Genomic DNA, 56679 nt, shown 5'->3' with positions numbered 1-56679 from the left:
TGGGCGAAGGCTCCAAGGCGGCGCTGTCGGCCTTCGATCACCTGATCCGCAGCAGCGCGCCGGCCTGAGCTGCCGCTGCACTGTCGTAGAATGCCCCGCCTGGTGCGGGGCATTTTCGCTTTCCGGCCTCGCCCCTTTCCGACGGAGAGTTCCCTTGCTTTTCAACTGGTTCGAGCGCCGCATCGATCCCTATCCCGTCACTGCGCCGCAACCCGCGCCGAAGCGCTTCTTCGCCTTCCTGTGGGCGGCGACCGAAGGCACGCGCCCTTTCATCCTCGGCATGATGCTGTTGACCGCGGCCATCGGTGCATTCGAGGCGCTGCTGTTCGCCATGCTGGGCAAGGTGGTGGACTGGCTGGCGGCGGTGGCGCCGGCGCGGCTGTGGGCCGACGAGGGCGGCAAGCTGCTGTGGCTGGCCGTGATCGTGCTCGGCAGCATCGCGCTGGTGGCGGTGCAGACCATGCTCAAGCACCAGGCGCTGGCGGGCAATTTCCCGATGCGGCTGCGCTGGAAGTTCCACAGCCTGATGCTCGGCCAGAGCATGAGCTTCTACCAGGACGAGTTCGCCGGCCGGGTGTCGGCCAAGGTCATGCAGACCGCGCTGGCGGTGCGCGATACCTGCCTGATCATGACCGACATCCTGGTCTTCGTCGTCATCTACTTCGTCACCCTGACCGCGGTGGTGGCGAGCTTCGATCTGTGGATGCTGCTGCCCTTCCTCGGCTGGCTGGCGCTGTATGCGGTGTCGCTGCGCTGGTTCGTGCCGCGGCTGTCGAAAGTGGCGCGGGCGCAGGCCGATGCGCGCTCGCTGATGACCGGCCGCATCACCGACGCCTATACCAACATCGCCACGGTCAAGCTGTTCTCGCACGCCGGCCGCGAGGCGGGCTACGCGCGCAGTGCGATGCAGGAATTCCTGCACACCGTGCATGCGCAGATGCGGCTGGTCAGCAGCATCGAGATCGTCAACCACGGCCTGTCGATGCTGCTGATCCTGTCGACCGGCGGCCTGGTGCTGTGGCTGTGGAGCCAGGGCGAGGTCGGCGTCGGCGCGGTGGCGGCGGCGACGGCGATGGCCTTGCGCCTGAACGGCATGTCGCACTGGGTGATGTGGGAGATGGCCTCGCTGTTCGAGAACGTCGGCACCGTGCAGGACGGCATCAACACCTTGTCGCGCCCGCATGCGGTGGTCGATCGTCCGGATGCGAAGCCGCTGGTGGTGGACCGGGGCGAGATCCGCTTCGAGCACCTGGGTTTCTCCTATGGCGCGGCCGGGCCGGAGGCGCGGCGCATCATCGACGACCTGTCGCTGACCATCCGGCCGGGCGAGAAGATCGGCCTGGTCGGGCGCTCCGGTGCCGGCAAGTCCACGCTGGTCAATCTGCTGCTGCGCTTCTACGACATCGACCAGGGCCGCATCCTGATCGACGGCCAGGACATCGCCACGGTGACGCAGGACAGCCTGCGCGCGCAGATCGGCATGGTGACGCAGGACACTTCGCTGCTGCACCGCTCGGTGCGCGACAACATCCTGTACGGCCGCCCGGATGCGGGCGAGGCCGGGATGATGTCGGCCGCGAAGCGTGCCGAAGCGCACGATTTCATCCTCGGCCTCACCGACCCGAAAGGCCGCACGGGCTACGAAGCCCACGTCGGCGAACGCGGCGTGAAGCTCTCCGGCGGCCAGCGCCAGCGCATCGCCATCGCCCGCGTGATGCTCAAGGATGCGCCGATCCTGCTGCTCGACGAGGCCACCAGCGCGCTCGACTCGGAAGTCGAGGCAGCGATCCAGGCCAGCCTGTACCGTCTGATGGAAGGCAAGACGGTGGTGGCGATCGCCCACCGGCTGTCGACCATCGCAGCGATGGACCGGCTGGTGGTGATGGACAAGGGGCGCATCGTCGAGGAAGGCGACCACCGCAGCCTGCTCGCGCGCGGCGGCCTGTATGCGCGGCTGTGGGCACGGCAGAGCGGCGGCTTCATCGGCGAGGCGGCCGAGGACGACGAACTCGCCGGCCTCGTGTCCGCGCCGGCCTGAACGCTGCCGTCCGCGGCCATGCTTGCCGCTTCGGTGACGGCAAGGCATTGTGTACTGGAAACCATGATACCCAAGTCTCCGCTCTCCACCGCTCGCGGGAACGATGCCCGGCACTGCCGCAGTCTCGTGTTCGTCCACCTGCTGGTCGCCTTGCTGTTCGGCGGCTTGTTGTGGGCCGAGTTGCAGCGGGTCGATCAGGCGTCGATGGCGGTCGCGCGCGAACGGGGCGAGGCCCTGTTCCGCCTGATCGAGACCACGCGCGACTGGAACGCCCGCCACGGCGGCGTGTATGTGCTGGTGACGGACGACACGCGGCCCAATCCCTATCTGGTGCATCCCCGGCGCGACGTCGTCACGCTGGATGGACAGCGCATGACGATGGTCAATCCGGCCTTCATGACGCGGCAGCTCGCCGAACTCGCGGAGCGGACCGACGGAATCCGGCTGCGCCTCACCAGCCTGCGGCCGCTGCGGCCCGACAACACGCCCGATCCCTGGGAGGCGGAGGCGCTGGCCGCGTTCGAGCGGGGCGTGCCGGAGCGCCTGTCCCTGGTCGACACCGGGGGCGGTCCGGTCCATCGCTACATGGCGCCCCTGCACGTGACCGGGCCCTGTCTGCAATGCCATGCCGCCGACGGCTATCGCCTCGGCGACATCCGCGGCGGCGTGTCGGTGACCATGCCTGCGGCCACGCTGCTGGAGCTGCGCGACGCCCAGCGCCAGCGCGTCGCGGGAGTGTTTCTGGCGGCCTTCGTGCTCGTCGCGGGATCGATCCACTACGTCTTCGCCGCCGCGCGGCGCCATGTGCGCGCGATCGCCCGCGTCAATGCCGAGCAGGAGCGGCTCATCGCGCAGCGCACCGGCGAACTGGAGGCGAGCAACCTCGGGCTGGCGCGCGAAATCGATCGGCGCCAGCGCGACCAGCGCCGCCTCGCTGCCAGCGAGGCGCGCTACCGGGCGATCTTCGACAGCACGGCCGAAGGGATCATGCTGATCAACGGCGAGATGCGGATCGTGCAGGTCAATCCGGCCTTCACCGCCATCACCGGCTATGGCGAGGAAGAGGTGCGCGGCCGCGGACTGGAACTGCTCGGGGCGGGGCGCCATGGGCAGGATTTCTTCGACGGCATCCGCAGCGCGCTGGCCGATACCGGCTGCTGGCAGGGAGAAATCTGGAACCGGCGCAAGAGCGGCGACGCCTATGTGCAATGGATGTCGATCACGCGGGCCAGCCTGGCGGGTGAAGCCGAAGCCTTCGTGGCGACGCTGACCGACATCACGCTGCGCAAGGAGGCCGAACAGCGCATGCAGTACCGCGCCGACCACGATGCCCTGACCGGCCTGCCGAACCGTGCATTGTTCCAGGACCGGCTCGATGCCGCGCTGGCGAAGATCCACCGCAGCGGCGGCCTGTTCGCGGTGCTGTTCATCGACCTCGACCGCTTCAAGGTGGTCAATGACAGCCTGGGCCATCCGGCGGGCGACGCCTTGCTGATCGAGGCCGGCGGACGGATCGCCGCATGCGTGCGTGAATCGGATACCGTGGCCCGCTTCGGCGGTGACGAGTTCGCCGCCATCCTGCTCGAAGTGGGCGGTGCCGAAGACGCCCGGGAAGCGGCGCAGCGCATCTGCGCCGCGCTGGCCATGCCCTTCATGCTGGAGCAGGGCGAGGCACGGGTGTCCGGCTCGGTCGGGATCGCGCTGTCGCCGCTGCACGGCGAGGATCGTGCCAGCCTCGAGAGTTGTGCCGACCAGGCGCTCTACGCGGTGAAGCGGAAGGGCGGAGGGGGCTGGTGCGTGTATCCGCCCGATGGCTGGCCAGCCGGTGAAAAGGCCTGATGCCGGCATGCCTTCAAGGCGATGACGGCGTCGGCCCGCCTTGTCGTGCTACGGCACCGTCTGCGGCTTCAGTGCCGTTTTCGGGCCTTGTTCCCGCTTCGGATGCAAATTCTCATGCGTGAGCGTCAGGCGCCGAGGAGCGTGTCCGCAAGCGCTGCGGGACTGGCTGCCGCCTGCCAGTGCGCAGCCATGTCGCCGGCCTGCAGGCTGCCGTAGCCCCAGGTCGCGGCGATGAAGGGCAGGCGGTTGGCGTCGGCGGATTCGCCGTCTTCGGCGCGGTCGCCGACATAGACGGCCTCCCCGTGCGGAATGCCGCGATCGGCGAGCAGGCGCGCGATCATGGCTGCCTTGTCGGGCAGGCGCGGCTCGAACATGTCCAGTGCGTAGACAGCGTCGAAATGATGCGCCCAGCCGAGGTGCCGAAGGATCAACTGCGTGGGGTGGAGGCGTTTGTTGGTGGCGATCGCGAGGCGGCCGCCGCCTGCCGCCAGCCGGGTCAGCATGTCGCCGACGCCGGCATAGGCCGCCGTCTGCAGATAGCCGGTGCTGTCGTAGCTGGCCTTGAAGCCTGCGGCCAGCGTGGCAATGAGTCCGGGGTCGGTGCTGCCCGCCAGCATCTGCAGGGTTTCGGTCAGCGGTGGGCCGACGATGGAGGCGTCGATCGTGCGCGCGGGCGCGCGGCCGGCAGCGGCGAAAGCGTCGCGGTAGCTGGCGAGAATGGCAGGGGCGGAGTCGATCAGGGTGCCGTCCAGATCGAACAGGATGTGCCGGTAGATGGGCATGGTGGTGTCCGGGGGGGAGCGGGCCGGCCGGGCTCAGTCGCCGAGCGTGTCGGCAATCTGCTGCAGGTTTTCCAGCACCTGGATGCTGGCCGTCTCCATGTCCAGGACGGCGCTGATGACGCCTTCCAGATCGCCGAGCGCGAGGCGCTGCAGCGCCGTCCTGCCGCTCTGGTGGACGCGCGCATGCGGTGCTTCGAGCTGGCGGTAGCCCGATAGATGGGCGAACTGACGCCCTTCTTCCTGATACCAGCGGCCGAGCCGGCAGCTCGTGTGGGTGGAGAGCGTTTCGGCCGAGGTGTTCGAGTGCCCCGTCAGCGCCTGGTATACATCGAGCTTGAAGACCAGATGGTCCAGTTTGGCCAGTTCGGCGAAGCTGCGCAGCGAAGCATGCTTCATGGTGTTGGCCATGCTTCGTGCCAGTTCGCACAGTTCATCCATGCTCGAACGTGCGCTGCCTCCCTCGCCGGCCGCGCTGCTGGCCTTGTCGGAGAGGTCGCGGATGACGCGCTCGACCAGCCCCGTTTCGTTCTGAATGGCGCTGACGAGTTCGGAAATTTCGTTGGTGGCGCCGGCGGTGCGTTCGGCCAGCTTGCGGACTTCGTCCGCCACCACGGCAAAGCCGCGCCCCTGCTCGCCCGCTCGCGCTGCCTCGATGGCTGCATTGAGTGCGAGCAGGTTGGTCTGATCGGCGATTTCCCGGATGAGCTGGACGATGCCGTCGATCTGCGCGGCGCGCGTCGTCAGTTGCCGGACAGAGTCCGTCGTCTTGCTGGTTTCGGCGGCGAGCGTGCCGAGGTGGCCCGACACGCGGGCAATGGCCTTGCTGCTGTCGTCGGCGGCGCGCGTGGAGTCGGCGGCGGAGGATTCCTGGATGGCGAGCTGGCCGGCCAGATGCGAGAACGAGTGCTGTACCGAACCCATGGTTTGGGCGTAGGTGCGCAGGTTGTCGAAGAGTGCCCCGTTCAGCGCGTCGCGCTTGCGCACTTCGGCGCATTCGGCTTGCTGCCGGGCCAACTCGGCTTCCGTCCGGGCGAGCTGCGCGCGGGCTTCGGCCAGTTCGCGTTCGCTGTCCGCCAGCTTTCGGCGCAGTTCGTCGGTTTCCTTGTTGTTCCACCATGCCATGAGTCTTGCTCCACATTGTGAGAGTGCCGGGCGTCGGGCGCGCGCCCGTCTATTGGAGGACAGCTTCGATGTGATCAATAACGGTACTGCCGTCATGGACTTTAGCCGCTGAAGGGAATGCCCAGCGTGGCGTGCTTCTCGCCCGAGGACATTTGATCCTTCAAACTGCGGGAGCCTGAGTGTAGCCTCCATTCGCCTGCCCGTATCGGTGCCTGCCGACGTTTCGCGGAGCCGGTGCGGCATTTGTCAGTGGAGTCTTGATGGATACCTTGTTGTTGCACTTCGACGATGAAACCCTGGAGGCGGAACGCCTGGCGCGGGCGGCGGGTGTCGAATGTGCGGTCATCGAGCGGCACCGCTTCCCCGATGACGAGCTGCATCTGCGGCTGCCCCAGGCCCTGCCGCGCAGGGTGATCGTCTATCGCAGCCTGCATCGCCCCAACGAAAAGCTGCTGGAGCTGCTGCTGGTGGTCCGTACTGCCGGCCGGCTGGGCGCCGAGTACGTCACGCTGGTCGCACCCTATCTCGCCTATATGCGGCAGGACGACGAGTCCACCCCCGGCGAGGCCGTCAGCCAGGGCATCGTCGGCGGTTTTCTCGCGGGCCTGTTCGATGCGGTGCTGACGGTGGATCCGCATCTGCACCGCGTTTCGTCGCTGGCCGAGGTCGTGCCCGTGCCGCATGCGCTCGCCCTGTCCGGCGCGCCGCTGCTTGCCGATCTCGTTGCCGAACGGCGGCCGGGCGCGCTGCTGATGGGGCTGGACGTGGAGTCGGCGCAGTGGGTGCAGGCCGCCGCCGCGCGCCACGGCTTCGACCACGCAGTGTGCAGCAAGGTGAGGCATGGCGATTTCGGCGTCGATGTCACGCTGCCCGAAGGGCTGAACGTGGCTGGAAGGCCGGTGGTGCTGCTCGATGACGTCGCCAGTTCGGGGCATACGCTGGCCCGGGCGGCACGGAGCCTGCTCGACGCGGGCGCGGCCAGCGTCGATGTGGCCGTCACCCATGCCATCTTCGCTGCCGGTGCGCTGGCCTTGCTGCGCGAGGCCGGGGTGGGAGAAATCTGGAGTACCGACTGCATTACCCATCCGAGCAACGCGGTATGCGTTGCTCCGCAACTGGCGGAAGCCTTGCGGGCGATCCACGCGGATTGAGTTTGCCGCCCGTCATGCAGCCTCTTTTGGCTGTGCGGACGATGACGTTCAGAGGGCTTGGTGCTAGCATCCTGTCTTTCTGCATGGGCAGGAGCCCTCGTCGCGCCGGCAAGGAGCGTCCTGTCCCGCGCGGCTTCGATGATCCACTGCGGGGAGAGGTGTGAAGCAATCGGTAAGGACCGTGGTATTTGCCGACCTGACGGGGAGTACCGGTCTTTTTGAATCGGCGGGCAACATGATTGCCACGCGGCTCGTCACGCGCTGTACGCAGACCATCGGCCGCCATCTCACGCTTGCGGGCGGGCAGCTCGTGAAATACCTGGGAGATGGCGTGCTGGTGCTGTTCGACAACACGCTCGCCGCCGTCGAAGCTGCCTCGCGCATGCAGGAGGTGCTGCGCGAGCAGGTGCCCGGACTGCCGCAGGGCGGCATGCTCGGCGTCAAGACCGGTGTCGAGCGGGGGCCTGTCGTCGAGCACGACGGCGACTGTTATGGCGATGCGGTGAATGTTGCCGCCCGGCTCAGCGACCGCGCCCAGCCGGGCGAGACGCTGATCGGCGAGGCGGCTTTCGACGGGTTGCCGGAAGCTCAGCGGCTGGCGTGCCAGAGTCTGGACCGCATCACGATCAAGGGCAAGGCCGAGCCGATGCGGGTGTGGCGCGTCGACTGGGCGCGTACCGCCGAATCGACGCTGGCCGCGAGCTTCGACTTCAACCAGTTGCTGGAAGACCGCCAGCCGATCCAGCGCATCGACATCCAGCGGCTGGACCAGCAGACGGTGCTGTATTCGGGCGAAGGGCCGCTGATCGTCGGGCGTGGCGAAGGCGCGGGCTTTGCCGTCGATGACCCCCGTGTGTCGCGCCGGCATGCGCGCATCGAATGGGCGGGCGGGCAGTGCACCTTCACCGACTTCAGCAGCAATGGCAGCTGGGTGCGCTTTGCCGGCTCCTCCGCGCCGGTCATGCTGCGCCGCGACAGTTGTGCGCTGTATGGGGCAGGGGAGATCGGCCTCGGCGCCCAGCCGGAAGACTTCACCGCGCCCACGCTCGCTTTCCGGATCCTCGGCGAGGACTGATACCAGTCCGCAGCCGCGTTCGAAAGTATGGAAATTGTCCGATCGGCCCCGCTCACGGACCGGACATCGTTTGGCCATTGAATGCAAATCGGCATGAACTGCGCCACGCGCCAGGCTGGCAGCGGCCTGCCCGCGCCGGCGCTGCATGACTCGTGCAGTTTTACCGCGACGGATCCGGTATCAGCCGTCAAGCTGTACGCGGATTCAATGGTTTGCGGAACATGAACTGTAAATGGCTGGGTGTCGCGCCTTCCACCGGACGTGCGTTGCGGATCGTCGTACCCTACATGGCGGCGGCAGGCTTGTGGATCGGGCTGTCCGACGCCATCGCGCTGTGGCTCGCGGCCGATGCCGGCGTCTACGCCAGGCTGCAGGCCTGGAAAGGCACGGTTTTCGTCCTTGCCACCGGGCTTCTGCTCCATGTCCTGATGCGCGAGCAATTCGTGCGCATCGAGCGCTCGCATGCCAAGGCACGCAACCTCGCCACGCGCTTGCGGCGGATGCTGGAGTCGCTCGACGACCTGATCTTCGTGTTCGACGACAGGCTGCGCTTCGCCGATGCCTATTATCCCGATCACTCGGCGCTGCTGATGCCGTCCGAGCATTTCATGGGCAGGACGGCCGACGAGGTGGGCATGCCGGCCGAAATCGGCCGGGCGCTGGAGCGCGTGCGCGACGAGTGCTCGACGCAGCCGATCGATTATGCTCTGGACATGAAAGGCGGGCGGTTCTGGTACAGCGCCAAGCTGTCGCCGATGACCGACGAGAATGGGAAGTTCGTCGGCGTGATCGCGGTGGTACGCGACATCACCGGACTCAAGAGCAGCGAGCAGCGCTTCCGCCGCCTGTTCGAGGACCTGAACAATGTTGCCGTGCAAGGATACGATGCGGATCGACGGGTGGTGTTCTGGAATACCGCCAGCGAGGCGCTGTACGGCTATTCGCGCGAAGAGGCGCTGGGCCGGCGCTTTGAAGAGCTGATCATTCCGCCGGCCTTCCGCGACGAAGCGATCCGCATGTACGACGATTGGGTCGGCAAGAACAAGCCGATTCCGTCCGGCGAACTCGAACTGCTCCACCGGGACGGCGAGCTGATCCCGGTGTTCTGCAGTCACAGCATGCTGCGCAACGAGCGCGGCGAGGCGGAAATGTATTGCGTCGACGTCGACCTGCGCGAGTTGCGGGAGACGCAGGCGCAACTGCGCCGCGCGGCGACCCATGACCCGCTCACCGGCCTGCCGAACCGCATGCTGGCACGGGACAGGTTCGACCAGGCGATGGCGCTCGTTGCGTGGGAGCAGACGCTGCTGGCGCTGCTGTTCGTCGATCTCGACCATTTCAAGATCATCAACGACACCCTGGGCCACGGCGTGGGCGATCGCTTCCTGCAGGAGATCGGCCTGCGGCTGTCGTCCTGCCTGCGTGAAAGCGACACCATCAGCCGCCAGGGCGGCGACGAGTTCCTGGTCGTGCTGCCGGGCCTGCACGATCGCGGCGCGGTCGCCTCGATCGCGCAGAAGATCATCGAGACGGTGCAGCAGCCCTGCGACATCGACGGCCGCGTGCTGACCTGCTCCTGCTCGATCGGCATCGCCCTGCGGCCGGACGACGGTGGGGACTTCGACAGCCTGCTGTTGCGCGCGGACACTGCGATGTACCAGGCCAAGGCGAGTGGCCGCAACACCTTCCGCTTCTTCACCGCGCAGATGAATGCCGATGCGCACGAGCGCCTGGTGATGCTGAGCCACCTGCGCCAGGCCGTCCAGCGGGGCGAACTGGAACTGCATTACCAGCCCCAGGTCGAGCTTGCCACCGGCCGGGTGGCCGGCGCGGAGGCGCTGCTGCGCTGGCAGTGCGCCGAGCTTGGCAGCGTACCGCCGGCGCGCTTCATCCCGCTGGCGGAAGAGTCCGGCCTGATCATCCCGATCGGCGAATGGGTGCTGCGCGAGGCCTGCCGCCAGGCCCGGGCATGGTACGACCAGGGACTGGAACTGGCGGTGATGGCGGTCAATGTGTCGGCCCTGCAGTTCCATCGCGGCGATCCGGTGGAAATGGTCGGCCGCATCCTGCGCGAAACCGGCCTGCCGGCCGAATGCCTGGAGCTGGAGTTGACCGAATCCCTGCTGGTGCAGGACGGCTCAGGCACGACGCTGGACACCTTGCGCCGGCTCAAGGCGCTCGGCCTGCGCATCGCGATCGACGATTTCGGCACCGGCTATTCCAGCCTCGCCTATCTGCGCCGCTTCCCGATCGACAAGCTGAAGATCGACCGCGCTTTCGTCCGCGATCTGGCCAGCGACCCCGAGGATGCCGCGATCGTCAATCTGATCGTCGACCTGGGCCGGATCCTGAAGCTGAAGACCGTCGCCGAAGGCGTGGAGGATCACGGGCAGCTGGCTTTCCTGTGCGAGCGTGGCTGCAACGACGGGCAGGGCTATCTGTTCGCGCGGCCGATGCCGGCCGCGGCGTTCGCCGCCTGGCTCGGCTCCGGGCCCCTGCTGCCGGGCCAGCCCGGCCAGGATTGCCCGCCGCATGCGGCATAGGGCTGCTATCCTTCGCTGCTTTTGAGAAGGTTCCGATGGAATCCGTTTTTCGTCGCGGTGCCCGGGAAGGGGTGCGCGATTTCCTGCCCTTGTCGGTCGGCCTGGTGCCGTGGGCGGTGGTCACCGGCATCGCGATGCGCTCGATCGGTTTGTCCGAGATCGAGTCGCTGGGCATGAACCTGCTGGTCTATGCCGGCACCGCCCAGCTCGGCACGCTGCCGCTGATCGCCGCCGGCGCGCCGCTGTGGCTGATCATGCTCACGGCGCTGGCGCTCAACCTGCGCTTCATCATCTTCAGCGCGTCCATCGCGCCTCTGTTCGCGGGGCGAAGCGGGGCGGAGCGCCTGGCATCGAGCTACCTGCTCGTCGATGGCGTGTATGCGATCTGCGCTGAAAAGGCGCTGAAATCAGGCGATGCGCAATGGCGCTGGGGCTATTTCATCGCGCCGTCCATCTTCAACTGGGTGATGTGGCAGCTCTTCGTCGCCTTCGGCGTGTTCGGCGCCGAATTCGTGCCGCACGACTGGTCGCTGGAATTCATGGTGACGATCGCGCTGATGGTCATGGTGCTGTCGATGGTCCGCACGCGGCCGATGCTGGTTGCCGCGCTGGCCGGCGGGCTGGGCGCCGTGCTGCTGCGCGGCCTGCCGCTGCGCCTCGGCGTGGTGGCCGGCATCGTGATCGGGATCGGTGCCGGCTTCGTCGCCGAACGCTGGCAGCAGCGCAGGGGGGCGGCATGATCGAAGGCGCGTGGCTGTGGCTGGCCTTCGTGTTGATGTCGCTGACGACGGTCGGCACCCGCGGCAGTTTCATCCTGCTGGGCGAAAAGGGCCGGCTGCCGCCGGTGCTGCAGCGCGCCCTCCGCTATGCCCCGGCGGCGGCGCTGTCCGCGCTGGTGATGCCCGACCTGCTGCTCGACGGCAACGAGCTGTCCCTGCTGAATCCGAAGCTCGCCGCCGGCCTGGTGGTGATCGGTGTGGCGCTGCGCTGGCGCAATCCCTGGCTGCCTTTCATCGTCGGCATGGCGGTGCTGCTGGGGATGAGGAAGGGGCTGGGCTGGTAGGTGCCGTTTTGCGTTGGATGCATGATGGGTTTCGCTACGCTCTACCCATCCTACGGTGCTGCCTGCAATGGGAGCGTAGGATGGGTAGAGCGTAGCGAAACCCATCGATCACAACTGCGAACTCAGCCGTGCCGGCGGGGTAAACCGCCAGCACGGGCATCGCGAACTTACTCGATCGCCGAGCTGGATTTCGCCATCTCGCGCAGCGCGAACTTCTGGATCTTGCCGGTGGATGTCTTCGGCAGCACGCAGAACTCGATGTACTTGGGCACCTTGAAGCGCGCCAGGTGTTCGCGGCAGTGGGCGACGATGTCGTCGGCAGTGATGCCGGCGCCGTCCTTGACCTCGATGTAGGCGGCGGGCACCTCGCCCCACTTCTCGTCGGGCCTGGCGACCACGGCGGCGGTCAGCACCGCGGGGTGGCGGTACAGCACTTCCTCGACTTCCAGCGAGGAGATGTTCTCGCCGCCGGAAATGATCACGTCCTTCGAACGGTCCTTGATCTTCACGTAGCCGTCAGGCTGCAGCACGCCCAGGTCGCCGGTGTGGAACCAGCCGCCGGCGAAGGCTTCCTGCGTGGCTTTCTCGTTCTTCAGGTAGCCCTTCATGACGAGGTTGCCGCGGAACATCAGTTCGCCCATGGTCTCGCCGTCGGCGGGCACGACTTCCATGGTCTGCGGATCCATCACCGTCAGCCCTTCCTGCATGTGGTAGCGCACGCCCTGGCGGCCGTTGCGCTCGGCGCGGCGGTCGATCGGCAGATCGTCCCATTCCGGATGCTTGGCGCAGACCGAGGCCGGGCCGTAGGTTTCGGTCAGGCCATAGACGTGGGTGATGTCGAAGCCGACGCGTTCGGCGCCTTCGATGATCGCCGCCGGGGGCGCGGCACCGGCGATGAGGCCGGCGACGCTGTGTTCGATACCGGCGCGCAACTGATCGGGGGCGTTGATCAGCATGCCGTAGACGATCGGCGCGCCGCACATGTGAGTGACCTTCTGGCTGCGGATCAGCTCGTAGATCAGCGCCGGGTCGACCTTGCGCAGGCAGACGTTGACGCCGGCATTGGCGGCCATGGTCCAGGGGAAGCACCAGCCGTTGCAGTGGAACATCGGCAGCGTCCACAGATAGACCGAGTGCTGCGGCATGCCCCAGCTGATGATGTTGGAGGCAGCGTTCAGATAGGCGCCACGGTGGTGATAGACCACGCCCTTGGGGTTGCCGGTGGTGCCGGAAGTGTAGTTCAGCGCGATCGCATCCCACTCGTCGGGCGGCAGGCTCCACCGGTATTCGGGATTGCCGCCGGCGAGGAAGTCTTCGTACAGCTGGGTGCCGACACGCTCGGTGCCCGGGTATTCGTCGTCGAGCGCGTCGATGACCAGCGGCTTGTCGCCTTCGAGCAGATCGAGCGCGGGGCGGACGATGGCGGCGAACTCGGGGTCGGTGATCAGCACCTTGGCCTCGCCGTGCTGGAGCATGAAGGCGACGGCATCCGGGTCCAGGCGGGTGTTCAGGGTGTTGAGCACGGCGCCGGCCATCGGCACGCCGAAGTGGGCCTCGAACATCGGCGGCACGTTGGGCAGCATCACCGCCACGGTGTCGCCGCGCTTGACGCCGTGGGCGACCAGCGCGCTGGCGAGCCGGCGGCAGCGGGCATAGGTTTCGCTCCAGGTGTAGCTGCGTGAGCCGTGTACAACGCTGGTGCGGGTGGGGTAGACCATTGCCGTGCGCTCCAGGAAGCTCAGCGGCGACAGCGGGACATAGTTGGCCGGATTCTTGTCCAGACCGACTGCGTAGGCATTCGACATTCTTTTTCCACTCCCATCGTGAGAAACGGGCTATTGATTAGGAATGAGTACAGCGGTTCCCGTTTCCGATTCCCTCTCCGCGCACCGGCGGGGTGGGCGCTCTGGCTGACCTGGCGCAAGGCCGCCGCCCGAGTCCGCCCTGGCCCTGCTGGGGAGAGCAGGTGAATGATACGGTTTTCCGGTGGGCGCAGGAATGGGCATGGCGGCAAAAGGTACGGATGCGTATGGGCGATGCCCTGGCGCGGCACAGGCCTTCAGCGGGGCCGGCTTTCAGGTTCTTGCAGGAGCTGGGGCGGCGTGGTTGTCCAGCGCCACCGGCAACTGCCAGTGACGGGCGCAGCGTGCGCCGGCGGCGTCGAACTGCCACAGGTCGCCTGCGTCGCCGGTGACGAGCAGGCGATCGCCGTGCGTGGTCATCGCGCACACCCGGCGGGTATCGAAAGCCGTGCCGGCTTGGCCCTTGGCATCCCAGGCCGCGGTCACTCCGGCACGCGTGCAGCTCACCGCGAAACCGCCGTCGAGCGCGACGATGTCGCCGGCGTAGTCGCCGCAGCGTCCGATCAGGCCGGCGTCGGCTTCGCCGTAGCGCAGCCGTTCGCCGTCGAGCAGCGCGAACAGCGGCCGGCCGGCCCTGCCTTCGTTCTGCATCGACACCGCGATGTTGCCGTGCGCGTCCTGGGCGATGTGGCGCACGCTCATGAAGGCATCCGGTGGACGGTGGCGGGACAGCAGCCGCCCGTCGGCCGGGTCGAGAAAGGCCAGCGCGGGGTCCATGCTGGCGAGGTTGCGCTTCACCCGGCCGGTTTCCGGCAGGGTCAGGATGCCGCCCACGGCGACGGCCAGGCGGCCGTCGGCGATCCATTCGACGGCATGCGGGCCGATGCCGCCGCAGGGCCAGGCGTCCAGGCGTTCGAGGTTGAGCGCATCGAACACGCCGATGCGGCCGTCGCCGGTGATCAGGTCGGTCTCGGTGGCGTACAGCACGCGGCCGTCCGGGCGGAAGGCGAGGTGGCCTTCGAAGCGCGACTCGTCGTCGGCTTCGAAGCGCGCCAGCTCGGTGCCGGTGGCGACATGCCAGCGCACGAGGAAATCGCCGGGGCGGCGGGCGGCGACCACGGCGCTGCCGTCCGCCGACGGATGCCAGGCGATGTCGTGGCCGCGGGCGGGCAGCGCGAGCGCCGGCGAAGCGGTGCCGAGCAGGCCGGCATGGAATTCGGTCGGGCGCGTCGGCGAATCGCTCCAGCAGGTCAGCAGGCCGGGCGGCGCGCCGGTATCGGCGCGGGCGCAGGCGGCGGCCCGGGCCAGGGCCGGGCGGGCGGCGAGTCCGCCGCAGGACAGCGCGGCGAGGCCGGCGAGCAGGCGGCGGCGCGAGAGCTCAGTCGCCATCGTTGTCTCCGAAGCCGACCCGGACCTCGAGATGTTCCGCGGCATCGTGGGCGAGCAGCCCTTGCAGCACGGCCAGCGCCTCGATGGCGCGGGCGATGGCGGCCCCGCCATCCTCGCCGGGAATGGCCGGCAGCGCCTGCAGGGCATCCCCGGCAAGCGCGATCTGGGCGTCGAAGCGGTCGGCGAGCACCAGCAGGCCGCGGCCGCGCAGCATGGCGGTGAGCCCCGGCAGGCCCTCGCGGCCTTGCAGGCCGAGCCGCAGGCCGTCGAACAGGGCCAGCAGGTGGCTGCGTTCCCCGCCGCTGCGCCAGGCATCGAAGCCGCTGCGCTCGGTCGGCTTGCGTGCGGGTTTCTCCAGATACTTGACCCGCAGCGTGTCGATGCCGCCGATCAGGATGTTCACGCTGTCGCTCATCATCGAGGCTTCGCTTTCCTCGTCGCTTTCGTCCAGGCTCGCGATCCAGTCCTGCCAGGCGGGCAGGGTCGCGTCGAGGTCGCGGGCGGCGTCGGCCGCCAGCCAGCTCGCGTAGCCGCAGGCCGCGGCGTCGGTGGCGAGCGACGCCCGGGCCGGGTCGAACAGCAGGTATTCCAGCGCCGGCAGCCCCTTGGCGGTGACGCCGATGCGCTCGTCCGGCAAGGTGCCCGCGGCGCGGCCGCGCAGCGAGGATTCGATCTGCGGCGGGCGGGTGGGCCAGAAGTCGAGCCGGCGCAGGATGCGGCTTTCCAGCGCCGGGCCGTAAGGCAGCGCGCTCAGGCGCCGCAGTTCGAGCGCGGCCTGGCGCCAGGCGCCGCGTGCGGCGTCGAGCGTGCCATCGTCCGGCTGCTTGCAGACGGCGTCCACGCGCTGCGCGAGCGCGGCCAGGGATCGGGCCAGTTCCGCATAGCCGGGCGCCAGCACCTGTTGGCCGAGCGCAGACATCCAGGCCGACGGGCTGACGAAGGGCGCTGGCGCTGCGGCGGAGGCCGGCGCAGACAGCAGCGCGGCGGCGAGCAGGGATGCGAGGGCAAGGGAAAGGCGCTGCTTCATAGCGACTCCAGGAAACGGATCAGGGCGTCGCGCTCGGCCTGGCTGAAGCCGAGCACCCGCGCCTTGGCGGCCTCGGCTTCGCCGCCGTGCCACAGCACGGCCTCCATCAGGTTGCGGGCGCGGCCGTCGTGGAGGAAGAAGGTGTGGCCGTTGACCGTCCTGACCCGGCCGATGCCCCACAGCGGCGGCGTGCGCCATTCGCGCCCGTCGGCGTCGAAGTCGGGACGGCCGTCGGCCAGCCCTTCGCCCATGTCGTGCAGCAGCAGGTCGGTGTAGGGGTAGATGGTCTGCTTCGACAGTTCCGGGAAGCCGGGCAGATCGCCGGTCACATGCCGGGGCACGTGACAGCTCGAACATTGCGCTTCGTGGAACAGGCGCTTGCCGGCCAGCACTTGCGGGTCGCGGGCGTCGGGGCGCGAGGGCACGGCGAGCGTGGTGGTGTAGAACACCGTGCGTTCGAGCGCGCGGTCGTCGATGTCCACATCCGGTTCGCCGCGCTCGCGCCGCCAGCCGGCTTCACGCTGCTGGCGTTCCAGGCAGTCGGTCTGGGCGGGCATGCACTCCTCGTGCGGGAACAGCGTGCTGGTGATGCCCATGTCGCCATGGAAGGCGCCCGCAGTCTGGTGCCGGACGGTGGCGACGTTGGCTTTCCAGCCGAAGCGGCCGACCATCCAGTCCTGCGTGCCGGCATCCCAGACGCGGTTGAGGCGGCCGGAGATGCCGAGGCCGTCTTCCGCCTGGCGCGCGGCGATCGCGCGCAGGTCGGCCTCGGGGATCGCTTCCAGCAGGCCGAGGCCGATCACCGCCGGGGCGACGCGCGGCGACACCCGGGTCTCCGGGTGCAGCGGCCCGTAGGCGAGTTCGTGCAGCCGGTAGACCGGCTTGCGCAGCGCGTAGGGCGTGCCGTCGGCGAACCGGCCCGGCTGTTCGACGTAGCGGATCTCGACCGCGCCTTCGGCCTTGACGCCGGCCACGGCGGCGTTGTTGAACTGCGTGCCGTAGCTCGGCTCGGGCACCACGCCGTCCTTGCCGGCGGGCTGTGCCGGCGTGGCCGGAATCGACAGGCGGAACAGCAGGCCGACCGGCTGTTCGGTGTTGACGCCGTCCGGCGCCGGCGGCGGCGCGCCCCTGCCGTCGAGGATGTGACAGCCCGCACAGGCGCGGGCGATGAAATGGGGGCCGAGGCCGTCGCGTCCGGTGGTGGAGGCGGGCGCCTCGACCCAGTTCTTCCTGAAGAAGGAATTGCCGATGAAGAACGGCGTCTGGCGGTCGACCGACAGGTTGGCGGCCGGATAGGAAAAGGCGTTGCGGCCTTGGTCGCTGGTCGTGGTGTCGCCGCCCGGCAGGTCCTCGCCGGGTTCGAAATCGGCTGCCGCGGCATCGGCCGCTGCGGCGAAGGCGGGCAGGCTCGCGGCCATCACCACCAGCGCCGCGCGGCGCAGGCTGAGCTTGAGTGGCATCGATCGATTCGTGTCCGCATCGCCGGCGCTGCTGCCCCGGCGATGCGGCTGTGGGTGCTGAAGCGGGCGCCGCCGGCAGCGGGCGCCTTCGTCGGAGCTGGCGAGCCGGTTCACTCGGGCAGCGCGGTGTTCAGGCGCTTGATGCCCAGCACGTCGGCCGCCTGTACCAGGCTCTCGGTCTGACGTTTCAGGCTGGCGACGGTGGCTTCCACGTTCGGCCGTCCCGGGTTGCCGGCCAGGATGGCCTGGTCGAAGGGGGCGGGAATGGCTTCGGCGGCTTCCAGGCTGGCGCTCATGCGCGCATCGACTTCGCTGGCGAGCGCCTTGTCCTTTTCCGCCACCAGCGCATTGAGCGAGGGGCCTTGCAGCAGCGAGCCGTCGGCACGGCGGAATTCGCCGCGCCAGACGTTGCGGATGCCGAGCGCGTTGGTGACGGCGTCGCGGTGGGTGTTGTCGGAGAAGCAGGAGTGCTCGTCTTCCTGGCTCTGCGAGTCGAGTGCGACTTCGATGCGCTCGCCGGCCAGTTCGGCGCGGCTGAGGATGCCGAGCGCCGAGATCACCTTGGTCAGGCTGGCCGGATCGGCGACGAATTCGGCACGGTAGTTCTGCGCGCCCGGCGCCCAGGCCTGGGTGAGGTCTTCGAGGTCCTGCACCAGCAGGTCGGTGACGATCTTCAGATAGGTGCGGCGGCGGTCGGCGTTGGGCGCCTTGCCGTCGACGAAGTCGGTCCAGGCGCGGTCGCCCGGCCCGTCGGCGCGCAGGTCCTGGCCCCACAGCAGGAACTCGATCGCATGCCAGCCGGTGGAGATGTTCTCTTCACCGTCCTTTTCGTTGAGCCCGGCGAGCGTGTCGGCGTCCAGCTTCACGCTGCGGTCGTTGATGATGCCGGCACCCGGGTTGCCTTCCACGCTGTCGACATAGGCTTCGTCCATCGGCCAGGCGTTGATGCGGCCTTCCGGGCCGTCCTCGCCGTCGATCGGGCCGCCGTAGAAGCGGAAGGCCTCGGTCTGGCCGTACCACTCGCGCGCTTCCAGCCAGCGCTTGCGGGCTTCGAGCAGGCCGGCTTCGGACGGTGCGGCGACGAAGGCATCGATGGCCTTCTTCATGGCCTGCGCGGTGGCGGCGGAATCCGCATAGCTGGCGTGGACGAGCTGGCCGTAGTGGTTCAGCACGTCCTGCGGGGTGACGGTCTTCTGCGCGATGGCGGGCAGGGAAAGGGCGGCCGCGGCCAGGCCGGCAACGAGGAGTTTCAGGCGCATGGGTAGTGGTTCCGGCAGAGCTCGAGAAATGAGAACGACTTCCATTATCGTGGCTTTGGCCGGCCATGTAAATTTCACCGTCCCGTTCCGCCGGGCAGCGCATGGAGGAAAGAAACCAGATGTCTTGACAGGATGCCAGAATTGAATGATATTGAGAACGATTCGCAGAATGTCGGAGGTGTCTCATGGCAAGGGATCCAGTCCTCGAGCAGACGCGCCTGCTTGCCGGCGTGCTCGCGCATGTGTCGCGCTATCTCGAGACCGGCTGTCCCCGTGCCGCCCATCAGGCCGGGCTGTTGCTGCGCTGCCTCGATGCCAGCACGATGGATGAGGACCTGATGGCATCGTGCGAACAACTCGGCCAGGCGATATCCCATCCCCGCCATCCGGGCGGTGCGAGCGCCGGCAGCGATGCATGGACTTCGGATCGATCTCGCTCGCGCACTTCCGCCACAACCATTTCATCATTCCAGAACTGATCGAAGGAGATCATCTTGTCCCGTTACACCGGCCCCCGATTGAAAGTGATGCGTGCGCTCGGTACAGAGCTGCCCGGCCTGTCGCGCAAGTCGCTCGGCGAGCGCAACTATCCGCCCGGCCAGCACGGCCAGCGCCCGAAGCGCAAGTCGGGCTACGGCGTGCAGCTGATCGAGAAGCAGAAGCTGCGCTTCAACTACGGCCTGACCGAGAAGCAGATCCAGCGCCTGTTCCGCGAAGCCAAGCGCGACCGCGGCCCGACCGGCGACAAGCTGCTCGAACTGCTCGAGCGCCGCCTGGACAACTTCGTCTTCCGCGCCGGCTTCGCGCCGACCACCGTGGCTGCCCGCCAACTGGTGCGCCACAAGCACGTGCTGCTGAACGGCCGCTCGGTCAACATCCCGTCGATCCGCGTCAAGCCGGGTGACCGCATCCAGCTCACCGAGCGCGGCCGCCGCATCCCGGTCGTGGTCGAGGCGCTCGCCGAGCCGGCGCTGACCCGCCCCGAATGGCTGGCTTTCGACGAAGCCGCCTTCGCCGCCAGCGTGACGCGCACGCCGTCGCCGGACGAAGTGCCGTTCCCGGTCGACGTGCAGCAGGTCGTCGAATACTACGCGGTGCGGATGTGAGCACCCTGGCATCCCGTCGCCGTCGCGGCGCGGCTTCGGCCGCGCCGGACGAGGGGCTGGCCTACCCGAACCAGCCCGAACTGGCACTCGCTGCCGTGCTGCAGCTGCTGTCGCGCTTTCCGGCGCGGCAGTCGCCGGCGGTGGCGAAGGCCATTGCCGATCACCTGGCGGTGATCGGCAGTGATGCCAGGATGGCCGGCTGCGTGCGCGAGTGCGCATCCAGGCTGGTCGATGACTGGCGCGCGTACGCCATGTTGAGCGAGTCCTCGCCCACGCTGGAAGCGGGCTCACAACTGCATTGATCGATCGCCGTCATGGGGCCCATGGCCTGGGAGCAAGATCATGAGCAAGAAGAAATGCTGCAAGAAGGACAAGCCCTGCAAGGGTTGCCCGAAGCTGAAGAAGTAAGATCGAGCGCGTGTGACCGGGCACCGAAGATGCGGATTTGACCGGAATCAAACGGTAGTGATTCCTATTCAGCTATCGTTGCATCAGCCTGATTCCTGTCATCCCGAGCAAGCCAGCCGCCGCCAGCCAGCTCACTGCCCGATGGAGCCGTCCATGAAGTCGCGTCCGCGCAAGCTGTGCCTGGCCATGCTGGGCCTGTTCGCTGTCCCCTTGTCCCTGATCCCGTCCTTTGCCGTGCATGCCGAAACCCTGCTCGGCGAGCAGGTCGTCACCGCCAAGGGCTATGCCGGCGACGCGCTCGAGACGCCGCAGGCGATCGAAGTGCTGCGCCCCGCCGCGAGCGGCGCCAAGGTGCTCGGCGACCTGATGCGTGGCGGACCGGGCCTGGCGGTACAGTCCGATGGCGCCTGGGGGCAGAACCCGGTGCTGCGCGGGCTGAAGCGGGAAAGCGTGGTCGTCATGGTCGACGGCCTGCGGGTCAATTCCGCCCAGCCTCAGGGCGCGATCGCCTCCTTCATGGACCTCGGCCTGCTCGACCGCGTGGAAGTGGTGAAGGGGCCGGGTTCGGTGCTGCATGGCAGCGGGGCGATGGGCGGCGTGGTCAACATGCTGACGCCCGACGCCGCCTTCAGCGCCGACGAACGCATGGGCGGCCGCGCCGGCCTGCGCTTCGGCAGCGTCGACAAGGGCGTCACCGGCGCGCTGCTGGTGCAGCGCTCGAACGCCGACCATGCCCTGGTGCTGGGTGCCGCCGGGCGGGACATCGGCGACTACCGCAGCCCGGACGGCCGCGAGGACCGCACCGGCTATGACTCCAACACCCTGCTGGCCAAATATCGCCACCGCCTCGGCGACGACATCAGCCTGCGGCTGAATCTGCAGCGGCACGAGGACAAGGACGTCTGGTATCCCGGTTCGGCGCGCACGGGAGCGGGCATTCCGCCGCCGCTCGGCGTCGCCACCATCCACTCGCCCGAGCAGCGCCGCGAGCTCTACGAACTGGGTGTCGATGCCAGATTGGGTGAGGGGCAGCTGTCGGCAGAAGTCTATCGCCAGGAAGTGTTCCGCCAGATCCGCGCCCGCGCCGAGCGGCTGGGACGCGACTACGTGCGCAACGACGTCACCTTCACCACCGACGGGCTGCGGGCCAAGTACATGTTCCCGGTCGGCGGCAGCCACCTGCTGACGGTCGGCGCCGAAAGCTGGCGCATGAAGGGCGATCCCGAGCGCTACATGGACAACAACCCGCCTTTCTTCAACAACAACCAGCGCAACGATCCGTTCGCCGACGGTGAGATCGAGGCGACCGGCGTCTTCGTCCAGGACGAATTCGAGCTGGGCCGCAGCCGCATCGTCGCCGGCGCACGCTACGACCGCGTCAAGGGCGACGCCAGACAGAAGGGCTGGGGGCCGGCGGCGCAGACCAGCGGCCTCGACAGCACCGACAACAACCTGTCCTGGTCGCTCGGCGCGATCCATCCGCTGAGCGAAACCCTCAACGTCTATGCCAATCTCGGCCGCGCCTACCGTGCCGCCGACATGCGCGAACGCTTCGAGGATTCGGCGCGCGGCGACGGCTACTACCACGTCGGCAACCCGCAGCTCGACCCGGAAGTGTCGACCAGCGTCGAGCTCGGCCTGAAGAGCGCCGCCAGCGGCGGAATCGAATACCAGCTGGCGGCCTTCTACACCCGCATCGACGACTACATCGCCGGCCGCGTCACCGGGGCGACGCATGCGGGCTCGGGGCTGCCGCTCAAGCGCACCGAGAACCTCGACAAGGTTACCATCTACGGCGTCGAAGGCAGTGCCCGCGCACCGGTCGGCGCCTTCGTCGCCGATGCCGGCTTCACCTGGCTGCGCGGCAAGAACCATCAGGACGGCGAGCCGCTGTACCAGATGCCGGCGCCCGAACTGCGGCTGGGCATCGGCCAGCCGGCCGATCGCGGCTTCTACTGGCATGCTCAGCTGCGTGCGGTGGCGGAGCAGGACCGCATCGCGACGCGCTTCTCCAACGGCACCGAGGATGCCACCTCCGGCTTCGTCACCGCCGACGCCGAGCTGGGCTGGCGCTTCGGCCCGGTCGGCTTCTTCAATGGTGCCACCGCCGCCGTCGGCCTGCACAACCTGGCGGACAAGCGCTACCACGAACACCTGACCGACGGCATTTCCGGCCAGGAACTGGCTGCGCCCGGCCGGGGTTTAACATTGAGTCTTTCCGGGAGTTTCTGACATGCAAGCACCACGCCCCCGTCTGCCCGGCTGGAGCCGGATCCTGCTGCACATCTGCGTGGTGCTCGCATTCCTGGCCGTGACCGGCACCGCCAGCGCGCAAAAGCTGCCCAAGCTGACGCTCGCCGGCCCCTCGGCGGCGGTGTCGAACCCGCTGATCCACATGGTCGACTCCGGCGCCCTGGCCGACCTCGCCGACGTGGTCGAGTTCGTGCCCTGGCGCGACCCCGACCAGTTGCGCGTGATGGCGCTCGACGGCCGCGCCGACGTGCTGGCGATGCCGAGCAACGTCGCCGCCAACCTCTACAACCGTGGTGCCAGGCTGCGCATGCTCAACGTGTCGACCTGGGGCGTGCTGTGGCTGGTGTCGCGCGATCCGGCGCTGAAGTCGCTCGCCGACCTGCGCGGCAAGGAGCTGGCGATGCCTTTCCGCGGCGACATGCCTGACATCGTGTTCCAGCTGCTGGCCGAGCAGCAGGGCCTGGACGTGCGCAAGGACCTGAGCCTGCGCTACGTCGCCAGCCCGATCGATGCGATGCAACTGCTGGTGATGCGCCGCGTAGACCATGCGCTGCTGGCCGAGCCGGCGGTGTCGATGGCCTTGCGCAAGACCGGCTCCTTCCCGCTCAGCATGGTCGCGCCCGAGCTGCACCGCAGCGTCGATCTGCAGCAGGAATGGGGGCGGGTGTTCGAACGCCCGGCCCGCATTCCGCAGGCCGGCATCGCGGTGATGGGCGCTTTGCGCGAGCGCCCGGACGTGATCGCCCGCATCGAAGCCGAATACGCCCGCTCGCTCGCCTGGTGCCGCGCCAACGCCGAGTCCTGTGGCAGGGCGGTGGCCGCTCGCATCGACATGCTGAGCCCGGAAGCGGTGGCCGACTCGATCGCCGTCAGCCAGCTCGAGGCGGTGCCGGTCGCCGAGGCGCGTGCCGAGCTCGAGTTCATGTTCGGCCACTTGCTGCGCAAGAATCCGGCGCTGGTCGGCGGCAAGCTGCCCGACGACGGCTTCTACGGCGGAGCCGCCGCCGCGCAATGAGGCTGCTGCGTGCCTGGGCGGCCGGACTGCCCGCCTACCTGTGGAGCGGCTGGGGCGCGATCGCCAGCTTGCTGCTGCTGTTCGCGGCCTGGGAGGCGGTCAGCCTGATCTACGGCCCGCTGGTGATGCCGGACCCGCGTTCGGCCTTCGGCACGCTGCTGGGCCTGATCGAAAGCGGCGCGGCCTGGCCGGAACTGGCCGCCACCGCGCGCCGGGCGATGAGCGGCTATGCCTTGTCGCTGGTCGCGGGCAGCTTCCTCGGGCTGCTCGCGGGGCTGTCGATGACCGCCTCGATGATGTCGCGCCCGCTCGTCACCGTGCTGATGGGCACGCCGCCGATCGCCTGGCTGGTGCTGGCCATGCTGTGGTTCGGCGCCAGCGACGGCACGCCGGTATTCACCGTCTTCGTCGCCGCCTTTCCGGTGATCTTCATCGGCGCGCTGCAGGGCACGCGCACGCTGGACAACCAGTTGCGCGGCATGGCCGAGGCCTTCCGCCTGCCGCGCCGCATGATGTTCACCGACGTCTATCTGCCGCACGTCGTCTCCTACCTGTTCCCGGCCTGGATCGCCGCGCTCGGCACCTCGTGGAAAGTCGTGGTGATGGCCGAACTGCTGGCGACCCAGGACGGCGTCGGCGCGGCGCTGGCGGCGTCGCGCTCGCACCTGGACACCGCGGCGACGATGGCCTGGATCGCCGCCGTGGTCGGCCTGCTGCTGGCGGTCGAATACCTGGTGCTGGAGCCGATCAAGCGCGAAGTGGAGCGCTGGCGGGAGCAGGGCAGATGAGCGTGTCCTGTCCAACGGATACCCGCCCGCGCGAACTGCGCGTCGATGGCCTGAACCATGCGTTCGGCCGCGACGAGGTGCTGGCCGGCATCGGCTTTCGCCTGCCCGCGGGCGAAGTGGCGGCGCTGGTCGGCCCCTCGGGCTGCGGCAAGACCACCTTGCTGCATCTGGCCGCCGGGTTGCTGACGGTGCAGGAAGGGCAGGTCAGCAACGGCTTCGACACCACCGCCTTCATGTTCCAGCAGCCGCGCCTGCTGCCGTGGCAGACCGCGCTCGACAACATCGCGCTCGGCCTCAAGGCGGCGGGCCTCGCGCGCGCCGAACGCCACCGCCGCGCGCGCGGCATCGGCCTGCGGCTCGGCCTTGCACCGCGCGACCTCGACAAGTTTCCGCACCAGCTCTCCGGCGGCATGCAGAGCCGGGTGGCGCTGGCGCGCGCGCTGGTGCTGGCGCCCGACCTGCTGCTGCTCGACGAGCCGTTCTCGGCACTGGACGTGGGCCTGAAGGAAGAGCTCTACCGCCTGCTGCTGGACCACCAGGCAGCGCGCGCGATGGGCGTGCTGATGATCACCCACGACCTGATGGAGGCGGTGCGGCTGTCGGACGCGATCCTGCTGATGGCGCCGGCACCCGGGCGCATCGTCTGCCGCTTCGAACTGGACGTGCCCGCGGCGCAGCGCGACGACGCATGGGTTTATCGCCACACCGCGGAGCTGCTTCAGAACGCAGTGGTGCGCGATGCTTTCGGTATGCCGCCGCTGATGACGGGGGCAGTGGCGGCCGGCGCTCCGGCGGCGGGTGAGCAGGCCGCAGAAACGCCGGTCACCGGGATGCCGGCCGGCGGCTCTCACGCTTCGGCGCTGCGCCTGGTGGCGACGCCCGATCCGGCGCTGGCGCGCAGCGTCAGCCGCTGCGGAGGATGAAGGACGCGATGACGAGCTTCGACCGGCTGGCGGCGAAACCGCTGTTCCTGTGCAGTTTCCGTTCATTCTTCCTCGCCACCGCGCTGTATGGCGTCGCGCTGCTGCTCGGCTGGCTGGGCTTTCTCGCCACCGGCATCGGCCTGCCCGAGGTGCCGGGCGGCCCGATCGTCTGGCATGCGCACGAACTGATGTTCGGCTTCGGCCTTGCCGCCGTCGCCGGCTTCGTGCTGACTGCGGTGCCCGAGTTCACCGCGACGCCGGCTTTCGGGCGGCGGGTGACGCTCGCCCTGCTGCTGTGCTGGGCGGCGGCGCGTCTGGCGTTCTGGCTGTCCGGCGTGCTGGGCGCAGGGGGGGCCGTGCTCGCTGCCTTGCTCAACAGCGGCTTCATGGCGGCGATCGTCGTGCTGGTGGCGCCGCGCCTGTGGCGCGACCCGGAACGGCGCCACCTGTCCTTCCTGTGGGGGCTGGCGGCGATGTGGCTGGTGGTCGGCGGCTTCCACGCCGACGTGCTGCGCGGGCTGTATCCGATGCGCTGGGTGCTGGCCGGCGCCGGCGTGATGATGGTGCTGATCGTCGTTGCGATGAGCCGGGTGTCGATGCGCATCGTCAACGACGCGCTGGACGCCGAGCGCCTGCGCCGCGCGGCGGCGCAGGGCGATGCGATGGCCGGCGAACGGCCGCGCTTCCCCGGCGAGGACGACGATGAACTGCCCGCCTACCGTGCCCGGCCGCCGCGGCGCAATCTCGCCGTGTTCGGCATCGCCGCCCACACGCTGGCGGAGTTCGCATTGCCGGGTTCGCCGATCGCCGGCTGGATCGCGCTGGCCGCGGCCGCGGCGGTGCTGAACCTGCTCAACGACTGGCACGTCGGCCGCGCGCTGCTGACGCGCTGGGCCTTCATGCTGTACGCGGTGTACTGGATGATGGCGCTCGGCTACGGGTCGATCGGCCTGTCCCTGCTCGGCGTCGCGGTGGCGCCCAGCGCCGGCCTGCACCTGCTGACGGTCGGCGCGATGGGCCTGTCGATCTTCGGCGTGCTGTGCATCGCCGGACGCACCCACTCCGGCTACGAGCTCGATATGCGGCCATGGGTGCCGGTCGCCGCACTGGCGATCGGCACGGCGGCGCTGGCGCGTGCGGCGGCGGGTCTGCCCGGGATGCCGGCGGCCGGGCTGCAGGCGGCGAGCGTGGCCGCCTGGGCGCTGGGCTATGGCCTCGCCGCCGTCTTCCTCGGCGCGGTGTTCCTGCGGCCGCGGCCGGACGCCGGCACGGGCTGCGAGGAACCGATGGAGGAAGGCGCATGAGGCTTTGATCTGCGCCAGAACGCCAGCGGCTGAGGGGCGCGGACTTTCCCGCTCAGCGAGCGGCTGCGGTTCACGATCGAGACTTTCGGCGAGGAGCATGCCGGCCCGGATCGCCAGGCCGGGCTGCGCTACCGGATCGCCGATGGCGTCAAGGTTTCGGGCGCGGTCGGGCGCGGCAATGACCGCAACATCGCCAATGTCGGCGTGGCGTGGGAATTCTGAACGCGGGCCAGCCGTTTTGAGCGGAGTTGACGTGTGTCATTGCTGCCCGCTGCAAGGGGCGTAAAGTGATTTTGCAAATGGATCGGGTTCATGTAGCCAGCCGAGTTCGCCAGCCAACACCCTCCATGTGGATTCATTACGAAAGCGGGGCCTTGGCCCATTGGCGTGGCGATGCCTGCAGTACATGGAAGGGCTGGAGATTGAAATGCCGGAGTTCGAAGAGTTGCGCGTCTTTCTGTGTGATGTGCGTATCGCCCATCACATTCGCGGGCGCATCCGGCTGAAGCTGGAGAGCCGCTCGGTGTCCATCGACGTGCCGCGTGCGCAGGCGCGCGAATTCCAGTCCCTGCTCGACCGCATTCCCGGCGTCGCTTCGGTGCAGGTCAATCTGCTGGCGCGATCCTGCACCGTGCATTACGACCCCGCAGTGATTCCCGAGCGGGCCTGGGTCGATCTGCTGGGCGGCGTCGACTCGGAGGCCGCGGCGATTCTCGAACGCATATTGCACGATGCCTATCTGGAGGCCGGCAATGCAAAACTATGACGAACTGATCCTGCGCACGCAGCGCATCGACCCGGCGGCGCCGTTCCCCGTGGCACACCAGGCGGTCAGGATCGCGCTCTACGACGAATATGCCGCCCGCAGTTTCTATGCGCGCGTGGTCGAGTCCTTCGGCGAGCGGGCGCCGTTCTCCAACGTGTTGCGCTCGGAAGAACAGCATGTGACGGCCTTGCTGGGCTTGTGCGAACGCTTCGGCATTCCGCGTCCGCTCGATCCCTTCCCGCGGGAATCCACCGTCGAGCCGACCTGGCTGGCGAACTGCCAGCGCGCCGTCGCCGGCGAAATCGCCAACGTGCAGATGTATGCCTGGCTGCTGAGCCAGGTCGCCGAGCCGGAAGTGCGCAGGGTGTTCCAGAACCTGCAGGCAGCGGCGCTGCAGCATCATCTGCCCGTCTTCCGCCAGGCCGCGGTCGCGGCGCAGACGCAGGAAAGCTACCACGCCGCGCACGGCATCTCGCCGCAGCAGGCCTATGTGCGCCACGGCCCGCTGTCCGATTTTCTCGAACGTGCCTTCTCGCAGCTCGGGCCTTATGCCGGGCCGCTCGGCATCTTCAGTCCGCTTCTGCGCAATGCGCACCCCGCCATGCTGGCCGGCATGGTGACGGGGGGCGCAGGAGTCTATCTGTGGAAGACCAGGACCGGCCGTCATCGCAAGGAGGACTGACATGTTCCCGCTATTACCTTTCGTCGCCGGCGTGCTGACCGGTGCAGTTGCCCTCCGCCTGATCAGGACCGACAAGACCAAGGCGGGCGTCGAGGCCGGCGTGGAGAAGGCCCGTGCCGGCATGGAAAAGGCACAGGACACGCTGCGTGGCGCCGCAGTGTCCAGCCTGGAAGCGATCGAGAATGCCTCGGCGCGTGCGCGCAAGCGCCTGACCGCCGAAGAAGCGGTAGCAGATGAAGAAGTTGCGGCAGCCGATGCCGGGGCAGCCCCTGCGGTGGCAGCAGCCGATGCTGCATCGGAGCAGGCCGGGAAGCCGGCCCCGGCGCGCAGGAAGCGTGTGCCGCGCGCTGCGGCCAAGCCGAAGAAGGCAAAGGCCACTCCCGCAGCACGCGCTGAAGCCGAGCCCGGCGCAGCCGGGGAGGACGCCGGATCATGAGAAACGCGATCATGCCCTATGGCGTGGTGCCGATTGGCGTGCCGCTTCGCGCCAGCGGGGCGACCTTCGTGCAGGGTTTCGTTGCCGGGGGCTGCCTGTCGGCCTTCCAGGACCGCCCTGCGCAGCTTTCGTCGCCCTCGCCGGCCGAACTGAAGCGGGTGCTGCGCCATGCGCTGCAGGGCGGCACTGCACTGGCTGCCGGCACCCGGGCCGCAGCCGCGGTCCGTCAACGGAATTACACCGGCGCGCTGGCCGCCGCCGCGGTCGGTGCGGCTGGCGTGCTGATCATCGAACGATTGCTGCGCGACGGCGCGCAGGCCGAACAGGAGAAGCAAGATGGCTAAGAAGAACAAGCACTGCCGCGGCAGGAAGGCGATGCAGAACGACGCCTGGCCGGGCCAGTACGGCCAGCCGCCCAATGCGCAGTACGGCCCGAATGGCCAGCATGGTCCTCAGTACGGTCAATATGGCCAGCAGTACGGAGCACCGTCCTGGGGGCAGTACGGCATGGCGAGCGGCCTGCCGGGCGGCATGGAAGCCGGCTTCGCCCAGGGTTTCGCCCAAGGCATGGGCCCGCTGCCCCAGCAGGCGGCTGCCGATGGCGGTTTCCTGCAGAACATGCCGGCCTTCCTGCGTACCGGCAATACCGAGCAGTTCCTGCTCGGCGCGCTGATCGGCGCGGCCGCGGCCTGGGTGCTGAGCGACGAGGAACTGCGCGGCAAGATCGTGAAGTCGGCGATGAAGCTGTATTCCGGCGTGGCCGGCGGCTTCGAGGAGATGAAGGAGCAGATGGCCGACATCCGCGCCGAAGTCGAAGCGGAGCGCCACGGAGACGCATGATGGATGCAGGCTGGATGTCCGCGCTCGAACCGGTCCACGCCACGCGTGGCCGGGCGCGCTGGCGCTACACCTGCCGCAAAGGGGCGCCGCTGGAAGCGCGCGCGATCGTGCGGGCGGTGGAGGCCATCGCCGGCGTCAGCAAGGCGCGGGTCAATCCGGCCGCCCGTTCGCTGGTGGTCGAGTTCGATCCGGCCGCCACTACGGCCGACCGCATCGCGCTCGACATCCTGCGCATGGCGCCGCTGCGGCGCCATGCGCAGGGCGACGAACCCAGCGCCGCGCCGGTGGCGCTGAGCGCGGCCACGCTGCTCGCCACCCGCTCGCTGCAGCCGGGGCTGCAGGCACCGGTGGCGGTGGGCACGGCGATCCCGCTGCTCGGCGAGGCGGTCGACGACTTCCTCGAAAAGGGCGTGACTTCGCACGTGCTCGAAGCGATGGCGGTGGCGATCTCGATCGGGCGCAAGGACTATTTCGCGGCGAACATGACCTCCTTCCTGCTCGCGCTGGGCGAGTACCTGGAAGCCTCGATCGAGCGCCGCTCCGACGAGTTGCTCAAGCATCTGCTGAAGCCGGACGTGGGCGAGGTCTGGGTCGAGCGCGACGGCGTGGAGAAGCAGCTCGACGCCGCCGAAGTGCGGGTGGGCGATACCGTCATCGCCGCCACCGGGCGGGTGATTCCGGTCGATGGCACGGTGCTGGGCGGCGAGGCGATGGTCAACGAGGCGACGATGACCGGCGAAAGCGTGCCGGTCGCGCGCCGCCGCGGCGACACGGTGCTGTCGGGCACGCTGGTCGAGGAAGGCCGCCTGCGCATCTATGCCGAACGGGTCGGAGCCCAGGCCGCGGCGGCGCGGATCGCGGATTTCGTCGAGCATTCGCTGGCGGCCAAGAGCGCCACCCAGCTCGAAGCCTCGCGCATGGCCGACCGCCTGGTGCCGATGGTGCTCGGCCTGGCCGGCGCTACCTGGCTGGTGTCGGGCGACTGGCAGCGGGTGGCGGCGGTGCTGCAGGCCGACTATTCCTGCGCGCTGAAGCTGTCGACGCCGGTCGCCTTCAAGGCCGCGATGTACGAGGCCGGCAAGTCGGGCATGCTGGTCAAGGGCGCGAAGGCGCTCGAACGCTTGGCCGAGGCCGACACTTTCGTCTTCGACAAGACCGGCACGCTGAGCACCGGCAAGCTCGAAGTGACCGACTCGGTCGCCTTCAAGCCGGGCTATTCGCCCGAAGACCTCATCAACCTGGCGGCGTCGGTGGAAGAGCACTACTTCCATCCGCTCGCGCTGGCGGTGGTCGAGGCTTCGCGCCGGCTGGATCATCCGCAGCACTTCGATCACAAGGAGGTCGAGTTCATCGTCGCCCACGGCGTGGCCAGCATCATCGACGGGCGGCGCATCGTCGTCGGCTCGCGCCATTTCGTCGAGGACGACGAAGGCATCGGCACGCAGGCGCATCGCGACACCATCGAGCGCCTGCACTTGGACGGCAAGACCCTGCTCTACATCGGTTTCGGCGGCGAACTGCTCGGCGTCATCGCCTTGCGCGACAGCCTGCGCGCCAACAGCGCCGCCACCGTCCGGCGGCTGCGGCGCTTGGGCGTGAAGCGGGTGCTGATGCTCACCGGCGACCATCCCGAGCGCGCCCGGGCGATGGCCGGCGAACTGGGGCTGGACGAATTCCACGCCGGGCTGATGCCCGAGGACAAGGCCCGCATCCTGCAGGAGCTGGCAGCCCGGGGCGCGCGCATCGCCTTCGTCGGCGACGGCGTCAACGATGCGCCGGCGCTGAGCGGTGCGCACGTCGGCATCTCGATGCACAACGGCGCCGACGTCGCCCGCCTGGCGTCCGACGTCGCGCTGCTCGAGGACGACATCGCGCGGGTGGCGGACGCGAAGGCGCTGTCGATCGCCACCCAAAGGCTGATCGACAGCAATTTCAAGCTCACCGTCGGCCTCAACACGTCGATCCTGTCGGCCGCCGCTTTCGGCTGGCTGACGCCGGTGGCGGCCTCGGCGCTGCACAACGGCAGCACCATCGCCATCCTGCTGCGCGCATTGGCCGGTGCCGGCCTGCCGCGCGGCCGCCGCACGGGCAAGGCACTGCCGCGCGAAAGAAAGGTGCCGGCATGAATGGCCCCGACCGTTCCCGCGCCTTTCCGCTGGCGATGGCGAGCGAAGGCGAGCCCGTCCGGGTGGTCGGCATCCTGGGCGGTTCGTCGATGGCGCTGCGCGTGGCCGAGCTGGGCCTGAACGTCGGCAGCGAGCTGGTCGTGCGCCAGCGCCAGGGCAGCGGGCTGGTCGTCGGCCGCGGCGAGACGCGCTTCGCGCTCGGCGGCGGCATGGCACACAAGATTCTGGTGGCGCGGATCGAGGACCGATAGCGGTCCGGAGCCGACGTGATGACGAAATAAGTCGAGGGCAGTGCCCGGCGCCGTGAGGCCAGGCAAGGTATTCGTCGTTTTGAATGCAAATCAGTATGAAGCGCGCTGCGCAGATTCGATTGGAGTGAATCAGATGATGCTCAAACAACTCGCGGTGGGCGACCGCGCCAAGGTGTCCGGTTTTGCCGAGGCGGGCAGCCCCTATCGCCGCAAGCTGCTGTCGATGGGCCTGACGCCGGGGGCGGAGCTGCAGGTGGTGCGGGTCGCGCCGATGGGCGATCCGGTCGAGATCCGGGTGCGCGGCTTCGCCCTGACCCTGCGCAAGGGCGAGGCGGACGCGTTGATGGTGGAGAGGCTGTGATGAAAAACGAACATGTCATCGCCCTGGTGGGCAATCCGAACTGCGGCAAGACCACGCTGTTCAACGCGCTGACCGGCTCGCGCCAGCGTGTCGGCAACTGGCCCGGCGTGACGGTCGAGAAGAAAAGCGGCGAATACCGCCACGACGGCCTGCACTTCGAGGTCGTCGATCTGCCCGGCACCTATTCGCTGGACGTCGTCGACCGCGAAGTCTCGCTCGACGAGAGCGTGGCGCGCGACTACGTCCATGGCGGCGAGGCGGAACTGGTCATCAACATCGTCGATGCGTCCAACCTCGAGCGCAACCTCTACCTGAGCACCCAGCTCGCCGAAATGCGGGTGCCGTTGCTGGTGGTGCTCAACATGGTCGATGTCGCTCGCGACAAGGGGCTGCGCATCGATGCCGAAGCGCTGTCGCGCCGCCTGGGCTGCCCGGTGGTGCCGGTGGTCGCTTCCGAAGGCGAGGGCGTGGATGCGCTGAAGACGGCGATCCGCAATGCGGTGAAGGCCCGCCGGCCGGCGAGCGCGAAAGTGGACTATCAACCCGAACTGGAGCAGGCCATCGCCGCGCTGGCGCCGAAACTCGAAGCGGCGGCACAGGCCGCGGGCACCTCGCCGCGCTGGCTGGCGGTACGGCTGCTCGAAGGCGACGATCTGGCGCGCACGGCGGCGGGCAAGGAGCTGGCTGCCGAAGCCGGGCGGCTGGGCGGCGACCTGGGCGAAGACCTCGACATCATGGTGGCGGATGCGCGCTACGGCCTCGCCAACCGGATCGCCGGCGAAACGCTGACGGTCAGCGGCCGGGTCGGTCGCGACCTCACCGACCGTATCGACCGCATCGTGCTGAACCGCGCGCTCGGCGTGCCGATCTTCCTGCTGATGATGTACCTGATGTTCCTGTTCACGATCAACATCGGCGGTGCCTTCATCGACTTCTTCGACCAGTTCACCGGCGCGCTGCTGGTCGACGGCCTGTCCGAGCTGCTGGACGGCCTCGGCGTGCCGCAGTGGCTGACCGTGCTGCTGGCGCAGGGCATCGGCGGCGGCATCCAGGTCGTCGCCACCTTCATCCCGATCATCGGCTTCCTGTTCCTGTTCCTGTCGGTGCTGGAGGATTCCGGCTACATGGCGCGCGCGGCCTTCGTCATGGACCGCTTCATGCGCTGGGTCGGGCTGCCGGGCAAATCCTTCGTGCCGCTGATCGTCGGTTTCGGCTGCAACGTGCCGGCGATCATGGCGACGCGCACGCTGGAGCACCGCCGCGACCGGCTGATGACGATCGCGATGGCGCCCTTCATGTCCTGCGGCGCGCGCCTGCCGGTGTATGTGCTGTTCGCCGCCGCCTTCTTCCCTCAGGGTGCGCAGAACGTGGTGTTCGGGCTGTACATCGTCGGCATCGCGGTGGCGGTGCTGACCGGGCTGGTGCTGCGCCACACGCTGCTGAAGGGCGAACCGACGCCTTTCATCATGGAACTGCCGCCCTACCACCTGCCGACCGTCCGCGGCGTGCTGATCCATGCCTGGGAGCGGCTGATGGGCTTCGTCGTGCGCGCCGGGCGGGTGATCGTGCCGATGGTGCTGGTGCTGAACGTGCTCAACGCGGTCGGCACCGACGGCAGCTACGGCAACGAGGACAGCGATGCCTCGGTGCTGGCCGCGGTCGGGCGCAACATCACGCCGGCGTTCGCGCCGATGGGCCTGACCGAGGAGAACTGGCCGGCCGCGGTCGGCATCTTCACCGGCGTGCTGGCCAAGGAAGCGGTGGTGGGCACGCTGGACGCGGCCTACTCGGCGCTTGCCGCCAAGGATGCCGGCGAAGATGCGGACGAGGAGGAGCCTTTCGACCTGGGCGCCAGCATCGCCGCGGCTTTCGCCACCATTCCCGAGAACCTGGCCGATGCGCTGGGTTCCTGGGCCGACCCGATGGGGCTGGATGTCGGCGACCTCAGCGACGAGGCTGCGGTGGCCGAGGCGGTGGACCAGGACGTGTCGGCCGGCACCTTCGGCGCGATGGCGGCCCGCTTCGACGGCGCCGCCGGGGCCTTCGCCTACCTGCTGTTCATCCTGCTGTACTTCCCCTGCACGGCGGCGATCGCGGCGATCTACCAGGAATCGGGCGCGCGCTGGACGGTGTTCGTCGCGGCCTGGACGACGGGCCTGGGCTACGGCCTGGCAACGATCTATTACCAGGCGGCGACCTGGGCGCAGCACCCGGGCGCCTCGCTGGCGTGGATCGGCGGCATCGCCGCCTGCTTCGCGCTCGCCTTGTGGTCGCTGCGGCGCTACGGTGCGCGCGAGGACGGCGGCCTACCGCTGCCGCAACAGGTTTGAGGAGGCCGAGATGATGCTGTCCCGACTCAGTACCTATCTGCGCGAGCGGCGCCGGGCCAGCGTGGCCGACATGGCGCTCGCGCTGGAAAGCACGCCCGAGGCGCTCGGGCCGATGCTGGACACGCTCGAGCGCAAGGGGCGCGTGCGCAGGATCGATGGCGAACCGGGCTGCGGTTCGACGTGCTGCAAATGCGACCCGGCGACGGTGGCGCTGTACGAGTGGGCCGGCGCCGCGGCGACGCAAGCGGCGGGCGTCGGACGGTCCGGGGCGCGTCAGCCCGGCCCCGGCTGAGGGGCGGATCGTGGTGGTCGCGCCTGCGGCGCCGGTGCTGGTCGTGATCGGCATCCACCGCGAGGAACTCGTCTTCGGCCGCGAAGTGGCGGCCGGGCTGGCGCCGGACGAGGCCGAGGTGCTGGAAATCCCCGACGGGTTGTCGGGGCGCCGGCCGCGGCCGGACCAGTGCTTCCGCTACGGTCTGGCGCACGAGGCCTTGTACCTGCAGCTGCTGCCCCATGTGCTCGGCCGCCACAGGCTGCTGGTCGATCTGCATGCCGGCATCGACCGCGACGGCCCCTGTGCCGACCTCATGTGCGGCGATGCGGTGCTCGCCGAGCGGCTGCAAGCCCGGCTTCATGAATCGACCGGCGCACCGGCGGCAGGTGTTCCGGTGGCCGCCGGTGTGCCGATGGCGGGCGTGCGCGTGATCCGGCTCGGCTCGTCGGACGCCGTGCCTACCCGTACCGTGATCCCGGAACGGATCTGGCATAACCCGGCCTTTCTCTACCTCTGCATGGAAATCTACCTGCCCGACGATGGTAGCGCGCGGCCGCAGGCGGTGGCGTTGGCAAGGCGCTTGATCGGCCTTGCCGCGCAGTGTGTCGTTTGCGGTGGCGACGCCGTGGCCGCGCCGGACTGTAGCTGTTGAATGCCGCCGCCTGCGCGTCAGCGCAGCAGGTGGCGGCGATGCACGCCGAGATGCACGCCCAGGCAGGCGACGAACATGCCGCCGGTGACGGCATGCCAGCGCTTGTTGCCGGCGGCGGCCAGCGCCAGCGAGGTGGCGAGGCTGCCCATCATGCCGATCTTGGCGCAGCGGTTCACCTGCATCCGCAGCGAGCGCGTGCCGGCGGGGCGCTGCGGTACCGCGAGCGCTGCATCGATCAGCGCATCGATGTCGTTCTCGAGCCGGATCGGATCGGTCCTGTCCGGTGAATAGTGCAGCACGATGCTGCCGGCCGCGGCATTCGGTTCGACGACGACCACGCCGTCCACGCGCTTCAGCTCGGTTTCGATCCGGGACAGACGGGCACGATTGCGCAGCGCCTTGTCACGGATGCGGATGCGCCCCGGCAGCGAGGAGACGACGCGGCTCATCGGTGGTCTCCACGATCGTCTGGTGTTTCGCCTGGGCGGCGGTCAGGCTGCGGGCAGGGCTTACGGGATTGCGGGCGCATGGGCATCGGCTCGGAAAACCGTTCAGGAATCAGCAAGTCGGCGACTATAACCCAATAATGAGAATCGGACTTGTTATGTTTCCACCCAGAGGCGCAGCAGGTTGTGGTAATGGCTGGTCAGCGCCACGGTCTCGGGCGTCTCGCCGAGCTGCGCGCGCAGGCGCTGGATGTTCATGTCGAGGTCGAACAGCAGATTCCGCTTCCAGTCGTCGCGCACCATGCTCTGCGTCCACAGGAAGGAGCAGACGCGCACGCCCGCGGTGACGGGCTCGACCCGGTGCAGGCTGGTCGAGGGGTAGAGGATCATGTCGCCGGCCGGCAGCCGGGCGCGGTGGGTGCCATAGGTGTCCTCGACCACCAGGTCGCCGCCTGTGTATTCGTCGGGTGCGGCGAAGAACAGCGTCGCCGACACGTCGGTACGCACGATCTGGCCGCTGCCCGGCGCCTGGCGGATGGCGTTGTCGACATGGTTGCCGAAGTGCTCGCCGCCTTCGTAGCGGTTGAAGAAGGGCGGCAGCAGCTGGCGCGGCAGCGCGGCGGAGACGAACAACGGGTTGCGCATCAGCGCGGCGGTGACGATGCTGCGCAGGCGGCCGAGCGCCGGCGCATGCTCGGGCAGCTGCCGGTTGCGCTTGACCTGGGCCGCCTGTGCGCCGGCGGTGGCCAGGCCGTCCGCCCAATCCGCCGTCGCCAGCAGTTGCCTGCACTCGTCGAGTTCGCCGGGCGTCAGGACTTCGGGAACATGCAGCATCATCGCGGGAATTCCTCGGAAAATGAAAAAACCGCCCGCCAGTGAAGCCGGGCGGGCGGCAAGGAGAGCCGCTTCAGAACTGGAAGTTCGCCGACAGCAGGGCCGAACGCGGCGTGCCCGGCGTGTAGCGGGCGCCGTTGTTGTTCATCGACGCCACGTACTTCTTGTCGGTGAGGTTGTATACGTTCAGCTGCAGCGAGACGTTCTTGCTGATCTCGTAGGATGCCATCGCGTCATACACCCAGTAGTCGTCGACCTCCGGCATGTTGGTGGTGGCGGTGGCATCGTTGGACGAGCGCAGCATCGAATCGACGTAGCGCGCGCCGCCGCCGACGGTCAGGCCGAAGGGCAGGCGATAGGTGGTCCACGCGGTGAAGCTCAGCTCCGGCGACCACTGCACCGCGTTGCCCTGCTGGCTGGTGCTGCCTTCCTCGACTTCGGTCTTCATCCTGGCCAGTCCGGCCGATACTTGCCATGCCGGCGTGATCGCGCCGACCAGGCCCAGCTCGATGCCCTTCACCGTCTTCTTGCCCCATTGGGTGACGTCGCCGGTGACCGGGTCGGTCTGGGTGAGGTCGTTCTTGTTCTCGGTGCGGTAGATCGCGGCAGTGAAGGCGAGGCGTTCGTCGAGCAGGTCCCACTTGGTGCCGAGTTCGATGGTGCGCGCTTCCTGCGGGTCCATGTTGGGGTTGTTGATGCCGGTGGCGCTGAGGGTGAAGTTCGAGCCGCCCGGCGGCTGCTTCGACGTGGCGTAGGCGGCATAGATGCTGCCGTTGGCCGCCGGCTTGTACAGCGCGCCGACTTTCCAGCTCGTCAGCGTGTCCTTGGCGTCGATGTTCAGCGGCACCAGGGTGCCGACCGGCAGCGCGGGATGGCTGGTCGCGGTCGAGGCGACGACGTTGCGGGCTTCGGTGCGGTAGCGGTCGAGGCGCACGCCGGCGGTGAATTGCCAGCGCTCGCCGAGCTTGGCGGTGTCGAACAGGTAGGCGCCGATGGTGGTCGTCTCGCCGTCGGCCTTGCGTCCGTCCGTGCCCAGGTCGTAGTTGCTGACCGGATCGTGGCGGCTGGGATCGTACAGATTGCCCGGCACCATGCTGCCGGCGCCGACCAGGGTCTTGGTCAGCTGGCGCTCGTGGATGAACTCCAGGCCGGCGCTCAGCGAGTGCGCCAGTGGGCCGGTGCTGAATTCGGTCGTCAGGTTGGTCTGGTTGGTCAGCAGTTCGTTTTCCTGCCACTTGGTCTGGCGGCTGCGGGTCACCGTCCATGTTTCGGGGTTGTTGACGTTGCCCGCGTTGATGCCGTTCGGATTGGTGGCGCTGGAATTCGCGCTGCCGGGCGCGGTCAGCAGCAGTTCATGCCGCACCTTGCCCCAGCGCGAGGTGTTGCGCACCGTGGTGCCGGGCGCGATGTCGTGCTCGACCTTGACGGTGAACATGTCCAGGCTGACGTCCTCGAAATCGTGCTTCGAGCCGTAGAAGTTCTCGGTGTCGACCTTGCGCGCACCGATGCCGGCGGCGGCCAGCGCGGCGTTGTAATAGCCCTTCAGGCCGACCGTCGGGATGCCGCCGTCGGGTACGTTGTCCTGCTCGACATGCAGGTAGGACAGCGTGGTGCGGGTCGGCGTGTCGAGGCCGAAAGCGATCGAGGGTGCGATGCCCCAGCGCTTGCTTTCCACATGGTCGCGGCCGGCGACGCCGCCGTCCTGCTTCATGACGTTGAGGCGGAAGGCCGAGGTTTCGCCCAGTTGCCGGTTCATGTCGGCGGTCATGCGCAGGTTCTCGGCGCTGCCGTAGCTGATGCTGCCGCTCAGCGCGTTGTCGGCGAAGGGCGACTTGGACGACAGGTTGACGTAGCCGGACGGCGCGCCGCGGCCGTTGTCGGCGCCGACCGCGCCCTTGGATATCTCGATCTGCTCGACGTTGAAGGTGTCGCGGCCGAAGTTGCCGAGGTCGCGCACGTTGTCGATGAACACGCTGCCCGAAGTATCGAAGCCGCGCATGAAGATGTTGTCCTTCTGGTTACTGTTGCCGCCTTCGCCGAGCAGCATGGTGATGCCCGGGGTGTTGCGCAGTGCTTCGGTCAGCGAAGTGGCCTGCTGTTCGCGGAGGATTTCCTTCTTGATCACGGTGATGGTCTGCGGCGTGTCGACCAGCGGCTGGGTGAACTTGGGCGAGGACACCGTGTCGGCCTTGTAGGTCTGTTCGCCGCTGGCGGTGACTTCGACTTTCGGCAGCGTGGGCGTCTGGGCGGCCTGCTGGGCCGCGGCGGTGCCGGGCAGGGCCAGGGCGAGAAGGGTGAGGGCGGTGGTCTGATGCAGGCGCGGCTGCTGCGGCAAGGTGTGTTTCTGGCTCTCGATGTGGGCCATGGAGTATCTCCGTCAGTGGGGGCAGGAAGTAAACGCTGGCTGGCTTCCTGGCCGGGAGATATCCGGTTGGGTGGCTGGCTATTTTGTGGAAGCGAATAATAACGATTATTGTTTTCGAAACAAAATAAAATTTATTGAACTTTTTGAGATGTTGTCGGGATACAACAATGCCCCGCTGTCGGCGTTGATGCAGGAAACGAGGCGGCCCCCGCGGCCGGGCACTTCCTCCATGAAGGGAGAAAGTGCCCGGCCGCGGGGGCCGCTCGGGGCAGACCCGGTCGGAGAGACCGGATCAGGTTCAGGGAAGCAGCTTCTCGATTCCGCTCAGATAAGCCCTGCCGTAGTCGATGACGGCTTCGCGGTCCAGGCCTTCGCTGGCGAAGTGCATGTCGGTGACGATCTTGTGCAAGCCCTTGGCCTCGTCGCCGAGCGCCAGCAGCGCGTCTTCGAGCGTGTAGCTCAGACTGTGGACGTCATGGATGTCGTATTCGCCCATTTCACCGTCCAGCAGTTCCTTCAGCTTGGCGTTGGTCTCGCGCAGAATGGCGATCGTCTCGTCCTTCGATTCGCCCTTCTTGGCTTCGTAGTGGTTGACGCGCGGTGCGGCGTCCTCGGCGTGCACGGGCAGGCTGCCCAGCGTGCCGAAAGCGGCGAGGGCGAGAATGGCGAAGCTTTGCTTGATCATGCTTTCTTCCTTGTCGTCGAGTTGAATGGAATCCCCGGCATGACGGCTGCAGCGGTCCGTCATGTTCAATAGATGTCGCGGCGGTAGCGGCCTTCGTGCGCCAGCCGTTCCAGGCGCTCGGAGCCGAGGATGGCCAGGAGGGTTTCATGTACCGCCGGACCCATGCCCACGGCGTTGCCGCAGACGTAGATCGCCGCGCCGCCATCGACCCATGCGCGCACGGTGTCGGCGGCGCCGGCGAGGCGGTTCTGCACGTATTCCGCCGGTTCGTCGCGCGAATATACGCGATCGCAGCGGGCCAGCAGGTCCTGCCGTTCGAGCGCCTCGATTTCCGCGCCGTGGAAGTCGTCGAAAGCCTTGTTGCGCTCGCCGAAGATCAGCCAGTTGCGGCCGTCATTGCGGCGGGCGCGCAGGCGCAGATGGGCGAGCAGGCCGGCGAGGCCGGTGCCGTTGCCGATCAGGATCAGCGGCCGCCCGGCATTGTCGCCGATGCGGAAGTTGGGATGGGGACGGATGCGTCCGCGCAGCACCGGCACCGTACCCGAAGTGTCGGTCAGCTGTGCGGACATCAGGCCTGGATTGCCGTCCGGTCCGCGTACCCGGCGCACCAGCAGATGGACGGCACCGTCCTCGGGCAGCGAGGCGATCGAGTAGTCGCGTGGCGGGCTGCCCTCGCCCGACGGGTGCAGTTGCAGCAGGTCGCCCGCCTGCCAGTCGGGCAGCGGAACGGGGCGGGCGTCCGGCCCGTCGCTGTCGACCGCTTCCAGCTCGACGTGCCAGGCAGGTTCGCCGGCGCTGCCGGGGTTGAGGTGGCGCTGGTTGCGCAGGCGCCAGAAGCCGAGCGCCGGCAGGGCGCTTTCGGGCAGTTCGGCGAGGCCGGCGAAGGCGGCCAGGCGGTGGCGCCAGGTGGCGAGCGCATCGCCGTCGGCACGATCGATGTCGATGCGCGGGAACATCGGCGTGGCGCCGCAGGCTTCCAGCCAGGCGTCCAGGCGGCGGCCGAAGCCGCAGTAGTTCGTATAAGTGGCGTCGCCGAGGGCGAGGAGGCCGTAGCGAAGCTCGGCCAGCGACGGCTCCAGCTCCATCGTGCGCTTGACGAAACGTGCCGCATTGTCCGGCGCGTCGCCTTCGCCGCAGGTGCTGGCGATGAACAGGGCCTGGCGGCAGGCTTTCAGGCCGGCGGCGTCGAGCGCGTCGAGCGCGCACAGGCGCACGCCGACGCCGGTCGATTCCAGCGCCGTGGCCGCTTCCTCGGCCAGTTCGCGGCCGAAGCCGCTCTGGCTGGCGAAAGCCACCAGTACCGCGTCGGCGCCGCTTGCATTGTGCGCGGCGGCGCGCTTGCGATGGCCGTGCCAGATCCGCAGGCAGAAGGCCGCGTAGGCGGCGATCACGCCCGCGGCCGGGCCGATGCGGCTGATTTCGAGACTGCTTATCATCTGCATTCAGGCGGCCCGCCGGCGAGCGGCGGGCCGGCCCCGATCATTGCGCCAGCACTTCCAGCGTGGTGACGTAGGACAGGCGGCGCTCGACGTTTTCCATCGTCTCGCTCTTGCCGGTGACGCCGGCCTTCAGGTAGTACATGCCGGGGTGCTGCCAGGTGTGGCTGATCTGGCCGTCGGCATTGGTGGTGAGGGTGATCTTTTCCAACTGGTCGCGGTAGCGGGTGCCGGCACGGATCATCTCCACTTCGATGCCGGCGGCGGGCTTGCCGTCGACGACGAAGGTGAACACCGCCGGCGAGCCCTCGTACAGGTCGTTCGGATGGGTGACCGGCACCAGCTCGAGGCCCTGGCCGGTCGGCTTGACGTCGGTCGGGCGGCCGACGGTGACGAAGGTCTCGAGGCGCGACACGCTTTCGCGGATCGTCAGTTCATCGGCCTTGGCCGGCACTTTGTCCGCCATTTCGGCCTGGGGACCGCGCCAGCGCTTGGTTTCGCCGCCTTCCTTCCAGCTCGCCATCATGCTGGCATTGGCGATCGCCAGGCGGTAGGTGCCGGCCGCCTGCAGGTTGGCGTCGAACACCGTGCGCAGCTTGCCCTGCACCATGCTTTCGGGTTCGACCTTGCTGCCGTCGGCGGCGGTGATGGAGAGGTTGTCGCGGATGCCCAGCGGACGGTAGTTGAAATAGAAAATGTCGTTTGACACGGCCGCGTCGATGGTGATGTAGCCGGGGCTCGACAGCACGGTGGAGGACGGCAGCAGCCAGAATTCGTGCGCCTGCGCGGCCGGCACGGCGGCGGCAAGGGCGAGGGCGGCAACAGCGAAGTGCTTGTTCAGTTTCATGGGATTTCTCTCCTCGGGTCGGATGGCGGATGGATCAGGGCTTGAGCTGGACGGCGATGGTGCCGAGTTCGTGCTCGCCGCGCACTTCGTTGCGGGTGGCCGAAGCGGGCGGCCATTGCAGCGGCACGGTCACGACTTCGCGGCCGCCGTGCTCGCGCGAGGCTTCGACGACGAGGCGGTACTCGCCGGCCGCCAGCTTGCCGAGCGGCACCTGGCCTTCGGTGAAGCTGAGCTTGTGCACGCCGGGGTTGCGGGTGGCGGCGGTCACGCCGTCGACCGGCTGCTCCAGGTCGCGGCCGGTGCGGCGCCACCACAGGCGCATGTCCTTCAGCCACTTGGCACCTTCGGCGTTGCGCATCTTGACGTCGTACCACACGGCCAGGTTGGCGGCGACCGAGTTGTCCGGGCGCTCCAGCCAGGCGGCGACGTAGGGGCGGCGGTAGTCCGACACGTCGATGCGCGGCAACTCGATCTCGACCTCGATGCCGGCGGCGAACGCGGAGCTCGCCGCGAGCAGGCCGACGGCGAGGAACAGGGGTTTGTGCATGGGTGACTCCAGGGCGGGGTTAATGGACGAAAAGCAGGATGAGCACGGTGGGCAGTACGATGCCGAGCCCGACGACGGGCCATACCGAGGCACGGTTGGCGGCATGGACCTGCAGGATCAGCAGGCCGGTGACCGAGAACACCACACAGGCCACGGCGAAGATGTCGATGAACCAGCTCCAGGCCTCGCCGGAATTGCGCCCCTTGTGCAGGTCGTTGAGCCAGGCGATCCAGCCGCGGTCGGTGAGCTCGTATTCCGCTTCGGCGCCCTGCAGGTCGAGGCGCAGCCAGGCGTCGCCGCCGGGGCGTGGCAGGGCGAGGTAGATCTCGTCTTCCGACCATTCCGCATCCTTGCCGGATACCGGGATGCCCAGCGCTTCGGCCACCCAGCCGGCGGCATCGGCGGGCAGCGGCCGCTCCGCCGGGGCATCCTCGTCGGCCGCCAGCCGGCGCAGCGCTTCGGCCACGGCGTCGGGCACGGCGGCCGTGCGGGTCTCGATGACGGGCCTGGATTCGATGGCGCCGGAGTGGTTGAGCGTGATGCCGGTGATGGCGAACATCAGCATGCCGAATAGCGACACCGCGGAGCTGATCCAGTGCCATTGGTGCAGCGTCTTGAGCCAGTTGCCGCGGCGGGCCTGCTGGCGGGCGACGGCCTGGTGGCCGGACGCCGGAGTGGAGCTTGCGCTGGGCGTGCGGCGGCTCAGGGAGTCGGGAGAGGTCGGCATCGGTAAAGCGCGGTTCCGTCGGTTCGAATGCCCGATGCGGTGTACGTAGCCGCTGGATGTCGGGACCATGAACCGGCGATTCTAATGTTGATAATCATTCGCAACAATAAGGTTTTCTGAATTTGTTGTAGTTTTTTGTACGTCGGAGTGAAAAATCGGAGCGCTGTGTGCCGGACGAAGTCAGCGCGGCAAACAAGCTGCGTTCTGCCTCGTAAGGAAAGAAAGCCGCACTGGCGCATGGCCAGTACGGCTCACTGAACATGATGCGGCCGGCGAGGCGCACACCAAGGAGGGGTGCGCCTGTGCCAGGTCAGAAATCGATGTTCGCGGAAATCCAGAGGGTGCGGCCGGCAGTCACGGTTCCCCTCGTCGATGCCGCAGTCGTGTAGTAGTCGCTGCCAAGCTGTTCGATGCCATTCACGTTCGTCCAGGTCTTGTACTTGGTGAAGTCCTTGTCGAGCAGGTTGAAGATGTTGGCGTTGACCGTCACGTTGCTGGCGAGCTTGTACGAACCGCCCACATGGAACAGCGAGTAGCCCTTGAGGTCGCCGAGCGCCTGATACTCCCTCAGCGTGTTGCCCGAGAAGCCGGAGGGGTCACCATCGAAGCGGCGGCTCTTGCCGCGGTACTCCCCGCGTGCCCACAGGCTCAGCTTGTCGGTCGTGTCCCAGCGCAGCTGTGCGTTGGCGATGTGCTTGGCGGTGTCGCTGAGCTTGCCGTTCTTGCGCCCGTTCTGCTTGATCTCGCTGTCGGTCCAGGTGTAGTTCAGGCTCAGCAGCCAGCGCGGTGCCAGCACGATGCGGGACGTGAGCTCGACACCCCAGGTCTTTGCCTCGTCGTTGTTGATCGAATAGGTTGCATCCGGATTGGCGACGCAGCTCGAGATGAAGTTGACCGAGCAGTCGCCGCCGCTGCTGATCTTGTCCTCGATCTTGTTGTGGAACAGCGTTGCTGAGGCACTCAGGTTCTGCTGGTTGTCGAACAGCACGCCGAGTTCGGTACTGGTGCTGGTTTCCGGCTTCAGGTTCGGGTTGCCGATGCTGATCGAGGTGCCCTGTCCGCTGATGCCGCTGACGCCGTCGATCAACTGGTTGAGGCGGGGCGCCTTGAAGCCCTGGCTGACGCCGCCCTTCACGGTCCAGTTCGACGTCGCGTTCCAGACCAGATAGGCGCGCGGGCTGACTTCGCCGCCAAATGCGTCATGGTGGTCGTAGCGCGCGCCGAAGGTGGCGGCGAGGTTGTCGGCGAGGCGCCATTCGTCCTCGACGAACAACGACCACATCTTCTGTTCGTGATCGTCGGGCAGCAGGCGGTCGGTCAACTCGGCTTTCCACCACTGGCCGCCGACGGTTGCCACATGCGATTCGCCGAGCGGCGCGACCAGCTTGGTGTCGAAAACCGTATTCACGGTTTCCAAGGTGCGATCCGCGCCGATCTGGGGATCGCCGCTGGGGCGCGAGGCGGTCGGAATGGTACGGCCCTTGGTTTCGGTGGTGGTGCGCATCAGGCTCGATTCGAGCAGGCCGAAGGACAGGCGGCTGCTATGGCCGATCGCGACTTGTTCGCGCTCGATGCGCATGTAGTCCTTGTAACCGGTCACCGTCGTATTCGGCGTGATGCAGTTGCTCTGCAGGAAATCACGCCCGCCGAGCCGGCAATCCTCATTGTCGTACCAGGTGCTGGATTGATCGAGGTCGAGCCAGATGTCGTTGCTCTTGTTCGGCGTCAGCGTCAGGCGGGTGCCGACGCTGTGCTGGCGGCTCTTGGCCGGCGCCGGGTCGCGCGCGTTGCCGCTGGCCGCGCGAATGCGCTCGGTTTCGCCGCGATGGAAGGTGCTGCCGCGCACTGCAATGCCCAGCAGGTCCTGGACGATCGGACCGTTCGCATACAGGTTGAGCTTCTGCGATTTGCCCCAGTCATTGTCCTCGGGGAAGCTGGCTTCGAGCCCCAGCGAACCGCTCCATTCCTGCGCGACCTTGCGTGTGATGATGTTGACCACGCCGCCCATGGCGTCGGAGCCGTACAGCGTGGACATCGGGCCGCGGATGACCTCGATGCGCTCGATGGCCGACAGCGGCGGGATGAAGCTGGTCAGCGCGTCGCCGAAGCCGTTGGGTGTGACATCGCCGGCCACGTTCTGTCGGCGGCCGTCGATCAGGATCAGCGTGTAGTCGCTGGGCATGCCGCGGATGCTGATGTTGAGGCCGCCGGTCTTGCCGGTGCTGCCGCGCACGTCGATGCCTTCGACATCCTGCAGGGCTTCGGCCAGATCGCGGAACTGCTTGGTTTCCAGGTCCTGCCGGGTGACGACCGAGATCGACGCCGGCGCCTCTTTCAGGTCCTGTTCGAAGCCCGAGGCGGAAACGACCACCGAACCGAGCTGCTGTTCCTGGGCGAATGTCGCGCTGGATGAAAGCCCGAGGGCCAGTAGCAGGGCGGTGCGCCGAAGGCGTGGTATCGCGGTGTGTGGCATGAAGCGGGTCCTTTATGTGGAAGGAATGATCCGGCCTCCCGCCAGCGCACGGTGTGCTCATCCGTCAGGCGGGGTAGGCTTGTTCTGGAGAAAACCTGGCGAATGATAATGATTTGTATCAGTTGTTTCAATATCGCAATGGTTCTTGCAATCTGGAGCCATTCCGGCTCTGTTCGTCATGTCTGCCGATGCCGGAAAGGGCGACGCACCGACGGCCGAAACGAAAAAAACGGGCTGCACCGAAAGCCGGTGCAGCCCGCCGTTGCGGGGGAAATGCCCTGATCAGAAGCGGGCGTTGAGGCTGATCCAGAAGTTGCGCGCCTTGTCCTTGTTGTTGAAGTCGTCGAGGTAGCTGGGCTGCCAGCCGTTGATGCACGAGTTGCCGCTGGTGCACTCGATGAAATCGGTCTTGTAGGTGGTGAAGTCCTCGTCCAGCAGATTGTTGATGCGGCCGTTGATGGTGACGTTCTTGGTCACGTGGTAGCTCGCGCCCAAGTGGAAGACTTCGTAATCCTTGTAGTGTGCTTCCTTGTTGTTGATCACGCCGCGGTAGCGCTTCGAACGTGCCTCCATGGTCAGGAAGATGTTGAGCTTGTCCATCGCCTGCCAGTCCAGCGTGGTGTTCATCATGTGCTTCGCCGTCTGGTTCAGCGGCCGCCCCTTGTTGGCGCCGCTCTTCTGCTCGCTGTCGGTGTAGGTGTAGTTGCCGCGCAGCGCCCAGGCAGGCGAGATCTGCCAGCGACCGGCCAGTTCCACGCCCTGGATCACGACCTTGTCGATGTTGGTGCTCTTCGAGGCCGTGGTGTAGCCCAGATCGGCGTAGTCGCCGGTGCCGGAGCACTCCAGCCCGGTGCCGGGGCCGCAAGGCTGGCTGGAAATCTTATCCTTGAAGTCGTTGTGGAACACGGTAGCGTTGAAGCTGTGGCCGGCCGGATGGTTCCAGTACACCGCCAGTTCGGTATTGCGGCTGGTTTCCGGTTCCAGGTCGGGGTTGCCGAACTGCGGCGAGGTGCCCTGGTTGCCGAAGCCGCGGATGCCGTCGTAAAGGTCGGTGGTCTTGGGCGTCTTGAAGCCGGTGCTGACGCCGCCCTTCAGGGTCCATTGCGGGTCGAGGTTGTAGATGCCATAGAGGCGCGGCGAAACCTGGTTGCCGAACACATCGTGATCGTCGTAGCGGATGCCGGCGGTCAGCGTGAAGGCTTCGGTCGCCATCCAGTTGTCCTCGAGGAACAGCGACCACATCTTGTGGTCCTGGACCTTGCCCGAGGTGCCGGACTCCAGGCCGAACACGCCATCCTTCAGTTCGCCGTCGATGACCTGGCCGCCGACGACCAGCAGGTGCTCACCCGCGAGATTCTGCAGCGGAATGTCCAGCCTGGCGTCCAGCGTGTATTGGTTGCTCTGCATGACACGTTTCGAGCGCGGCAGGAAGGCGGCTTCGGCGGCAGCCTTGCGTTCTGCCTCGCTCATGCCGGCCCAGGCGCCGGTGCCGTCGAACATCGCCAGCAGTTGTTGCCGTTCGGCCACGGTGAAGGGCAGGGTGCGGCCCTTGTTGTCGGTTTCGACGTAGGACAGCGAGATGAAGCTGTTGCCGAAATCCCACTTGCCTTCATGGGTCAGGGACCAGGCGTCGCGGGTGAACTTCTGCTCGTCGACGTATCCGACCTGTGGGTTGGCGCGGCGGCTCCAGGTGCCGCCGTTGTTTGCGCACGCACCGGCATTGTTGCCGCTGGCGCCCTGGCAGTAGTTCCCTGCCTGCCAGATGGTATTGATGCTGTCCACCGTGCCGAGCGGGAAGCTGGTCCTTCCGGTAACGGGATCGACGACGGGCTTGTTGTCGTACTTTTGCCTGGAGATGTCGTAGTCGAAAGTGATGCGCTGGCGCTCGTCCGGCGTGAAGAACAGGCTGATGCCATAGGCCTGGTTGGTGTTGTCGACGGTCTTGCCGCCACCGCCGAAGCCCAGACTACGAGGGTGAACCGTGCCATCGGGGGCGACCGACGGGGCATATTCGGGGGTGGAGGATTCGCGGTCGTAGTAGCTGCCGCGCAGGGCCACGCCGAGCTTGCCGGGCAGGATCGGGCCGCGGATGGCGAAGTCGGTGGTGGTGTCGTCGCCGAAATCGTTGTCGGACTGGAAGCTGCGGCCGACCGTGACCGAGCCGGTCCATTTCGCGATGTCTTTCTTCGTGATGATGTTGATGACGCCGCCCATCGCGTCGGCGCCATACAGCGTCGAGGCCGGGCCGCGGATGACTTCGATGCGCTCGATCGCGTCCAGCGGCGGGATGTGATTGAACTGGTTGCCGCCGAAGTTGTTGGGATAGATGTCGCCGTGGTTGTTCTGGCGCTTGCCGTCGACCAGGACCAGCGTGTACTCCGAACCCATGCCGCGCATGCTGATGGTCTTCTGGCCGGTCTTGTCCGAAGTTTCGCCGACGTCCACGCCTTCCAGATCGCGCACCGCGTCGATCAGGCTCATGTAGGGCTTCCTGGCGAGTTCTTCCTGGGTGACGACCGAAATGCTGGCTGGCGCGTCGGTGATCTTCTGTTCGAAGCCGGTCGCGCTGACCACCACCGAGCCGAGCTGTTGCTCCTGGGCGAAGGCTGCGCCGGCAGGGAAGACCAGGCCGATCAGCAGGGCAGTGCGCCGCAGGCGCGGAGTTCCAGTATGTGCCATGAAACGAAGTCCTTGGTTGATGTCGGGAAAGTTGGCTGGCTTCCTGACTCGCACATAAGAGGACTTACGCTGCAGGTGGCTGGCTACGATTTGGCAAATTTCTGCGAACAATAATGATTCGTAACAAGCTTTGCAAAGATTTGTTCGTTTTTGTGACGGGCTTGTCTTCAGTTTTGTTGCGGCGATGAAACATATATGACGAATGTGTGGCTGTTCGAGCCGGATCGTTCATCGCCTCGGAAAGGCATGGCTGCGGTGGAGCACGGCCGCCGGAGGGGAACTGCTGGACGTACGGGACGTGTGTGCAGGGTTGCCGCAAAGGCGCCGGATCAAGCTGAGCCCGCGGGCGGTCAGCCCGGGGCGTGTCAGCCCTGGCGCCGGATGTCCGCCAGCGTGGCGCAGCCGGTGAGCGCCATCGCGATCTCGAGCTCGTCGCGCAGCAGGCGCAGCACGTGGGCGACGCCGAGCGGGCCGGCGGCGGCGAGGGCGTGCAGCCAGGCGCGGCCGATCATGACGGCGTCGGCGCCGCGGGCGATCGCCTTGACGATGTCGGTGCCGCGGCGGATGCCGCCGTCGAGCAGCAGCGGCACGGCGCCGCCGACGCGGTCGGCGATGGCAGGCAGGGCGTCGATGGTGGCGGGCTGGGTGTCGAGCGTGCGGCCGCCGTGGTTGGAGACGACGATGCCGTCGATGCCGGCGGCGACGGCCAGTGCGGCGTCGTCGGGGTGCATGACGCCTTTCAGGATCACCGGCAGGCGGGTGGCGGCGCGCAGGGCGTCGAGATCCTTCCAGGTGGGGGCGTGCGCCATCAGGCGGTCGAATACCTGGCTGCCGCCGGCCGGCAGCGGCGGCGTGGCGGGCTGCGGCATGCCGCGCAGGTTGGCGGCGTCGATGCCGGCCGGCAGATGGAAGCCGGCGCGGTGCTCGCGGTTGCGCGCGCCGGCGACCGGGGCGTCGACGGTGATGAGCAGGGCCGAATAGCCGGCGGCTTCGGCACGTTCGATCAGGTGGCGGTTGAAGCCGGCGTCGGGCTGCACGTAGAGCTGGAACCACAGCGGGCCGGCGGCGTGGCGGGCGATGTCTTCGAGCGTGCAGCTCGCCAGCGTGCTGACCACCATGCAGGCGTCCAGCGCCGCGGCGGCCTGTACGGTGCCGGTTTCGCCGGCAGGATGGGCGAGCTTCTGGTAGGCCACCGGCGCCAGCAGGATGGGGTGGGCGAGGCTGTGGCCGAGCAGTTCGAGCCGGGTGTGGCCGCCGCGCACGTCGGCCAGCACCCGCCCGTGCAGCGGGATGCGGTCGAAGGCGGCGCGGTTGTCGCGCAACGTGATCTCGTCGGCGGCGCCGCTGCCGATGTAGGCCCAGGCGTTGTCATCCACCCGGGCGCGGGCCTGGGCTGCGTAGTCGCCGACGGCGGCGATCTCCTGCGGAATGGCGCTCAGCTTGGGCAGCGGGGTGGGCATCGGTCGGTTCAGCCTGCGGTGTGGGCGGCAGCGGGCGTTTCCGGCATGTTCCAGCCGCCGCCCAGGACGCGGTAGAGGTTAACCGCGTCCGTCAGCCTTGTCAGCCGCAATTGCGCCAGCTGGTCCTGCGCCGAGAACAGCGCGCGCTGTGCGTCCAGCACCGTCAGCAGGCCGTCGGCGCCTTCGCGGTAGCGCAGTTCGGCCAGGCGCAGGCTGCGCTGGGCTTCGGCGAGGATTTCGCGCTGGGCGCTTTCCTGGTTGGCGTCGCGGACGGCGTTGGCGAGCGCGTCCTCGACTTCCTTCAGCGCGGCCAGCACCGTCTGCCGGTGGGTTTCGACCAGTTCGCGCTGGCGCGAACGCTGGATGTCGACGTCGGCGGCGAGGCGGCCGCCGTCGAAGATGGTCTGCAGCAGCGAACCGGACAGCGACAGCACGCTGTTGTGGCCGGACAGCGACAGCAGCTCGGCGCTGGCGGCACTGGCGCCGGCCGACAGGCTGATGCTGGGCAGCAGCGCCGCGCGGGCGGCGGCCAGGTTGGCGGCGGCGGCGGCGAGCCGGGCTTCGCTGGAGGCGAGGTCGGGGCGGCGCAGCAGGAGCTCCGAAGGCAGCCCGGCGGCGACTTCCGGAACCTGCAGCTGTGCCAGCCGCTCGCCCTGGATGAAGCCGGCCTGCGGGCTGCGGCCGAGCAGGATGGCGAGTGCCGAGCGGGTCTGGCGCGCGGTGACTTCCAGCGGTTCGATGGCCTTACGCTGGTTCAGCACGGTGCTGCGCTGCTGGCTGAGCTCCAGCGCCGAGGCGGCGCCGTTGTCGTAGCGTGCCTGGACGACTTTCAGCACGCGTTCGGCGATCGCCAGGTTCTGGCGGGCGATGTCGATGCGCTCGTCGAGGGCGAGGGTCTGGAACCACAGGGTGGCGACGTTGGCCGCCATCGACAGCCGTGCGGCGTCGCGGTCGAAGCGGGTCGCGGCCAGGCTGGCGTGGCTGGCATCGCGGGTGGCGGCCAGCCGGCCCCACAGGTCGATCTCGTAGCGGGCGCTGAGGCCGGCGTTGGTCGACTGCGATTCCTTGCCTTCGGCGTTCTGCACGCCGCTGCCGCCGCTGAGCGACAGTGATGGCAGCAGCGAGGCGCCGGCCTGGCGCAGCGCCAGTTCGGCCTGGACCACGCGCTCGGCCTGGATCAGCAGGTCCGGGGCGGAGAGCATCGCCTCGGCGACCAGCGCGTCGAGCTGCGGCGAACCGAAGCGCTGCCACCAGGTGCTGGAAATGTCGGCCTGCGCGCTGGCGGGAAGCGCGGGTGCTTCGCTCCACGCGGCAGGCAGCTCGAACTCGGGGCTGACGACCGGCTCGGTGATGGCGCAGCCGGCAAGCAGGATCAGCGCGGCGGCTGCCGCCAGGTGGCGGAGCCTGGAAGGGCGGGGCGAGTGGAGAACGGGCATGGGCGGGGATGGAATGTGGCGTGAAGTGGTGCTGTCCTCACTCGGAGGCCAGCGCGACGACCGGGTCCAGGCGGGCGGCCTTGCGTGCCGGCAGGTAGCCGAACACCAGGCCGGTGGCGAAGGCGCAGCCGAAGGCGAGCACGACCGGCAGCAGGGTGTATTTCACCTGGGTGCCGAAGAAGGCGATGATGGCCGCAGTGCCGAGCCCGGCGGCGACGCCGATGGCACCGCCGATGGCCGACACCACCAGCGCCTCGATCAGGAACTGCTGCAGGATGTTCTTCATGCGCGCGCCGGTCGCCATGCGGATGCCGATTTCGCGGGTGCGCTCGGTGACCGACACCAGCATGATGTTCATGACGCCGATGCCGCCCACCAGCAGCGAAATCGCCGCCACGGTGCCGAGCAGGATGGTGAGGGTGTTCTGCGTCGCCGACACGGTGTCGATGATCGAGGCCATGTTGCGGATCTGGAAATCCTCCCTGCCGTGGCGATTGAGCAGCAGCGCGTGGACCTCGTCCTGGGTGTCGTCGATCCGGCCGACGTCGGCCACCGCCACGGTGACGTTGCGCAGGAAGCGCTGGCCGGTGATGCGCAGGCTGGAGGTGGTGTAGGGCATGAAGATCACGTCGTCCTGATCCTGGCCGAAGGCGGTGGCGCCTTTGCCGGTCATGGTGCCGATGACCTGGAAGGGGATGTTGTTGACCACGACGTACTGGCCGACGGGATCGACATCGACGAACAAGGCCTTGGCGACGGTCTGGCCGAGCACGGTGACGGTGGCGTAGCGGGAGACGTCGTCGGCGCTGAAGAAGGTGCCGGTGGCGACGGCCCAGTTGCGCGCGATGACGTAGTCTTCCGACGTGCCGTTGATCTGGGTGCGGTGGTCGTTGCCGCCGTAGCGCAGCGTGACGCTGCTCGACTGCTCGGGCACCGCGGCGCGGATGTTGGACAGGTCGCGGATGGCCGCCACGTCCTCGGGCACCAGCGTGGCGGTGGTGTCGCGGCCGCGCTGGTTGGGTGCGCCGGGGCGGATGGTCAGCAGGTCGGTGCCCATGGCGCTGATCTGGTCGACCACTTTCTGCTTGGCGCCGTCGCCGATGGCGAGCATGGCGATCACCGAGGCGACGCCGATGACGATGCCGAGCAGGGTCAGGATGGTGCGGAACAGGTTGGCGCGCAGCGCGCGCAGCGCGGTGCGGGTGGCTTCGACGATGTCGGCCAGCGACGAACTGCGGTCGCCCTGCGGGCTGAAGTCGGGTTCCGGGCCTTCGGGCAGGCGCGGGCCGGGATCGGCGACGACGTGGCCGTCGCGGATCTCGATGACGCGCTGGGCCTGTTCCGCCACTTCGCGGGCGTGGGTGATGAGGATGATGGTGTGGCCGTCGGCGGACAGCTGCCGCAGCAGCTTCATGACGTCTTCGCCGCTCTTGCTGTCGAGTGCGCCGGTCGGTTCGTCGGCGAGGATGATGCGGCCGCCGTTCATCAGTGCGCGGGCGATCGAGACGCGCTGCTGCTGGCCGCCGGAGAGCTGGTTGGGGCGGTGGTGGCCGCGTTCGGCGAGGCCGAGCGCGGCGAGCAGGGCGTCGGCGCGGGCGTGGCGTTCGGCCGGCGGCATGCCGGAGTAGATTGCCGGCACTTCGACGTTCTCGCGCGCGGTGGAGCCGCCGATCAGGTTGTAGCTCTGGAACACGAAACCGAAGGCTTCACGCCGCAGGCGGGCGAGTTCGTCGCGGTCGAAGCCGGAGACGTCCTGGCCCATGAAGCGGTAGGTGCCGCTGGTGGGGCGGTCGAGGCAGCCGAGGATGTTCATCAGCGTCGATTTGCCCGAGCCGGAGGCGCCCATGATGGCGACGAACTCGCCCGGATGGATGACGAGATCGATGCCGTGCAGCACGCGCGTCTCGACCTCGCCATTGACGAAGGCCCGCGTGATGCCGGACAGCTCGATCAGCGGCTGGGCGGCTTCTGCCGCCCGGGTGCCGGCGGGGGCGAAGCTCTCGCGCTTCACAGCCGCGGCCCCGGGCCCATCATCGGCGGGCGGTTGCCGCCCGGCTGGCTCCCGCCCGCTGCCGCGGCGCCGGCCACGACCCGGTCGCCCTCTTCGAGGCCGGACAGCACCTGCGCGGCGACCCGGTTGGAGACGCCGATGGTGATGATGCGCTCCTCGATGCTGTTGTCGGGCCTGAGCACCCGTACCGTGGCCTGGCGTGGCGTACCGGCGGCGACCTGCCCGCCTTCGCGCGGGCCTCGGCCGGTGCGCCGGAAGGCCTCGCCGGCGGCGCCGGCTTCGGCGCCCGTCTGGGCGCGAGGCCCGCGGCCTTGGCCATCCGGCCTGCCGGGGCGGCCGGCGTCGCTGCCGTCCCCGCCGTCGGCGGCGGCCGTCCGCATGCGTGGTGCCGGGCGCTCGCCAGCGGCCGTGCCGGCCCCGGCGCCTTGCGGCTGCAGCGGGCGGATCTGGCTCAGCGCGCCCAGCGGCACCTGCAGCACGTCGCGCGCCTGGGCGACGATGAAATAGACCTGGGCGGTCATCTGCGTCATCAGTTCGCCGTTGTCGTTGGGCACGTCGAACAGCGCGTTGTACAGCACGACGTTGTTGGTGACGGTGGGCGTGGGTTCGATCTTGGCCAGCTTGCCGTACCAGCGCTTGCCCTGGCCGCCCAGCGTGGTGAAGTAGGCTTCCATGCCGGTGCGCAGCCGGCTGATGTCGGCCTCCGACACCTGGGTCTGCACCGTCATCGTGGTGAGGTCGGCCACCTGCAGGATGGTCGGCGCCGACTGGTTGGTGTTCAGGGTCTGGCCTTGGCGGGCGGAGATGGACACCACGGTGCCGTTCATCGGCGACAGGATGCTGGAGTACTGCAGGTTGGCTTCGTCGGCGCGCAGGCTGGATTCGTTCTGCTCGATCTGGGCGCGCAGCGCTTCGAGCGAGGCTTCGGCCGACTTGGCGTTGGCTTCGGCCGTCTGCAGGCTTTCCCGGGTGGTGGCGTCCTCGGCCATCAGCGCTTGCTGGCGGCGAAGCTGGATGCGGGCCAGCGCCAGCTGCGCCTCGCGGTCCTTGAGCGTGGCGCGCAGGTTGCGCAACTGGGCGCGCGAGGCGTCGACTTTCGACAGGTACACGGTGGAGTCGATCTCGCCGAGCAGGTCGCCCGCCTTCACCACCGAGCCGACTTCGACGTGGATCTTCTTCAACTGGCCGGAGACCTGGGCACCGACATCGACGTAGTCGCGTGGCTGCAGCGTGCCGGTGGCGGTGACGACGTCCTCGATGTCGCCGCGCTGCACGCTGGCGAACTGGTAGGCTGCGGCGCCGTTGCTGCCGGACAGGTGTGGCCAGGCCAGCCAGGTGCCGGCGCCGGCAAGGGCGAGCGCCAGCACGATGAGGCTGGTGCGCAGGGCGCGGTTCTTCTTCGGGCGGGAGGGTGGGGCGGTCATCGTTTGCGTCGTTCAGTGGTTCGGAATGGGGTGGGAATGGGGTGGGTTTGGCCCGGAATGGCGGTACTGCGACCGGCGGCCAGGATTGGACGCTGCCAAGCATAGTGACTGGCCTGTGTCGGCGTGTATCGAATTGCAGCCGCGGCGTGACAGGCGACCGTTGCAAGTGAATGTTTCTTGACGCCGGTCAATAAACGGTCCGGAAGAGCTGGGTCTAATGGCTTTGAAATTTAGACGCCGTCTAAAAATGGCGGCAGGACACTTTCAAGCGCACAAGGAGAATCAACATGAGAATCAAGGCAATCGCGGTCGCTTCCGCACTCGCCGTGGCCGGTTCCGCATGGGCCGCGACGGTCCGCGAAGAACCGATCCAGCCGATCGAGCCGGCCAAGGTCGTCAATCCGGCGATGGTCGAACTGGGCAAGAAGCTGTATTTCGATCCGCGCCTGTCGCGCTCGGGCTTCATTTCCTGTAATTCCTGCCACAACCTGTCGATGGGCGGCAGCGACAATCTGAAGACCTCGATCGGCGACAAGTGGCAGCAGGGCCCGATCAACTCGCCCACCGTGCTGAATTCCAGCCTGGCCGTGGCGCAGTTCTGGGACGGCCGTGCGGCCGACCTGAAGGAGCAGGCGGGCGGCCCGATCGCCAACCCGGGCGAAATGGCCTTCACCCACGATCTGGCGGTCGATACGCTGCGCTCGATTCCGGGCTATGTGTCCGAGTTCAAGTCGGTGTTCGGCTCCGCGGCGATCAACATCGACAAGATCACGCAGGCGATCGCGGCCTTCGAGGAAACCCTGGTGACGCCGAATTCGCCGTTCGACCAGTGGCTGAAGGGTGACGACAAGGCGCTGACCGACCGCGAGCTGGCCGGCTACGGCCTGTTCAAGGAAAGCGGCTGCGTGGCCTGCCACAACGGCCCGGCCGTGGGCGGCACCTCGTTCCAGAAGATGGGCCTGTTCGAGCCGTACAAGACCAACAACCCGGCCGAAGGCCGCGCCGCGGTCACCGGCAAGGACGAAGACCGCATGAACTTCAAGGTGCCGACGCTGCGCAACGTGGAACTGACCTATCCCTACTTCCACGACGGCGAAGCCGCGACGCTGGAAGAGGCGGTCGACATCATGGGCCGCCTGCAACTGGGCCGCAAGTACAGCGAGCAGGAGATCTCCGACATCGTCGCCTTCCTGAAGACGCTGACCGGCGACCAGCCGACCTTCGTGATGCCGCTGCTGCCGCCGTCGTCCAACGACACGCCGAAGCCGGATCCCTGGAAGTAAGGGGCGGCTTGATATGGCCCGGCCGTTCCGCTGCGGCGGAACGGCCGGGGTTTTTGCAGGGACGGCACCACGGTGCGTGGTGCCGTCCCGATGACAAGATCGAGGCCTGAGGCCCAGAGAGAGACATGAACGTTCACACCACCGAAGATGCGATCGCCTGCCTGCGCAGCGTCGGCGTTCCGATCACCCAGCAGCGCATCGAGATTGCGCGCGTGCTGTTCGCGCGCCCGGTCCATCTGTCCGCCGACCAGGTGCTGGAGCGGGTGCGCGTCAATGCGCCCGAGACTTCGCGTGCCACGGTCTACAATACGCTGCGCCTGTTCCGCGAGAAGAACTTGGTACGCGAACTGATCATCGATCCGGACCGGGTGGTGTTCGATTCGAACACCGACCCGCATTACCACCTGTACGACGTCGATACCGGTGAAGTGCGCGACGTCGCCGCCGATGAACTGAAGGTCGTCGGCGTGCCGCGCCTGCCCGAGGGCGTCGAGCTGGAGCACCTCGACGTGATCATCCGGGTGCGCAGCAAGCGCACCTGAGTGTGCCGGCGCCGGACGTGCGTCGGGCCGCATCGCGCGGCCCGGGTTTTCGTGCTGCCTTTGGGTGCCGCTCGGCCGCTCATTCGGCGGCTTCGCTTTCCGGCAGGGTGATGAAGCCCATCTTCTCGATGCCGGCCTCGCGCGCCTGTGACATGACTTCCGCCAACTTCTGGTAGCGCGTCTCGCGGTCCGCCCGCAGGTGCAGCTCGGGCTGGGGTTTCTGCTCGGCTGCCGCCTGCAGGCGCAGCGGCAGCGCAACGTCGTCGAGCGGTTCGTTGTTCCAGAACAGCTGGCCTTCGCCGTTGATCGCCAGCGACACGGTTTCGGGCTTTTCCTCGTTGGGTTGGCTCGACGCCTGGGGCAGGTCGATCTTGACCGAGTGCGTCAGCAGCGGTGCGGTGATCATGAACACGATCAGC

51 protein-coding genes (2 of these 51 cut by a window edge) are annotated in these 56679 nt (G+C 68.0%); 29 read left to right on the top strand and 22 right to left on the bottom strand.

The genetic code is table 11. From position 1 onward, the window contains the following. The 3 genes from ahpF to TBU01S_RS07190 all read left to right on the top strand — a co-directional run. Window positions 1-68 carry the 3' end of an alkyl hydroperoxide reductase subunit F gene (ahpF, locus tag TBU01S_RS07200; protein ID WP_068635985.1) on the top strand. 1501 nt of this gene lie to the left of the window's left edge, so 68 of the gene's 1569 nt are visible here — the last part of the coding sequence; the start codon falls outside the window, past its left edge; the stop codon is at window positions 66-68. Between the two features lie 86 nt (window positions 69-154). Beyond that, window positions 155-2038: an ABC transporter ATP-binding protein gene (locus TBU01S_RS07195; RefSeq protein ID WP_068635955.1), complete on the top strand. Its 1884-nt coding sequence runs from the start codon at window positions 155-157 to the stop codon at window positions 2036-2038. A gap of 63 nt (window positions 2039-2101) precedes the next feature. Then, window positions 2102-3877, top strand: coding sequence for a diguanylate cyclase domain-containing protein (locus tag TBU01S_RS07190; protein ID WP_068635954.1), 1776 nt, complete (start codon window positions 2102-2104; stop codon window positions 3875-3877). A 125-nt stretch (window positions 3878-4002) separates the two neighbouring features. On the opposite strand, the gene TBU01S_RS07185 is transcribed toward TBU01S_RS07190, so the two are convergent. Next, entirely contained in the window at window positions 4003-4659 is a 657-nt protein-coding gene (locus TBU01S_RS07185; protein WP_068635953.1) for an HAD family hydrolase, read from the bottom strand. Between the two features lie 33 nt (window positions 4660-4692). Continuing rightward, window positions 4693-5781, bottom strand: a complete 1089-nt coding sequence (locus TBU01S_RS07180; protein WP_068635952.1) for a methyl-accepting chemotaxis protein — start codon at window positions 5779-5781, stop codon at window positions 4693-4695. A gap of 260 nt (window positions 5782-6041) precedes the next feature. On the opposite strand from TBU01S_RS07180, the gene TBU01S_RS07175 reads away from it, so the two are divergent. The 5 genes from TBU01S_RS07175 (at window position 6042) to TBU01S_RS07155 (ending at window position 11613) form a co-directional block, all read left to right on the top strand. Further along, window positions 6042-6932 (top strand): ribose-phosphate diphosphokinase, encoded by an 891-nt coding sequence (locus tag TBU01S_RS07175; RefSeq protein WP_068635951.1) that lies wholly within the window; start codon window positions 6042-6044, stop codon window positions 6930-6932. 160 nt (window positions 6933-7092) lie between these two features. Beyond that, entirely contained in the window at window positions 7093-8007 is a 915-nt protein-coding gene (locus tag TBU01S_RS07170) for an adenylate/guanylate cyclase domain-containing protein (protein ID WP_068635950.1), read from the top strand. Between the two features lie 221 nt (window positions 8008-8228). Then, complete coding sequence (locus TBU01S_RS07165) at window positions 8229-10550, top strand: putative bifunctional diguanylate cyclase/phosphodiesterase (RefSeq protein WP_083953507.1); 2322 nt, start codon at window positions 8229-8231, stop codon at window positions 10548-10550. Between the two features lie 35 nt (window positions 10551-10585). Further along, window positions 10586-11290 (top strand): AzlC family ABC transporter permease, encoded by a 705-nt coding sequence (locus TBU01S_RS07160; RefSeq protein ID WP_068635948.1) that lies wholly within the window; start codon window positions 10586-10588, stop codon window positions 11288-11290. Next, window positions 11287-11613 carry an AzlD domain-containing protein gene (locus TBU01S_RS07155; protein ID WP_068635947.1) on the top strand — a complete coding sequence of 109 codons (327 nt, stop codon included), beginning with the start codon at window positions 11287-11289 and terminating at the stop codon, window positions 11611-11613. Before TBU01S_RS07160 ends, TBU01S_RS07155 begins: the two co-directional genes overlap by 4 nt. A 167-nt stretch (window positions 11614-11780) precedes the next feature. Here TBU01S_RS07155 and TBU01S_RS07150 read toward each other — a convergent pair whose 3' ends face one another. From TBU01S_RS07150 to TBU01S_RS07130, 5 genes are all read right to left on the bottom strand, one after another. Continuing rightward, on the bottom strand, window positions 11781-13418 hold the full coding sequence (locus tag TBU01S_RS07150) for an acyl-CoA synthetase (protein WP_068635946.1): 1638 nt from the start codon (window positions 13416-13418) through the stop codon (window positions 11781-11783). Between the two features lie 270 nt (window positions 13419-13688). Next, window positions 13689-14804 carry a DUF1513 domain-containing protein gene (locus tag TBU01S_RS07145; protein ID WP_068635945.1) on the bottom strand — a complete coding sequence of 372 codons (1116 nt, stop codon included), beginning with the start codon at window positions 14802-14804 and terminating at the stop codon, window positions 13689-13691. Beyond that, on the bottom strand, window positions 14794-15831 hold the full coding sequence (locus TBU01S_RS07140) for an imelysin family protein (RefSeq protein WP_068635944.1): 1038 nt from the start codon (window positions 15829-15831) through the stop codon (window positions 14794-14796). The genes TBU01S_RS07145 and TBU01S_RS07140 overlap by 11 nt, the downstream gene beginning before the upstream one ends. Beyond that, window positions 15828-17291, bottom strand: a complete 1464-nt coding sequence (locus TBU01S_RS07135; protein ID WP_068635943.1) for a di-heme oxidoreductase family protein — start codon at window positions 17289-17291, stop codon at window positions 15828-15830. The genes TBU01S_RS07140 and TBU01S_RS07135 overlap by 4 nt, the downstream gene beginning before the upstream one ends. Before the next feature lie 110 nt (window positions 17292-17401). Next, window positions 17402-18550 carry an imelysin family protein gene (locus TBU01S_RS07130; protein ID WP_068635942.1) on the bottom strand — a complete coding sequence of 383 codons (1149 nt, stop codon included), beginning with the start codon at window positions 18548-18550 and terminating at the stop codon, window positions 17402-17404. Between the two features lie 185 nt (window positions 18551-18735). Here TBU01S_RS07130 and TBU01S_RS07125 point away from each other — a divergent pair, with 185 nt between their 5' ends. The 19 genes from TBU01S_RS07125 to TBU01S_RS07035 all read left to right on the top strand — a co-directional run bounded on the left by TBU01S_RS07125 (window position 18736) and on the right by TBU01S_RS07035 (window position 35065). Next, window positions 18736-19029: a hypothetical protein gene (locus TBU01S_RS07125; protein WP_068635941.1), complete on the top strand. Its 294-nt coding sequence runs from the start codon at window positions 18736-18738 to the stop codon at window positions 19027-19029. Between the two features lie 15 nt (window positions 19030-19044). Next, entirely contained in the window at window positions 19045-19656 is a 612-nt protein-coding gene (gene rpsD / locus TBU01S_RS07120) for a 30S ribosomal protein S4 (protein WP_068635940.1), read from the top strand. After that, window positions 19653-19958 (top strand): hypothetical protein, encoded by a 306-nt coding sequence (locus tag TBU01S_RS07115; RefSeq protein ID WP_174524515.1) that lies wholly within the window; start codon window positions 19653-19655, stop codon window positions 19956-19958. Before rpsD ends, TBU01S_RS07115 begins: the two co-directional genes overlap by 4 nt. Window positions 19959-20217: 259 nt before the next feature. Then, complete coding sequence (locus TBU01S_RS07110; protein ID WP_068635939.1) at window positions 20218-22296, top strand: TonB-dependent receptor; 2079 nt, start codon at window positions 20218-20220, stop codon at window positions 22294-22296. Between the two features lies 1 nt (window position 22297). Then, entirely contained in the window at window positions 22298-23332 is a 1035-nt protein-coding gene (locus tag TBU01S_RS07105; protein WP_068635938.1) for an ABC transporter substrate-binding protein, read from the top strand. Beyond that, the gene (locus TBU01S_RS07100) at window positions 23329-24120 is read left to right on the top strand and encodes an ABC transporter permease (protein ID WP_068635937.1); all 792 of its coding nucleotides are present in this window, start codon (window positions 23329-23331) and stop codon (window positions 24118-24120) included. The genes TBU01S_RS07105 and TBU01S_RS07100 overlap by 4 nt, the downstream gene beginning before the upstream one ends. After that, window positions 24117-25043, top strand: coding sequence for an ABC transporter ATP-binding protein (locus TBU01S_RS07095; protein ID WP_068635936.1), 927 nt, complete (start codon window positions 24117-24119; stop codon window positions 25041-25043). Before TBU01S_RS07100 ends, TBU01S_RS07095 begins: the two co-directional genes overlap by 4 nt. Before the next feature lie 8 nt (window positions 25044-25051). Beyond that, on the top strand, window positions 25052-26347 hold the full coding sequence (locus TBU01S_RS07090; RefSeq protein ID WP_068635983.1) for an NnrS family protein: 1296 nt from the start codon (window positions 25052-25054) through the stop codon (window positions 26345-26347). Between the two features lie 427 nt (window positions 26348-26774). Further along, complete coding sequence (locus tag TBU01S_RS07085; RefSeq protein WP_068635935.1) at window positions 26775-27113, top strand: cation transporter; 339 nt, start codon at window positions 26775-26777, stop codon at window positions 27111-27113. Further along, entirely contained in the window at window positions 27100-27795 is a 696-nt protein-coding gene (locus tag TBU01S_RS07080) for a ferritin-like domain-containing protein (protein WP_068635934.1), read from the top strand. The genes TBU01S_RS07085 and TBU01S_RS07080 overlap by 14 nt, the downstream gene beginning before the upstream one ends. 1 nt (window position 27796) lies before the next feature. Next, a complete protein-coding gene (locus TBU01S_RS07075; RefSeq protein ID WP_068635933.1) occupies window positions 27797-28231 on the top strand; it encodes a hypothetical protein in 435 nt (144 codons plus the stop codon). After that, window positions 28228-28575: a hypothetical protein gene (locus tag TBU01S_RS07070; protein WP_174524514.1), complete on the top strand. Its 348-nt coding sequence runs from the start codon at window positions 28228-28230 to the stop codon at window positions 28573-28575. The genes TBU01S_RS07075 and TBU01S_RS07070 overlap by 4 nt, the downstream gene beginning before the upstream one ends. Continuing rightward, complete coding sequence (locus tag TBU01S_RS07065) at window positions 28568-29071, top strand: hypothetical protein (RefSeq protein WP_083953506.1); 504 nt, start codon at window positions 28568-28570, stop codon at window positions 29069-29071. Before TBU01S_RS07070 ends, TBU01S_RS07065 begins: the two co-directional genes overlap by 8 nt. Beyond that, window positions 29068-31197 carry a heavy metal translocating P-type ATPase gene (locus TBU01S_RS07060; protein ID WP_217999580.1) on the top strand — a complete coding sequence of 710 codons (2130 nt, stop codon included), beginning with the start codon at window positions 29068-29070 and terminating at the stop codon, window positions 31195-31197. Before TBU01S_RS07065 ends, TBU01S_RS07060 begins: the two co-directional genes overlap by 4 nt. Beyond that, window positions 31194-31448 carry a FeoA family protein gene (locus TBU01S_RS07055; protein WP_068635930.1) on the top strand — a complete coding sequence of 85 codons (255 nt, stop codon included), beginning with the start codon at window positions 31194-31196 and terminating at the stop codon, window positions 31446-31448. The genes TBU01S_RS07060 and TBU01S_RS07055 overlap by 4 nt, the downstream gene beginning before the upstream one ends. A 133-nt stretch (window positions 31449-31581) precedes the next feature. Further along, the gene (locus TBU01S_RS07050; protein WP_068635929.1) at window positions 31582-31809 is read left to right on the top strand and encodes a FeoA family protein; all 228 of its coding nucleotides are present in this window, start codon (window positions 31582-31584) and stop codon (window positions 31807-31809) included. After that, on the top strand, window positions 31809-34139 hold the full coding sequence (gene feoB / locus TBU01S_RS07045) for a Fe(2+) transporter permease subunit FeoB (protein WP_068635928.1): 2331 nt from the start codon (window positions 31809-31811) through the stop codon (window positions 34137-34139). The genes TBU01S_RS07050 and feoB overlap by 1 nt, the downstream gene beginning before the upstream one ends. A 10-nt stretch (window positions 34140-34149) precedes the next feature. Further along, complete coding sequence (locus TBU01S_RS07040; protein WP_068635927.1) at window positions 34150-34431, top strand: FeoC-like transcriptional regulator; 282 nt, start codon at window positions 34150-34152, stop codon at window positions 34429-34431. 10 nt (window positions 34432-34441) lie between these two features. After that, window positions 34442-35065 (top strand): hypothetical protein, encoded by a 624-nt coding sequence (locus TBU01S_RS07035; protein WP_245650868.1) that lies wholly within the window; start codon window positions 34442-34444, stop codon window positions 35063-35065. 17 nt (window positions 35066-35082) lie between these two features. Here the strand turns inward: TBU01S_RS07035 and TBU01S_RS07030 are convergent, their stop codons facing one another. The 14 genes from TBU01S_RS07030 to TBU01S_RS06965 all read right to left on the bottom strand — a co-directional run bounded on the left by TBU01S_RS07030 (window position 35083) and on the right by TBU01S_RS06965 (window position 54435). Continuing rightward, a complete protein-coding gene (locus tag TBU01S_RS07030; protein WP_068635926.1) occupies window positions 35083-35514 on the bottom strand; it encodes an HMA2 domain-containing protein in 432 nt (143 codons plus the stop codon). Window positions 35515-35667: 153 nt separating this feature from the next. After that, complete coding sequence (locus TBU01S_RS07025; RefSeq protein ID WP_068635925.1) at window positions 35668-36348, bottom strand: Fe2+-dependent dioxygenase; 681 nt, start codon at window positions 36346-36348, stop codon at window positions 35668-35670. Between the two features lie 70 nt (window positions 36349-36418). Further along, window positions 36419-38710 (bottom strand): catecholate siderophore receptor Fiu, encoded by a 2292-nt coding sequence (locus TBU01S_RS07020; RefSeq protein WP_068635924.1) that lies wholly within the window; start codon window positions 38708-38710, stop codon window positions 36419-36421. A 298-nt stretch (window positions 38711-39008) separates the two neighbouring features. After that, window positions 39009-39395, bottom strand: coding sequence for a DUF6746 family protein (locus TBU01S_RS07015; RefSeq protein WP_068635980.1), 387 nt, complete (start codon window positions 39393-39395; stop codon window positions 39009-39011). Window positions 39396-39460: 65 nt separating this feature from the next. Continuing rightward, window positions 39461-40837: a flavodoxin domain-containing protein gene (locus TBU01S_RS07010; RefSeq protein ID WP_245650867.1), complete on the bottom strand. Its 1377-nt coding sequence runs from the start codon at window positions 40835-40837 to the stop codon at window positions 39461-39463. 37 nt (window positions 40838-40874) lie between these two features. Further along, a complete protein-coding gene (locus tag TBU01S_RS07005) occupies window positions 40875-41678 on the bottom strand; it encodes a DUF4198 domain-containing protein (RefSeq protein WP_068635923.1) in 804 nt (267 codons plus the stop codon). A 34-nt stretch (window positions 41679-41712) separates the two neighbouring features. Beyond that, window positions 41713-42225 carry a DUF2271 domain-containing protein gene (locus tag TBU01S_RS07000; protein WP_068635922.1) on the bottom strand — a complete coding sequence of 171 codons (513 nt, stop codon included), beginning with the start codon at window positions 42223-42225 and terminating at the stop codon, window positions 41713-41715. A gap of 19 nt (window positions 42226-42244) precedes the next feature. Further along, entirely contained in the window at window positions 42245-42952 is a 708-nt protein-coding gene (locus tag TBU01S_RS06995; protein ID WP_083953505.1) for a PepSY-associated TM helix domain-containing protein, read from the bottom strand. Window positions 42953-43262: 310 nt separating this feature from the next. Next, on the bottom strand, window positions 43263-45425 hold the full coding sequence (locus TBU01S_RS06990; protein ID WP_068635921.1) for a TonB-dependent receptor domain-containing protein: 2163 nt from the start codon (window positions 45423-45425) through the stop codon (window positions 43263-43265). 282 nt (window positions 45426-45707) lie between these two features. Beyond that, window positions 45708-48104, bottom strand: a complete 2397-nt coding sequence (locus tag TBU01S_RS06985; RefSeq protein WP_068635920.1) for a TonB-dependent receptor domain-containing protein — start codon at window positions 48102-48104, stop codon at window positions 45708-45710. A gap of 365 nt (window positions 48105-48469) precedes the next feature. Beyond that, the gene (locus TBU01S_RS06980; RefSeq protein WP_068635919.1) at window positions 48470-49564 is read right to left on the bottom strand and encodes an alpha-hydroxy acid oxidase; all 1095 of its coding nucleotides are present in this window, start codon (window positions 49562-49564) and stop codon (window positions 48470-48472) included. A gap of 8 nt (window positions 49565-49572) precedes the next feature. Then, a complete protein-coding gene (locus tag TBU01S_RS06975; RefSeq protein WP_068635918.1) occupies window positions 49573-51000 on the bottom strand; it encodes an efflux transporter outer membrane subunit in 1428 nt (475 codons plus the stop codon). A 37-nt stretch (window positions 51001-51037) separates the two neighbouring features. Then, window positions 51038-53011, bottom strand: a complete 1974-nt coding sequence (locus TBU01S_RS06970) for a MacB family efflux pump subunit (protein WP_068635917.1) — start codon at window positions 53009-53011, stop codon at window positions 51038-51040. Then, entirely contained in the window at window positions 53008-54435 is a 1428-nt protein-coding gene (locus TBU01S_RS06965) for an efflux RND transporter periplasmic adaptor subunit (protein WP_068635916.1), read from the bottom strand. Before TBU01S_RS06965 ends, TBU01S_RS06970 begins: the two co-directional genes overlap by 4 nt. 287 nt (window positions 54436-54722) lie before the next feature. Here TBU01S_RS06965 and TBU01S_RS06960 point away from each other — a divergent pair, with 287 nt between their 5' ends. Both TBU01S_RS06960 and TBU01S_RS06955 read left to right on the top strand, forming a co-directional pair. After that, complete coding sequence (locus TBU01S_RS06960) at window positions 54723-55718, top strand: cytochrome-c peroxidase (RefSeq protein WP_068635915.1); 996 nt, start codon at window positions 54723-54725, stop codon at window positions 55716-55718. Window positions 55719-55843: 125 nt separating this feature from the next. Next, window positions 55844-56260 carry a Fur family transcriptional regulator gene (locus TBU01S_RS06955; protein ID WP_068635914.1) on the top strand — a complete coding sequence of 139 codons (417 nt, stop codon included), beginning with the start codon at window positions 55844-55846 and terminating at the stop codon, window positions 56258-56260. A 79-nt stretch (window positions 56261-56339) separates the two neighbouring features. Here the strand turns inward: TBU01S_RS06955 and TBU01S_RS06950 are convergent, their stop codons facing one another. Further along, window positions 56340-56679, bottom strand: partial view of an ExbD/TolR family protein gene (locus TBU01S_RS06950; RefSeq protein ID WP_068635913.1) — the 3' portion only. 89 nt of this gene lie beyond the right edge of the window; the window shows 340 of its 429 coding nt (coding positions 90-429); its start codon lies off the right edge, out of view — the gene reads right to left on this strand; its stop codon occupies window positions 56340-56342.

Source organism: Thauera butanivorans NBRC 103042 (genome assembly GCF_001591165.1).
Taxonomy (GTDB): domain Bacteria; phylum Pseudomonadota; class Gammaproteobacteria; order Burkholderiales; family Rhodocyclaceae; genus Thauera; species Thauera butanivorans.
This window is presented reverse-complemented; position numbering and strand designations above follow the sequence as displayed.

Excerpts from the sequence above, each read along its gene's own strand:
- TBU01S_RS07145 (WP_068635945.1), bottom strand. The coding sequence starts at position 14,804 with ATGGCGACTGAGCTCTCGCGCCGCCGCCTGCTCGCCGGCCTCGCCGCG.
- TBU01S_RS07075 (WP_068635933.1), top strand. The coding sequence starts at position 27,797 with ATGTTCCCGCTATTACCTTTCGTCGCCGGCGTGCTGACCGGTGCAGTT.
- TBU01S_RS07055 (WP_068635930.1), top strand. The coding sequence starts at position 31,194 with ATGAATGGCCCCGACCGTTCCCGCGCCTTTCCGCTGGCGATGGCGAGC.
- TBU01S_RS07060 (WP_217999580.1), top strand. The coding sequence starts at position 29,068 with ATGATGGATGCAGGCTGGATGTCCGCGCTCGAACCGGTCCACGCCACG.
- TBU01S_RS07030 (WP_068635926.1), bottom strand. The coding sequence starts at position 35,514 with ATGAGCCGCGTCGTCTCCTCGCTGCCGGGGCGCATCCGCATCCGTGAC.
- TBU01S_RS06965 (WP_068635916.1), bottom strand. The coding sequence starts at position 54,435 with ATGACCGCCCCACCCTCCCGCCCGAAGAAGAACCGCGCCCTGCGCACC.
- TBU01S_RS06990 (WP_068635921.1), bottom strand. The coding sequence starts at position 45,425 with ATGCCACACACCGCGATACCACGCCTTCGGCGCACCGCCCTGCTACTG.
- TBU01S_RS07105 (WP_068635938.1), top strand. The coding sequence starts at position 22,298 with ATGCAAGCACCACGCCCCCGTCTGCCCGGCTGGAGCCGGATCCTGCTG.
- TBU01S_RS07020 (WP_068635924.1), bottom strand. The coding sequence starts at position 38,710 with ATGGCCCACATCGAGAGCCAGAAACACACCTTGCCGCAGCAGCCGCGC.
- TBU01S_RS06980 (WP_068635919.1), bottom strand. The coding sequence starts at position 49,564 with ATGCCCACCCCGCTGCCCAAGCTGAGCGCCATTCCGCAGGAGATCGCC.
- TBU01S_RS07005 (WP_068635923.1), bottom strand. The coding sequence starts at position 41,678 with ATGAAACTGAACAAGCACTTCGCTGTTGCCGCCCTCGCCCTTGCCGCC.
- TBU01S_RS07000 (WP_068635922.1), bottom strand. The coding sequence starts at position 42,225 with ATGCACAAACCCCTGTTCCTCGCCGTCGGCCTGCTCGCGGCGAGCTCC.
- TBU01S_RS07160 (WP_068635948.1), top strand. The coding sequence starts at position 10,586 with ATGGAATCCGTTTTTCGTCGCGGTGCCCGGGAAGGGGTGCGCGATTTC.
- feoB (WP_068635928.1), top strand. The coding sequence starts at position 31,809 with ATGAAAAACGAACATGTCATCGCCCTGGTGGGCAATCCGAACTGCGGC.
- TBU01S_RS07175 (WP_068635951.1), top strand. The coding sequence starts at position 6,042 with ATGGATACCTTGTTGTTGCACTTCGACGATGAAACCCTGGAGGCGGAA.
- TBU01S_RS07040 (WP_068635927.1), top strand. The coding sequence starts at position 34,150 with ATGATGCTGTCCCGACTCAGTACCTATCTGCGCGAGCGGCGCCGGGCC.
- TBU01S_RS07130 (WP_068635942.1), bottom strand. The coding sequence starts at position 18,550 with ATGCGCCTGAAACTCCTCGTTGCCGGCCTGGCCGCGGCCGCCCTTTCC.
- TBU01S_RS07110 (WP_068635939.1), top strand. The coding sequence starts at position 20,218 with ATGAAGTCGCGTCCGCGCAAGCTGTGCCTGGCCATGCTGGGCCTGTTC.
- TBU01S_RS07180 (WP_068635952.1), bottom strand. The coding sequence starts at position 5,781 with ATGGCATGGTGGAACAACAAGGAAACCGACGAACTGCGCCGAAAGCTG.
- TBU01S_RS07135 (WP_068635943.1), bottom strand. The coding sequence starts at position 17,291 with ATGCCACTCAAGCTCAGCCTGCGCCGCGCGGCGCTGGTGGTGATGGCC.
- TBU01S_RS07095 (WP_068635936.1), top strand. The coding sequence starts at position 24,117 with ATGAGCGTGTCCTGTCCAACGGATACCCGCCCGCGCGAACTGCGCGTC.
- TBU01S_RS07025 (WP_068635925.1), bottom strand. The coding sequence starts at position 36,348 with ATGATGCTGCATGTTCCCGAAGTCCTGACGCCCGGCGAACTCGACGAG.
- TBU01S_RS07185 (WP_068635953.1), bottom strand. The coding sequence starts at position 4,659 with ATGCCCATCTACCGGCACATCCTGTTCGATCTGGACGGCACCCTGATC.
- TBU01S_RS07155 (WP_068635947.1), top strand. The coding sequence starts at position 11,287 with ATGATCGAAGGCGCGTGGCTGTGGCTGGCCTTCGTGTTGATGTCGCTG.
- TBU01S_RS07010 (WP_245650867.1), bottom strand. The coding sequence starts at position 40,837 with ATGCAGATGATAAGCAGTCTCGAAATCAGCCGCATCGGCCCGGCCGCG.
- TBU01S_RS07070 (WP_174524514.1), top strand. The coding sequence starts at position 28,228 with ATGAGAAACGCGATCATGCCCTATGGCGTGGTGCCGATTGGCGTGCCG.
- TBU01S_RS07150 (WP_068635946.1), bottom strand. The coding sequence starts at position 13,418 with ATGTCGAATGCCTACGCAGTCGGTCTGGACAAGAATCCGGCCAACTAT.
- TBU01S_RS07190 (WP_068635954.1), top strand. The coding sequence starts at position 2,102 with ATGATACCCAAGTCTCCGCTCTCCACCGCTCGCGGGAACGATGCCCGG.
- TBU01S_RS06955 (WP_068635914.1), top strand. The coding sequence starts at position 55,844 with ATGAACGTTCACACCACCGAAGATGCGATCGCCTGCCTGCGCAGCGTC.
- TBU01S_RS06960 (WP_068635915.1), top strand. The coding sequence starts at position 54,723 with ATGAGAATCAAGGCAATCGCGGTCGCTTCCGCACTCGCCGTGGCCGGT.
- TBU01S_RS06995 (WP_083953505.1), bottom strand. The coding sequence starts at position 42,952 with ATGCCGACCTCTCCCGACTCCCTGAGCCGCCGCACGCCCAGCGCAAGC.
- TBU01S_RS07140 (WP_068635944.1), bottom strand. The coding sequence starts at position 15,831 with ATGAAGCAGCGCCTTTCCCTTGCCCTCGCATCCCTGCTCGCCGCCGCG.
- TBU01S_RS07100 (WP_068635937.1), top strand. The coding sequence starts at position 23,329 with ATGAGGCTGCTGCGTGCCTGGGCGGCCGGACTGCCCGCCTACCTGTGG.
- TBU01S_RS07165 (WP_083953507.1), top strand. The coding sequence starts at position 8,229 with ATGAACTGTAAATGGCTGGGTGTCGCGCCTTCCACCGGACGTGCGTTG.
- TBU01S_RS06985 (WP_068635920.1), bottom strand. The coding sequence starts at position 48,104 with ATGGCACATACTGGAACTCCGCGCCTGCGGCGCACTGCCCTGCTGATC.
- TBU01S_RS07085 (WP_068635935.1), top strand. The coding sequence starts at position 26,775 with ATGCCGGAGTTCGAAGAGTTGCGCGTCTTTCTGTGTGATGTGCGTATC.
- TBU01S_RS06975 (WP_068635918.1), bottom strand. The coding sequence starts at position 51,000 with ATGCCCGTTCTCCACTCGCCCCGCCCTTCCAGGCTCCGCCACCTGGCG.
- TBU01S_RS07050 (WP_068635929.1), top strand. The coding sequence starts at position 31,582 with ATGATGCTCAAACAACTCGCGGTGGGCGACCGCGCCAAGGTGTCCGGT.
- TBU01S_RS07125 (WP_068635941.1), top strand. The coding sequence starts at position 18,736 with ATGGCAAGGGATCCAGTCCTCGAGCAGACGCGCCTGCTTGCCGGCGTG.
- TBU01S_RS07080 (WP_068635934.1), top strand. The coding sequence starts at position 27,100 with ATGCAAAACTATGACGAACTGATCCTGCGCACGCAGCGCATCGACCCG.
- TBU01S_RS07090 (WP_068635983.1), top strand. The coding sequence starts at position 25,052 with ATGACGAGCTTCGACCGGCTGGCGGCGAAACCGCTGTTCCTGTGCAGT.
- TBU01S_RS07065 (WP_083953506.1), top strand. The coding sequence starts at position 28,568 with ATGGCTAAGAAGAACAAGCACTGCCGCGGCAGGAAGGCGATGCAGAAC.
- TBU01S_RS07015 (WP_068635980.1), bottom strand. The coding sequence starts at position 39,395 with ATGATCAAGCAAAGCTTCGCCATTCTCGCCCTCGCCGCTTTCGGCACG.